53 protein-coding genes and 4 pseudogenes are annotated in these 55,075 nt (G+C 61.9%); 30 read left to right on the forward strand and 27 right to left on the reverse strand.

The window, feature by feature from the left end; genetic code table 11:
- The 9 genes from R4P70_RS29670 to R4P70_RS29710 all read left to right on the forward strand — a co-directional run.
- Positions 1–186 (forward strand): arsenic resistance protein (locus R4P70_RS29670; RefSeq protein ID WP_411742492.1); only part of this gene is annotated, 186 nt, incomplete at its 5' end.
- A complete protein-coding gene (locus R4P70_RS29675; protein ID WP_003944644.1) occupies positions 183–599 on the forward strand; it encodes an arsenate reductase ArsC in 417 nt (138 codons plus the stop codon). The genes R4P70_RS29670 and R4P70_RS29675, both read left to right, overlap by 4 nt.
- Before the next feature lie 41 nt (positions 600–640).
- On the forward strand, positions 641–1,627 hold the full coding sequence (gene trxB, locus R4P70_RS29680; RefSeq protein WP_003944628.1) for a thioredoxin-disulfide reductase: 987 nt from the start codon (positions 641–643) through the stop codon (positions 1,625–1,627).
- Positions 1,628–1,654: 27 nt separating this feature from the next.
- Positions 1,655–2,062, forward strand: coding sequence for a low molecular weight phosphatase family protein (locus R4P70_RS29685; RefSeq protein WP_003944607.1), 408 nt, complete (start codon positions 1,655–1,657; stop codon positions 2,060–2,062).
- Between the two features lie 53 nt (positions 2,063–2,115).
- Positions 2,116–3,198, forward strand: coding sequence for an ArsO family NAD(P)H-dependent flavin-containing monooxygenase (locus tag R4P70_RS29690; RefSeq protein WP_317833207.1), 1,083 nt, complete (start codon positions 2,116–2,118; stop codon positions 3,196–3,198).
- Between the two features lie 40 nt (positions 3,199–3,238).
- On the forward strand, positions 3,239–3,646 hold the full coding sequence (gene arsD / locus R4P70_RS29695; RefSeq protein WP_317833209.1) for an arsenite efflux transporter metallochaperone ArsD: 408 nt from the start codon (positions 3,239–3,241) through the stop codon (positions 3,644–3,646).
- Between the two features lie 17 nt (positions 3,647–3,663).
- Positions 3,664–5,418 (forward strand): arsenical pump-driving ATPase, encoded by a 1,755-nt coding sequence (gene arsA / locus R4P70_RS29700; protein WP_317833211.1) that lies wholly within the window; start codon positions 3,664–3,666, stop codon positions 5,416–5,418.
- A gap of 669 nt (positions 5,419–6,087) precedes the next feature.
- A complete protein-coding gene (locus R4P70_RS29705) occupies positions 6,088–6,465 on the forward strand; it encodes an ArsR/SmtB family transcription factor (RefSeq protein ID WP_269578114.1) in 378 nt (125 codons plus the stop codon).
- Positions 6,462–8,540 (forward strand): cation-translocating P-type ATPase, encoded by a 2,079-nt coding sequence (locus R4P70_RS29710; RefSeq protein ID WP_317833214.1) that lies wholly within the window; start codon positions 6,462–6,464, stop codon positions 8,538–8,540. Before R4P70_RS29705 ends, R4P70_RS29710 begins: the two co-directional genes overlap by 4 nt.
- Here R4P70_RS29710 and R4P70_RS29715 read toward each other — a convergent pair.
- On the reverse strand, positions 8,531–8,920 hold the full coding sequence (locus tag R4P70_RS29715) for a heavy metal-responsive transcriptional regulator (RefSeq protein WP_317833216.1): 390 nt from the start codon (positions 8,918–8,920) through the stop codon (positions 8,531–8,533). The two genes, R4P70_RS29710 and R4P70_RS29715, sit on opposite strands and share 10 nt — an antisense overlap.
- Before the next feature lie 105 nt (positions 8,921–9,025).
- Between R4P70_RS29715 and merA the strand changes: the two genes are divergently transcribed.
- The 4 genes and pseudogenes from merA to R4P70_RS29735 all read left to right on the forward strand — a co-directional run bounded on the left by merA (position 9,026) and on the right by R4P70_RS29735 (position 11,432).
- Positions 9,026–10,450, forward strand: coding sequence for a mercury(II) reductase (gene merA, locus R4P70_RS29720; protein WP_317833218.1), 1,425 nt, complete (start codon positions 9,026–9,028; stop codon positions 10,448–10,450).
- A gap of 34 nt (positions 10,451–10,484) precedes the next feature.
- A pseudogene (locus R4P70_RS29725) lies at positions 10,485–10,637 on the forward strand (alkylmercury lyase); the annotation flags it as partial.
- Between the two features lie 104 nt (positions 10,638–10,741).
- A pseudogene (locus R4P70_RS29730) lies at positions 10,742–10,825 on the forward strand (alkylmercury lyase); the annotation flags it as partial.
- 61 nt (positions 10,826–10,886) lie between these two features.
- Positions 10,887–11,432, forward strand: coding sequence for a hypothetical protein (locus tag R4P70_RS29735; protein WP_317833220.1), 546 nt, complete (start codon positions 10,887–10,889; stop codon positions 11,430–11,432).
- A 197-nt stretch (positions 11,433–11,629) separates the two neighbouring features.
- Here the strand turns inward: R4P70_RS29735 and R4P70_RS29740 are convergent, their stop codons facing one another.
- The 6 genes and pseudogenes from R4P70_RS29740 to R4P70_RS29765 all read right to left on the reverse strand — a co-directional run bounded on the left by R4P70_RS29740 (position 11,630) and on the right by R4P70_RS29765 (position 14,030).
- Entirely contained in the window at positions 11,630–11,977 is a 348-nt protein-coding gene (locus R4P70_RS29740; RefSeq protein ID WP_317833222.1) for a TniQ family protein, read from the reverse strand.
- The gene (locus R4P70_RS29745) at positions 11,974–12,891 is read right to left on the reverse strand and encodes a TniB family NTP-binding protein (protein ID WP_317833224.1); all 918 of its coding nucleotides are present in this window, start codon (positions 12,889–12,891) and stop codon (positions 11,974–11,976) included. Before R4P70_RS29745 ends, R4P70_RS29740 begins: the two co-directional genes overlap by 4 nt.
- Positions 12,885–13,232, reverse strand: coding sequence for a hypothetical protein (locus R4P70_RS29750; protein ID WP_317833301.1), 348 nt, complete (start codon positions 13,230–13,232; stop codon positions 12,885–12,887). The genes R4P70_RS29745 and R4P70_RS29750 overlap by 7 nt, the downstream gene beginning before the upstream one ends.
- Positions 13,233–13,262: 30 nt before the next feature.
- A pseudogene (locus R4P70_RS29755) lies at positions 13,263–13,364 on the reverse strand (hypothetical protein); the annotation flags it as partial.
- 1 nt (position 13,365) lies between these two features.
- Positions 13,366–13,629: pseudogene (locus tag R4P70_RS29760) on the reverse strand (CNNM domain-containing protein); the annotation flags it as partial.
- A gap of 224 nt (positions 13,630–13,853) precedes the next feature.
- Positions 13,854–14,030, reverse strand: a complete 177-nt coding sequence (locus R4P70_RS29765) for a hypothetical protein (RefSeq protein WP_317833226.1) — start codon at positions 14,028–14,030, stop codon at positions 13,854–13,856.
- Between the two features lie 328 nt (positions 14,031–14,358).
- Here R4P70_RS29765 and R4P70_RS29770 point away from each other — a divergent pair, with 328 nt between their 5' ends.
- The 4 genes from R4P70_RS29770 to R4P70_RS29785 all read left to right on the forward strand — a co-directional run bounded on the left by R4P70_RS29770 (position 14,359) and on the right by R4P70_RS29785 (position 18,539).
- The gene (locus tag R4P70_RS29770; RefSeq protein WP_317833228.1) at positions 14,359–14,679 is read left to right on the forward strand and encodes a hypothetical protein; all 321 of its coding nucleotides are present in this window, start codon (positions 14,359–14,361) and stop codon (positions 14,677–14,679) included.
- 808 nt (positions 14,680–15,487) lie between these two features.
- Entirely contained in the window at positions 15,488–16,948 is a 1,461-nt protein-coding gene (locus R4P70_RS29775) for an NlpC/P60 family protein (protein WP_411742495.1), read from the forward strand.
- Between the two features lie 339 nt (positions 16,949–17,287).
- Complete coding sequence (locus R4P70_RS29780) at positions 17,288–17,764, forward strand: hypothetical protein (RefSeq protein ID WP_317833232.1); 477 nt, start codon at positions 17,288–17,290, stop codon at positions 17,762–17,764.
- Positions 17,765–18,362: 598 nt separating this feature from the next.
- Positions 18,363–18,539 carry a hypothetical protein gene (locus R4P70_RS29785; protein WP_317833234.1) on the forward strand — a complete coding sequence of 59 codons (177 nt, stop codon included), beginning with the start codon at positions 18,363–18,365 and terminating at the stop codon, positions 18,537–18,539.
- Between the two features lie 59 nt (positions 18,540–18,598).
- Here R4P70_RS29785 and R4P70_RS29790 read toward each other — a convergent pair whose 3' ends face one another.
- Complete coding sequence (locus tag R4P70_RS29790) at positions 18,599–18,913, reverse strand: MMPL family transporter (RefSeq protein WP_317833236.1); 315 nt, start codon at positions 18,911–18,913, stop codon at positions 18,599–18,601.
- Positions 18,910–19,080 (reverse strand): hypothetical protein, encoded by a 171-nt coding sequence (locus R4P70_RS29795; RefSeq protein ID WP_317833238.1) that lies wholly within the window; start codon positions 19,078–19,080, stop codon positions 18,910–18,912. The genes R4P70_RS29790 and R4P70_RS29795 overlap by 4 nt, the downstream gene beginning before the upstream one ends.
- A gap of 378 nt (positions 19,081–19,458) precedes the next feature.
- On the opposite strand from R4P70_RS29795, the gene lnt reads away from it, so the two are divergent.
- The 3 genes from lnt (at position 19,459) to R4P70_RS29810 (ending at position 22,766) form a co-directional block, all read left to right on the forward strand.
- Positions 19,459–20,994, forward strand: coding sequence for an apolipoprotein N-acyltransferase (gene lnt, locus R4P70_RS29800; RefSeq protein ID WP_317833295.1), 1,536 nt, complete (start codon positions 19,459–19,461; stop codon positions 20,992–20,994).
- 106 nt (positions 20,995–21,100) lie between these two features.
- Positions 21,101–21,955 (forward strand): M23 family metallopeptidase, encoded by an 855-nt coding sequence (locus R4P70_RS29805; protein WP_317833240.1) that lies wholly within the window; start codon positions 21,101–21,103, stop codon positions 21,953–21,955.
- Positions 21,956–22,367: 412 nt separating this feature from the next.
- Positions 22,368–22,766, forward strand: a complete 399-nt coding sequence (locus R4P70_RS29810; RefSeq protein ID WP_317833242.1) for a TlpA disulfide reductase family protein — start codon at positions 22,368–22,370, stop codon at positions 22,764–22,766.
- Between the two features lie 143 nt (positions 22,767–22,909).
- Here the strand turns inward: R4P70_RS29810 and R4P70_RS29815 are convergent, their stop codons facing one another.
- Positions 22,910–23,155, reverse strand: coding sequence for a hypothetical protein (locus tag R4P70_RS29815; protein ID WP_317833244.1), 246 nt, complete (start codon positions 23,153–23,155; stop codon positions 22,910–22,912).
- 160 nt (positions 23,156–23,315) lie between these two features.
- On the opposite strand from R4P70_RS29815, the gene R4P70_RS29820 reads away from it, so the two are divergent.
- From R4P70_RS29820 to ccsB, 4 genes are read left to right on the forward strand one after another with little or no spacing between them, the layout of a single operon-like run.
- Positions 23,316–23,945: a TlpA disulfide reductase family protein gene (locus R4P70_RS29820; protein ID WP_411742493.1), complete on the forward strand. Its 630-nt coding sequence runs from the start codon at positions 23,316–23,318 to the stop codon at positions 23,943–23,945.
- The gene (locus R4P70_RS29825; protein ID WP_317833246.1) at positions 23,942–24,748 is read left to right on the forward strand and encodes a cytochrome c biogenesis CcdA family protein; all 807 of its coding nucleotides are present in this window, start codon (positions 23,942–23,944) and stop codon (positions 24,746–24,748) included. The genes R4P70_RS29820 and R4P70_RS29825 overlap by 4 nt, the downstream gene beginning before the upstream one ends.
- Complete coding sequence (locus R4P70_RS29830) at positions 24,745–26,382, forward strand: cytochrome c biogenesis protein ResB (RefSeq protein ID WP_317833248.1); 1,638 nt, start codon at positions 24,745–24,747, stop codon at positions 26,380–26,382. Before R4P70_RS29825 ends, R4P70_RS29830 begins: the two co-directional genes overlap by 4 nt.
- The gene (ccsB, locus tag R4P70_RS29835; RefSeq protein WP_317833250.1) at positions 26,369–27,346 is read left to right on the forward strand and encodes a c-type cytochrome biogenesis protein CcsB; all 978 of its coding nucleotides are present in this window, start codon (positions 26,369–26,371) and stop codon (positions 27,344–27,346) included. The genes R4P70_RS29830 and ccsB overlap by 14 nt, the downstream gene beginning before the upstream one ends.
- A gap of 313 nt (positions 27,347–27,659) precedes the next feature.
- Here ccsB and R4P70_RS29840 read toward each other — a convergent pair whose 3' ends face one another.
- The 4 genes from R4P70_RS29840 to R4P70_RS29855 all read right to left on the reverse strand — a co-directional run bounded on the left by R4P70_RS29840 (position 27,660) and on the right by R4P70_RS29855 (position 33,682).
- Positions 27,660–28,343 (reverse strand): DUF305 domain-containing protein, encoded by a 684-nt coding sequence (locus tag R4P70_RS29840; RefSeq protein WP_317833252.1) that lies wholly within the window; start codon positions 28,341–28,343, stop codon positions 27,660–27,662.
- 36 nt (positions 28,344–28,379) lie between these two features.
- Positions 28,380–30,842, reverse strand: coding sequence for a heavy metal translocating P-type ATPase (locus tag R4P70_RS29845; RefSeq protein WP_317833254.1), 2,463 nt, complete (start codon positions 30,840–30,842; stop codon positions 28,380–28,382).
- Between the two features lie 259 nt (positions 30,843–31,101).
- Entirely contained in the window at positions 31,102–33,405 is a 2,304-nt protein-coding gene (locus tag R4P70_RS29850; protein ID WP_317833256.1) for a heavy metal translocating P-type ATPase, read from the reverse strand.
- A gap of 49 nt (positions 33,406–33,454) precedes the next feature.
- Positions 33,455–33,682, reverse strand: coding sequence for a heavy-metal-associated domain-containing protein (locus tag R4P70_RS29855; protein ID WP_317833258.1), 228 nt, complete (start codon positions 33,680–33,682; stop codon positions 33,455–33,457).
- A 261-nt stretch (positions 33,683–33,943) separates the two neighbouring features.
- On the opposite strand from R4P70_RS29855, the gene R4P70_RS29860 reads away from it, so the two are divergent.
- The gene (locus tag R4P70_RS29860; protein WP_317833260.1) at positions 33,944–34,072 is read left to right on the forward strand and encodes a hypothetical protein; all 129 of its coding nucleotides are present in this window, start codon (positions 33,944–33,946) and stop codon (positions 34,070–34,072) included.
- A 237-nt stretch (positions 34,073–34,309) separates the two neighbouring features.
- Here the strand turns inward: R4P70_RS29860 and R4P70_RS29865 are convergent, their stop codons facing one another.
- Together R4P70_RS29865 and R4P70_RS29870 are read right to left on the reverse strand one after the other, a co-directional pair.
- Positions 34,310–35,893, reverse strand: a complete 1,584-nt coding sequence (locus R4P70_RS29865) for a multicopper oxidase family protein (protein ID WP_317833262.1) — start codon at positions 35,891–35,893, stop codon at positions 34,310–34,312.
- 82 nt (positions 35,894–35,975) lie between these two features.
- A complete protein-coding gene (locus R4P70_RS29870; RefSeq protein ID WP_317833264.1) occupies positions 35,976–36,251 on the reverse strand; it encodes an SHOCT domain-containing protein in 276 nt (91 codons plus the stop codon).
- 128 nt (positions 36,252–36,379) lie between these two features.
- On the opposite strand from R4P70_RS29870, the gene R4P70_RS29875 reads away from it, so the two are divergent.
- From R4P70_RS29875 to R4P70_RS29885, 3 genes are all read left to right on the forward strand, one after another.
- A complete protein-coding gene (locus R4P70_RS29875; RefSeq protein ID WP_317833266.1) occupies positions 36,380–37,147 on the forward strand; it encodes a response regulator transcription factor in 768 nt (255 codons plus the stop codon).
- Positions 37,144–38,295, forward strand: a complete 1,152-nt coding sequence (locus tag R4P70_RS29880) for a sensor histidine kinase (RefSeq protein ID WP_317833268.1) — start codon at positions 37,144–37,146, stop codon at positions 38,293–38,295. Before R4P70_RS29875 ends, R4P70_RS29880 begins: the two co-directional genes overlap by 4 nt.
- A 317-nt stretch (positions 38,296–38,612) precedes the next feature.
- Positions 38,613–39,863 (forward strand): prolipoprotein diacylglyceryl transferase family protein, encoded by a 1,251-nt coding sequence (locus R4P70_RS29885; RefSeq protein WP_317833271.1) that lies wholly within the window; start codon positions 38,613–38,615, stop codon positions 39,861–39,863.
- Between the two features lie 259 nt (positions 39,864–40,122).
- Here R4P70_RS29885 and R4P70_RS29890 read toward each other — a convergent pair whose 3' ends face one another.
- From R4P70_RS29890 to R4P70_RS29915, 6 genes are all read right to left on the reverse strand, one after another.
- Positions 40,123–41,067, reverse strand: coding sequence for a M56 family metallopeptidase (locus tag R4P70_RS29890; protein ID WP_243620979.1), 945 nt, complete (start codon positions 41,065–41,067; stop codon positions 40,123–40,125).
- Positions 41,064–41,423, reverse strand: coding sequence for a BlaI/MecI/CopY family transcriptional regulator (locus tag R4P70_RS29895; RefSeq protein ID WP_054781129.1), 360 nt, complete (start codon positions 41,421–41,423; stop codon positions 41,064–41,066). The genes R4P70_RS29890 and R4P70_RS29895 overlap by 4 nt, the downstream gene beginning before the upstream one ends.
- 352 nt (positions 41,424–41,775) lie before the next feature.
- Positions 41,776–43,005 carry an Ig-like domain-containing protein gene (locus R4P70_RS29900; RefSeq protein WP_411742494.1) on the reverse strand — a complete coding sequence of 410 codons (1,230 nt, stop codon included), beginning with the start codon at positions 43,003–43,005 and terminating at the stop codon, positions 41,776–41,778.
- A 148-nt stretch (positions 43,006–43,153) separates the two neighbouring features.
- A complete protein-coding gene (locus tag R4P70_RS29905; RefSeq protein WP_317833276.1) occupies positions 43,154–43,798 on the reverse strand; it encodes a DUF305 domain-containing protein in 645 nt (214 codons plus the stop codon).
- 634 nt (positions 43,799–44,432) lie between these two features.
- Entirely contained in the window at positions 44,433–46,352 is a 1,920-nt protein-coding gene (locus tag R4P70_RS29910; RefSeq protein WP_317833278.1) for a copper resistance CopC/CopD family protein, read from the reverse strand.
- A 7-nt stretch (positions 46,353–46,359) separates the two neighbouring features.
- Positions 46,360–47,202, reverse strand: coding sequence for a F510_1955 family glycosylhydrolase (locus R4P70_RS29915; RefSeq protein ID WP_317833280.1), 843 nt, complete (start codon positions 47,200–47,202; stop codon positions 46,360–46,362).
- Between the two features lie 510 nt (positions 47,203–47,712).
- Between R4P70_RS29915 and R4P70_RS29920 the strand changes: the two genes are divergently transcribed.
- Positions 47,713–48,039, forward strand: a complete 327-nt coding sequence (locus R4P70_RS29920) for a metal-sensitive transcriptional regulator (RefSeq protein WP_317833282.1) — start codon at positions 47,713–47,715, stop codon at positions 48,037–48,039.
- A 744-nt stretch (positions 48,040–48,783) separates the two neighbouring features.
- Positions 48,784–49,260, forward strand: coding sequence for an ATP-binding protein (locus tag R4P70_RS29925; RefSeq protein WP_317833284.1), 477 nt, complete (start codon positions 48,784–48,786; stop codon positions 49,258–49,260).
- A gap of 1,035 nt (positions 49,261–50,295) precedes the next feature.
- Here R4P70_RS29925 and R4P70_RS29930 read toward each other — a convergent pair.
- From R4P70_RS29930 to R4P70_RS29950, 5 genes are all read right to left on the reverse strand, one after another.
- Positions 50,296–51,300 carry an Abi family protein gene (locus R4P70_RS29930; RefSeq protein WP_317833286.1) on the reverse strand — a complete coding sequence of 335 codons (1,005 nt, stop codon included), beginning with the start codon at positions 51,298–51,300 and terminating at the stop codon, positions 50,296–50,298.
- 77 nt (positions 51,301–51,377) lie between these two features.
- The gene (locus R4P70_RS29935) at positions 51,378–51,566 is read right to left on the reverse strand and encodes a hypothetical protein (protein ID WP_317833288.1); all 189 of its coding nucleotides are present in this window, start codon (positions 51,564–51,566) and stop codon (positions 51,378–51,380) included.
- Positions 51,567–51,811: 245 nt separating this feature from the next.
- Entirely contained in the window at positions 51,812–53,752 is a 1,941-nt protein-coding gene (locus R4P70_RS29940) for an AAA family ATPase (protein WP_317833290.1), read from the reverse strand.
- Position 53,753: 1 nt separating this feature from the next.
- Positions 53,754–54,326 (reverse strand): hypothetical protein, encoded by a 573-nt coding sequence (locus R4P70_RS29945; protein ID WP_052416902.1) that lies wholly within the window; start codon positions 54,324–54,326, stop codon positions 53,754–53,756.
- Positions 54,323–54,985 (reverse strand): hypothetical protein, encoded by a 663-nt coding sequence (locus tag R4P70_RS29950; RefSeq protein WP_317833293.1) that lies wholly within the window; start codon positions 54,983–54,985, stop codon positions 54,323–54,325. The genes R4P70_RS29945 and R4P70_RS29950 overlap by 4 nt, the downstream gene beginning before the upstream one ends.
- Positions 54,986–55,075: the final 90 nt, after the last annotated feature.

Here is a 55,075-nt window from a genome sequence, read left to right on the forward strand (position 1 = left end):
GCGGGCAACAACTTCGAACTCGCGATCGCCGTAGCCATCGCCACCTACGGCGCCACCTCGGGGCAAGCTCTTGCCGGCGTAGTCGGCCCGCTGATCGAGGTACCGGTGCTCGTCGGGCTGGTCTATGTCTCCCTTGCTCTACGCAAACGCTTCACACCCACTGACGGAAAGGTTTCAGCCCCATGACCGACAAGCCCAGCGTCCTGTTCGTCTGTGTCCACAACGCCGGCCGATCGCAGATGGCCGCGGGATTCCTGAGCCACCTCGCCGGCGATGCCATCGAGGTCCGCTCCGCCGGATCTGCCCCCGCGGAGACCATCAACTCCGCCGCGGTCGAGGCGATGGCCGAGCTCGGAATCGACATCTCTGCCCAGACCCCGAAGATCCTCACCACCGACGCCGTGCAGGATTCGGATGTCGTGATCACGATGGGATGCGGCGACACCTGCCCGATCTTCCCCGGCAAGAGCTACCGCGACTGGGTCCTCGACGATCCCGCCGGCCAAGGCATCGACGCGGTTCGCCCGATCCGCGACGAGATCAAAACCCGCGTCCAAGCCTTGATCAGCGAACTCACCGCCCCGTCGGTATCGCGCTGACCGCTCGTACTGCCCGTATTCGATCCCGTGAAAGAGACACTATGACCATCCCGTCCGCGGTCCATGACGTCATCATTGTCGGTTCCGGACCGGCCGGCTACACCGCTGGTGTCTACACCGCGCGCGCTGAGCTCGCGCCCCTGCTCTTCGAGGGAACCCAGTTCGGTGGCGCCCTCATGACCACCACCGAGGTCGAGAACTTCCCCGGATTCCGCGAAGGAATCATGGGCCCCGATCTGATGGAACAGATGCGCGAGCAGGCACTGCGCTTCGACACCGACATCCGCACCGAGGACGTCGAGGAGATCGATCTCAGCGGCCCGATCAAGACGGTCGTCGCGAACGGCGAAACCTACGCCGCGCACGCGATCATCCTCGCCATGGGCGCAGCAGCCCGCTACCTGGGCATTCCCGGTGAAGAACGCCTCCTCGGCCGCGGCGTCAGCGCCTGCGCCACCTGCGACGGCTTCTTCTTCCGTGACCAGGACATCGTCGTGGTCGGCGGCGGCGATTCCGCGATGGAAGAAGCAACCTTCCTCACCCGCTTCGCTCGCTCGGTCACCCTGGTGCACCGCCGCGAGGAGTTCCGCGCCTCACGGATCATGCTCGAGCGCGCCAAGGCCAACGAGAAGATCCGCTTCCTGACCAACGCAGAGCCCGTCGAGGTGCTCGGTGAGAACAGCGTCACCGGCCTCGTCGTGCGCGACACCGTCACCGGCGAAACTTCCACACTCGAGATCACCGGCATGTTCGTCGCCATCGGCCACGACCCGCGCAGTGAGCTCGTCAAGGACCAGGTCGATCTCGACGACGCCGGATACGTGCGCGTCGCTCCCGGTTCCACCGCGACCTCCGTCGACGGCGTCTTCGCTGCCGGTGACCTGGTCGATCACACGTACCGTCAGGCGATCACCGCTGCCGGCACCGGATGCTCCGCAGCAATCGACGCCGAACGCTGGCTGGCCGACCGCGGCGACATCACCGCCAACACGCTCGACGCAGCCGGCCACACCGTAGACGCCGTCTGACTCCCACACCCAGCGAAAGGAACTTCGATGAGCAAGCCTTCAGTGCTGTTCGTGTGCGTCAAGAACGGCGGCAAATCCCAGATGGCCGCCGGCCTCATGCGCAAAGCCGCCGGCGACCAGGTGGACGTGTACTCGGCCGGCACCAAACCCGGCGACGCGGTCAACGCCCTGTCCGCCGAAACGCTCCTCGAGGTCGGGGTGGACATCTCCGGTGAGACCCCGACGTTGATCGATCCGCAACTGGTGCGCAATGTCGACCTCGTCGTCACCCTGGGCAGCGAAGCGAAGGTCGATCCCGTCGCCGGTACCGACTTCGAGAACTGGGACACCGACGAGCCGTCCGAACGCGGCATCGACGGAATCGAACGAATGCGGCTGGTCCGCGACGACATCGCTGCCCGCGTCGACGCCCTGGCCGGGCGTCTGACCACGTAATCGACGTATCACCCCGGCTGTCAGCAGAAGATCTGGATAAGGAAAGGACACTCGTGCACTCGCAAGGGACACCGATCACGGTCGACGTTGTCGTGATCGGTGGTGGTCAAGCCGGAATGGCCGCCGGGTACTACCTGCGCCGCTCCGGCCGCGACTTCGTCATCCTCGACGCCGAAACAGCGCCCGGTGGATCCTGGCAGCACTACTGGGACTCACTGCACCTGTTCTCACCAGCCGAATACTCCTCGCTGCCCGGCTGGCCGATGCCGGGCTGGAGTCCCGGTTTCCCGCCCGCCTCACACGTCGTGGATTACCTCACCGCCTACGAGACCCGATACGACCTACCGGTCCGCCGCCCGGTCCGCGTCACGTCCGTGACCCGCTCCGGTGACGGGTATCTCGTCGAATCCGATCACGGCAGCTGGTCCGCGCGGGCCGTCGTCAACACCACCGGGACGTGGCGGCAACCATTCTGGCCGATCTACCCCGGTATCCGCGAGTTCACCGGCACCCAAATCCATACCACCAGCTACCGTTCGCCGACCCCGTTCGCCGGTAGCAAGGTTGCTGTCGTCGGCGGCGGAAACTCTGCTGCGCAGATCGTCGCCGAAGTCTCCACCGTCGCCGAGACACTCTGGTTGACGACGCGGGAACCGCGTTTCCTGCCCGACGACGTCGACGGCCGGGTCCTTTTCGACGTCGCCCGTGAACATGCCCGTGAAATCGCAGCTGGCGAAACCGATTCCGGTGGCATCGCCGGACTCGGCGACATCGTGATGGTGCCGCCGGTCAAAGCCGCCCGCGACCGCGGCGTGATGGTGGCGCACCCGATGTTCGACCGACTCACCGCCACCGGGTTGGTCTTCGGCGATCACGTCGAACCGGTGGACGCGATCATCTGGTGCACCGGATTCCGTCCGGCGCTGCGGCATCTGCAGTCCCTCGGATTACGGGATGCCGAGACCGGGCGCATCGACATGGACGGAGCACACGTCGCCGGCGAACCCGGATTGATTTTCCTCGGGTACGGCGACTGGACCGGACCCGCATCGGCCACCATCATCGGTGTCGGCCGCACTGCCCGCGACGCCATCGCAGCACTCGACGACGAAGTCTTCGCTCTCCCCGTCAACTGAACTCGACCACGTAAACACCCAACAACTAGAGGACATCACCATGCGCACCATCGAAGTATTCGAACCCGCCCTGTGCTGCAACACCGGAGTCTGCGGCGACGACGTCGACCAGGCACTGATCACCTTCACCGCCGACCTCGACTGGGTCGCCGGCAACGGCGGCACCATCACCCGCCACAACCTCGCCAACGACCCCCTCGCTTTCGCCGGAAACGACACCGTCGCAGCATTCCTCAAGCTGTCCGGCTCTGAAGGGCTCCCGTTGGCGCTCGTCGACGGAGTCACCGCGCTGACCGGCAAATATCCCACCCGCAGCCAACTCGCGAAATGGGCCGGCCTCACCGAACCCGCCGCCGCAGACGCGCCGGCCGGGATCACGATGCTCGGACTCTCCGACACCTCGGCATGCTGCGCCACCGACGACGCCGACTCCACCACCTGCTGCTGAAAGCACCCCCGAACGCTATGAAGTTCCTCAACGACGCGCCCCGATTCCTGTTCTTCACCGGCAAGGGAGGTGTCGGTAAAACATCCATCGCGTGCGCGAGCGCGATCACCCTTGCCCATGGGGGGAAGAAAGTGTTGCTCGTGAGCACCGATCCCGCCTCGAACGTCGGGCAGGTGTTCGGGGTGAGCATCGGCAACACCATCACCGACATCCCCGCGGCCCCCGGACTGTCGGCGCTCGAGATCGACCCGGAACAAGCCGCCGCCGCCTATCGTGAGCGCATCATCGGCCCCGTCCGAGGGTTGCTCCCGGACAAGGACATCGCCGCGATCGCCGAACAGCTCTCCGGGTCCTGCACCACCGAAATCGCGTCGTTCAACGAGTTCACCGGACTACTCTCCGGCCAAGACGACATCACCGCCGCCTTCGACCACGTCCTCTTCGACACCGCCCCGACCGGGCACACCATCCGGCTGCTCCAACTCCCCGGATCGTGGACCGAGTTCCTCGACGACGGCAAAGGCGATGCATCATGCCTGGGGCCGCTGTCCGGGCTTGAGAAGCAGCGCGCCATCTACGCCGACGCCGTTGCCGCGCTCGCAGATCCGCACCGGACCCGCCTCGTCCTGGTCTCACGTGCCCAGCGCTCGACGCTCGCCGAAATCACCCGCACCCACCGCGAACTCGCCGACATCGGACTGACCCACCAACACGTCGTCATCAACGGAGTTCTCCCCGAACCCGCCGACGACACCGATCCACTCGAGACCGCGATCCGCCGCCGCGAGCAAGCCGCGATCGCCGCCCTGCCAGACGAATTGGCGCAACTGCCCACCGATCAGGTCCCACTCAAAGCCACCAACATCGTCGGTATCGACGCACTCGAGAGCCTCTTCACCCCTGACACCGGCGCGGTAGCCGCTCCGCCAGCTGCAACCGCGCAGCCGCTCAGTGCTCCGCTGTCGGCTCTGATCGACGAACTCGACACAGACGATCATGGGCTGATCATGTGCATGGGCAAAGGCGGAGTGGGAAAGACCACCATCGCCGCCGCGATCGCCGTCGCCCTCGCCAGCCGCGGACATCAGGTGCATCTGACCACCACCGACCCCGCAGCACACCTCACTGAGACTCTCGGCGGAGAACTCGACAACCTCCAGGTCTCCCGAATCGACCCCGCCGAAGCCACCGAGCAGTACCGCAACCGCGTCCTGACCACCAAAGGCAAGAACCTCGACGAACGAGGCCGCGCCAACCTCGCCGAAGACCTCCGATCACCGTGCACCGAGGAAGTAGCAGTCTTCCAAGCGTTTTCGCGGGTCATCAACGAATCGAGCCGCAAATTCGTCGTCGTGGACACAGCCCCGACCGGTCACACGCTGTTGCTGCTCGACGCCACCGGCTCGTATCACCGTGAAATCGCCCGCCAGATGGGGGAGAACACGAACTACACCACCCCGCTCATGCGACTACAGGACCCACATGCCACGAAGGTCCTGCTCGTGACCCTCGCGGAAACCACACCAGTCCTCGAAGCTGCTGGTCTGCAAGCCGACCTGCAACGCGCGGGAATTCATCCCTGGGCGTGGGTGGTCAACAATTCCCTCGCTGCTGCCGAACCGACCTCACCGCTTCTGCAGCAGCGTGCTGCGGGTGAGATCACCGAAATCGACAGCATCACACACCGATACAGTCAGCGAACGGCGATCGTTCCGATGCTCGCCGAAGAACCTGTAGGCACATCCGCTTTGGCGGCGTTGAGCAAGTCTTAATCGATGCGCGGAATCGGCTTCTGACTGGTGAGCAACAATGTCGGATGCCTCGCCTAGAGTCCACACTGCGACGAGCATCAGGTCGCCACACTGACAAGACCGAAGCTCCAATTGGTCCTGACTTGCAGCGGTTGTTGTATGTCGGTCAGATGTGGCGACCTGAACTCATTAGCCGGCGAGACGGCAGCGGCCACATGGAGTTAGCGATGGAGCTCGAGGTCTCAGGGCAAGGATTCGACAGTGCACGCCTGTCGTCTGTTCAAGCTGGTCTGGGAAACATGGGTTATCCCGACTGGTCCGGTGTGGGATGTTGGCACCAGGGCAGTCGTAGATGGGCATGCATTCAGGTGGTCAGTCGGTTCGTCGAGAACTTCGATGAGAAATCCAGGTCGGTAGTGCTCCCGCCGCAGCGACTGAAGATATCGGCCGTTTGCGGTTTACCCCGAGATGACCGCAAACGGTCGAATTCCGTCGGGGGCCTAGCAGCAGCCGGGCATGTTCGTCATGCATGTCCCACACGTACCGGTGGCCATCATCACCTGACAGTTCCACCACGCCTGCAGATTCGTCAGCACGTTCATCATTACCTCCTCTCGTTGAGTGCAGATTCGGACGGGAAACGTTCAGGTTCCCCCTATTATCATCGCCCCTTTCCGCTATCATCGCAATATGACGATCAATAAAGATGCATGCCTGGCTACCGAGAACGGATCGGATCTCGACAACGCGGTGGCGTTGTTCCACAGCCTTTCCGACGGGACGAGGTTGGCGATCGTGCGTCGCCTCGCCGGAGGGGAGGCGCGGGTGGCGGACTTGGTCGGCGAACTCGGTCTGGCGCAGTCCACGGTTTCCGCGCACGTGGCGTGCTTGCGGGACTGCGGGCTGGTCACCGGCCGCCCGTCGGGTCGGCAGGTGTTCTACTCCCTCTCTCGCCCGGAGCTGCTTGACCTGCTGGCCTCGGCCGAGACCCTACTCGCCGCAACAGGTTCCGCAGTCGCGTTGTGCCCGAACTACGGCACCGACGCCGGGTCAGGGGTGACCGCATGAGTGATGCGTGTGGCTGCGGCCATGACGAACCTCGCCCCGAGGGCGAGGAGGAACGTGAACCGGACAAGCTATGGCAGGTCACAGAGATCCGCGCCGCCGCGGTCGCCGGGGTGCTGTTGGTGGCAGGTCTGATCGTGGAATGGGCCGACGGCCCCCACCCGGCGGCACTGACGCTGTTCTCACTCGCACTGCTCGTCGCCGGCTACACCTTCGTCCCTGCCACCCTCAAACGCCTGGCAAGGGGCAAGATCGGGGTCGGCACCCTGATGACGATCGCCGCGGTCGGCGCCGTACTACTCGGCAAGGTCGAAGAAGCCGCCATGCTGGCGTTCCTGTTCGCGATCAGCGAGGGCCTCGAGGAGTTCTCGGTCACCCGCACCCGCCGCGGTCTGCGCGCGCTGCTGTCCCTGGTACCGGCTACCGCCACTGTCGTGCGCGGCGGTAGGGAGCAGATAATCGAACCCGGCGAACTGCAGCTGGGCGAGATCATGATCGTCAAACCGGGCGAGCGCATCGCCACCGACGGCACCATCGCGACCGGCCGCACCGCCCTCGACGTCTCCGCGATCACCGGCGAATCCGTCCCGGTCGAAGCCGGACCGGGTGATGACGTGTTCGCCGGATCGATCAACGGCACCGGCGTCCTCGAAGTCGAGGTCACCGCTGGAGCGCAAGACAATTCACTGGCGAAGATCGTGCGGATCGTCGAAGCCGAACAGTCCCGCAAGGGCGAGGCCCAACGACTCGCCGACACCGTCGCCAAACCCTTGGTTCCGGCGATCCTGGTGGTCGCCGCGCTCATCGCGGCGGTCGGCAGCCTGCTCGGGGAGCCGCGGGTGTGGATCGAACGCGCTCTCGTCGTGCTGGTCGCAGCCTCGCCGTGTGCGCTGGCGATCGCGGTGCCGGTGACGGTGTTCGCCGCCGTGGGTGCCGCCAGCAAGATCGGTGTCCTGGTCAAGGGCGGCGCCGCGCTCGAGGCACTCGGTCGTATCCGTGGCATCGCGTTGGACAAGACCGGCACCCTGACCCGTAACCGGCCCACCGTCATCGCGGTCGCCACCGCAGCCGGCGTCACCCGCGATGAGGTCCTCGAAGTCGCCGCGGCGCTGGAAGCGCGAAGCGAGCATCCCCTGGCAAAGGCGATCCTCGCCGCCGTCGACGACATCACCGCTGCCGAGAACGTCGAGGCCGTCACGGGTGCGGGACTGACCGGGTACCTCGACGGACGTTCGGTGCGATTGGGGCGACCAGGCTGGATCGAGCCCGGATCCCTCGCGTCCGAGGTGGAGCGAATGCAGCACGCCGGGGCAACCGCGGTCCTGATCGAACGCGACGATGCGTTGATCGGGGCGGTCGCGGTCCGCGACGAACTGCGGCCAGAAGCGGTCGAGGTAGTGGCCGGGCTGCGCCGCGACGGCTACCACGTCGCGATGCTCACCGGCGACAACGAACGCACCGCCCGCGCACTCGCGGCCGATGTCGGGATCGACGAGGTCCACGCTGACCTGCGCCCGGAGGACAAAGCCCGCATCATCGAACAACTCGGCCGGCACCGGTCGACCGCGATGGTCGGCGACGGCGTCAACGACGCCCCCGCCCTGGCCACCGCAGATCTTGGCATCGCGATGGGCGCGATGGGCACAGACGTCGCCATCGAAACCGCCGACGTCGCCCTGATGGGTGAGGACCTGCGGCACCTGCCGCAGGCATTAGCGCACGCACGCCGGTCCCGACGGATCATGCTGCAGAACGTCGGGCTCTCCCTCGCAATCATCACCGTCCTGATGCCGCTGGCACTGTTCGGTGTCCTCGGCTTGGCCGCGGTGGTCCTGGTCCACGAGCTCGCCGAGATCGTCGTCATCGCCAACGGCGTCCGCGCCGGTCGCGCCCAGCCGTTGTCTTCTGCTCGGGCGGACACCGAGCCTGCTCGATGTTGGTGGCGCAGGTGTCATTTTCAGAAGCCGCCTGCACGAATATCAGAAGTCGACTGCGCTATCCCCTATGAAGCATCGAGCGAGCCAACTGCGGCCGGTCGCCATGACTCCCGTGATCCCAGGGTCCTGGATCAGATGTAGCGGCAGACCTGGTCGGCAGAGCAAGTGCTCGGCTCTGGTTTGCTCGCGTCCTCGTGGAGTTGGGAGATGGTCTCCCTGAGGACGAGAAGCTCGGCGATCTGGGCGTCGAGCTCGTCGAGCCGCTCGCCCAGCAGGCTCTGCACGTGTGAACATGGCGTTTGTCCGCGTTCGCGGATCTCCAGGATCTGCCGGATTTGGGCGAGGGTCAGCCCGGCGGCCTGGCCCCGGTGGATGAACCCGACCTGGCCCACCGCGTCGTCGGTGTAGTCCCGGTAGCCCGAGGCCAGTCGCTCGGCGGGGGTGAGGAGCCCGGACTCCTCGTAGAACCGCAAGGTCTTCGTCGTGGTGCCGGTCGTCTCCGCGAGTTGCCCGATTCTCATGTGCGCCGAAGCCCCCTCCGTGATCGCCAGACTTGACCTTCCATCGTACTGGAAGGTTCATAATGGCGGACAGGAATCCCTGAGCCACGACGAAGAGGTGTCTGAATGAGCAGCGAGCAGTTCGATCTGGCGATTATCGGCTCCGGGGGCGGGGCCTTCGCGGCCGCGATCCGGGCCACAGGACTGGGCAAGCGCGTCGTGATGGTGGAGCGCAGCACCGTGGGCGGGACATGCGTGAACACCGGGTGCGTTCCGTCGAAGGCGCTTTTGGCTGCCGCGGAGGCCCGCCACGTGGCGTTGGACTCGACCCGCTTTCCCGGGGTTGTGGCCTCGGCGGGCCCGGTGGACATGCCGGCCTTGATTGAAGGTAAGGCCGCGCTAGTGGAGAGCATGCGCACGGAAAAGTACGTCGATCTGGCCGCTAACTACGGGTGGACCATGGTCGAGGGCGAGGCGTCGTTCACCGGAACCCCGGATGCGCCGCTGCTCCAGGTCATCTCGCCCGGCGGCGCGGTGCGGACGATCGAGGCCGAGCACTACCTCGTGGCCACCGGCTCAGCCCCCCACGTGCCGCCCATTCCCAGACTGGACAAGGCGGGCTACCTGACCTCGACGACGGCGATGGAACTGGACGAAGTGCCCGAGACATTGCTGGTCCTGGGCGGGGGCTATGTTGCCCTGGAAATGGCGCAGCTTTTCTCCCGGCTGGGCTCCCGGGTGACGATGCTGGTCCGTTCCCGGCTGGCCTCGCAGGAGGAGCCAGAGGCATCCAAGGCGCTGGCCGGGGTATTCGCCGACGAGGGGATCAGGGTGGTCCGGCGGGCCACGGCCGACTCCGTGGCCTCGGACCCGGACGGGGTCTCGGTGACGGCAAGCGTGGCCGGCGGAAAGGAAACGTTCCGGGCCGACCGGCTGCTGGTTGCCGTGGGCCGTCGGCCCGTGACCGAGGGACTGGACCTTGACTCGGTCGGGGTGAAGACCGGTGCCACGAGCGAGATAGTGGTCGACTCCGGCTTGGCCACGTCCAATCCGCGCATCTGGGCCGCCGGGGACGTGACCGGCCACCGCGAGTTCGTGTACGTCGCTGCGGCCCACGGCGCGATGGCCGTGGATAATGCATTCATCGACGCAGGGGCAGAGGTCGACTACCGGCACCTACCGAGGGTTACCTTCACCAGTCCCACCCTCGGTTCGGTCGGGATGACGGAGAAGGAAGCCGTCGCTGCCGGGATCCGTTGTGATTGCCGGGTCCTGCCCCTGGAATATGTCCCGCGGGCCCTCGTCAACCGCGACACCCGCGGTTTCATCAAGGTGGTCGCCGAGCTCGGTACCGGACGGATCCTGGGCATCTCCGCGGTGGCCAGGGATGCCGGGGAGATCGCCGCCGCCGGCGTCTACATCCTGGAGGCGGGGATGACCACCGCGCAGGTCGCCGCCGCGTGGAGCCCCTATCTCACGATGGCCGAGGGCATCCGGATCGCCTGCAAGGCGTTCACCACCGATGTCTCCAAGCTCTCCTGCTGCGCTTGAGCCCGCGGCCCCGCTGCTGAAACCAAGGAGTTAGATGACCGCCATCGACGAAAAAACCCTCGCGTATCTGCTGTCCCCCTCCAGGTCGGGGCTCGAGCCGAGCCTGTTTGTGCCGCTCCTGCGGCTGCTGGCCGAGGGGGAGCCCGTCACCGTCGCCGAGCTGGCCACCGCCAGCGGACAGCCCGAGGACGCGGTCCGGCGGGGACTGTCCGCCGTCCCCGACACCGAGTATGACGATGACGGCCGCTCTACACGTGGTGCGCGCTGGACACCCTCTTCTTCCCGGCGCTCATCGGGAAGGCCGCGACGATCGAGTCGACCTCCCCGGGCGGCGGGACCGTTGTCCGGGTGGCGACGGGCGCCGACGGCACGATCACGTCCGTGCAGCCCGACACCGCAGTTCTATCCCTCTTGATCCCCGAGGACGAGGGGGGCAGTGATACGTGGCGAGGCAGAAGAGTTGGCGGGTCGACTTTGGGTTGTGCCGGGCATCCTCAATCGCAGCCTCGAGGCTCTCGGCGAGTTCCCGCCAGGGATCCGCCACGGCTGGGGTTGCCGGGGTCGGCCGAGGATAGCCAGAGTCGATCACCACGTCGGGCTCGGGGAGAAAAAGCCCGGCCCCCTCTGTCCGGCTGACAAGGGTCCGGCTCTCCATCGCGTGCATCGCGGCCGCGGCCGCTTCGGGGGTGCGTTCTCGCCGCTCCGCGGTCAGCGCCTCATACGGATGCCACGCAAACTGGCCGGCGCGGACCGGATGCCCGACCCGCTGCCACACCTCGCGGATCAGCCGTTGTTCGGCGATGCCGCAGTCGGCCATGGTGGCCCCGAGGTCGTCAATCACCGTCCGCAACAGTCGGAACCAGATTCCAGCGTGGACGCGGCGCCGTGGCAGATCGACATGCCCGGTGGTCAGCGCCTGCCATGTCCGCCCGTCCATGAGCTCGATCGCGGCGGTTGCCGACCGCGATTCGATCGGGGATGAGGATTCCGTCCAGCTGAAGTAATAGCCCGGCACACCGTCATGAGGTTCGAGTCGGCAGTGGTGGATCGGGCAGCTGAGCATCAGCGGCAGTGCCCATATCAGCTGGTGAGGGTGCGGGGGTGTGGTCGCCAGAACGCAGTGCGGACAGGCCCGGTGATCGCGGGCGTCGGCGGTGGGGATCCATGGCCGCCACGACGTCACCGTCCGGCTGCGGCGTGTCCCCTCGGGGAGGAGGACCGACAGCCGGCGGATGTAGGTGGGGAACGCGTCGGGGCCAGGTTCAAGCTGGTCGAGCAGCCAGGGGTGTGTCCGCTGATGGTCATGGCCCGGATGTCTGCGACGGCCACGCCGGTGCGGTCGGCGACCTTCTCGGCGAATCCTGCGGGCGGCGCCAGATCGAGATCGTCGTCACGGCCAATCGCGTAACCGAGGTCGGAGGCGAGGATATCGACGGAGATGCCGTACTTGTGGGCGATCCGGGCCAGCCAGGAGGTGAGTGCCTCCCCGGGTATGGGTGCGGGGTGCACGGGCCAGCGGGGCGTCACAGCAGCTCGCGCTCGAACAAGCGGCGGCGGTCGGTGGGCCCGGTGTAGTCGGCCATGGTCAGGGTCTGGTGGTTGATCTCCTCGATACCGCTCTCCACTGCGGCCACCGCGGTGGCGGTCAGCAGATGGGCCAGCTCGCCGATGGTGCCCTCACTGCGGGCGAGGAGATAGCGGGCCATGTCCTCGGTGTCGATCAATGACGGCCGGCGCAGCGGGAAGGAGGCGGCGAAGCTGGCCAGCAGGGACCGTGCCTGCTCGCCTACCTCCCACACCGGGAGCACGAAGGGCTCGAACCTGTTCTCCAGTTGGTCATCTGAGCGCACCGCCAGGTACGCCTCGCGGGTCCCCACCCCGACCAGGGGGATGCGCAACTCATTGCCGAGAAAGCGCAGCAGGTTCAAGAACTCCCGGCGGGTGCCCCCGCCTCCGGCCAGCACGTTGTGCAGCTCGTCGATGACCAGCATCTGCGCGCCGACCTCCCGCAGCAACGTCAACGCGAGTTGCTCACTCTCGACCACCCGTGGACGGGGGCGCATCGGGGAGCCCAGCGCGGCGAGGATCGCCGTGTAGAACCGCAGTGGCGACGGTTCCGGCGGCATCTGCACACAGACCACCGGAACATGCTCGCGATCGGGCTCGGTGATAGGCGGATGCTGCCGGCGAAACCTCTCGATGATCATCGACTTGCCGTTGTTCGTCGGCCCCACCAGCAGCACGTTGGGCGTGCGCTGCTTGCGTGGCCACCCGAGCAGGGTCTCCAACCGCTGGACGGCCTCGACGGCCTTCGGATACCCGATCCAGCGATCCGCACGGATCCGGTGGACCCGTTCGGCTGCCGGCAGCCGCGCCACCGACTGCGCCGACGGGTGCAGATGCGACAGATCCTGGTGCGCGGACTCGTCGACGGTCACCATTGCTCGATCTCCTGGAAGCGGGCCGCCGGGGCCGCCGCGTCATCCAACGGTTCCGGCGGGACAGTCGGTGCCGGAACGATCTGCGGCGTGGGCGGCGCCGCGGCCGACGCGTGGGTGCGGCGTTCGGCTTCACGGTGGGTCTTCTTCGTGGTCTTCTCCGCCGTCTCGGCGATGTGGCGCATCTGCTCGATCATCCGGAACAAGACCGCCTCGTCGACCTCGCCCTGCCCTTTCTCCCGCAGCCGCGCCAGCGCTTGGCGGTGCTCCCACACGCTGACCGCCGGATTCGACAACGTCCGGTACGGGATCGCGATGTAGACGGACCCGTCGGGGTCCAGCACCCAGATCCTGCTGATGTCGCGGGGGTCTCGCCGGATGAGGAACCGGTCGAGGCTCTCGCGCCGGCTGATCCAGGGCTTGAGCGCGTTGGCGAAATAGTGGACATGGTCGATGACGAAGCCGGTGCGGGTCAGCGGGCGCCAACGCCGGGGCGATCGTGGAGGCGCCGTACGTCGCGGGGAGGAATCCGGCGACGGTCACTCAGATCTGCACGGCGGAGAGAAACCGATTCGGATTACGCGCCAACGCGGCCGTGCGCGCACTACGTCCTCCTCACCGCTCCAACCGACGAATCTGGCCCTCGCGCAACGACACCAGAGCGATCTCCGTTGCGGCGAAACCGCCGCCGATCAGCACGAAAACCAACACCAGCACGATGTTGACCACAATCTCGTTCATCGCCGCCGTTGCTTTCTGTTGCACAGCAAACGCTTTCATCTCTTTGCCGGTGAAGTGAGTCAGAGAGGGCTGAAAGGTTGCCGTCGAGCAAAATTCGGCTCGATGGACATAAACTCGAGCAATTGGGGACTCTGGTGTTCAGTTTGGTCAGGACAGGTCGCTGTCTTCTTCACCATCGGATCGAGCAGGTCCTGTTCCGAGGTTGGTCTGATGTCGGGTTTGGGTTAGCGCGCTACATTCTTGGAATTGAGTCGGTTAACCTCCGAACGGAGGCGTTGCATCTTTCGCTCCGCACTGCTCTTGTGATTGCCCTTCTCGTGACCCATCGACACCAGGCCAATTATCGCGGCCATTCCTACCGGAATCCCGAGAACTACGACGAGGAACGGAGTCAAACTCATGGGGTCTCCCTTGTCTGGATCGAACGGTCCGGGGTGACCCTCGATCAACGACCTACTATCGTTCATAGTAGGTTGTTGATGGCGCGTGGCCTATGGAGGGGTCGCAGTTCGTAGGCGTGCACGGTGAGTTTTCCTTCGCAGTCAATTACGATCACCCAACTCGTTTTTCGTCATTGGCGGAATACCTCAACCCTCTGCGAGATACAGGGGGTGCTCTCTGCGTAGTTCGAGTTCGGTGCCAAGCACGTTGCGAGAGTACTCTCATCCGGTTGAGTTCAACGATGACGGTGGAGCCTTCATGTCCTGCGACACCAAGGGGTAAAGGTAAGTGCTTGAACAGGTCCCGCAGTACGAGTACAGCAATAGAGATGGCGGCGATCGTGAGGTTGGCGATCACGATGTGCCGTGCACGACGCGAGAGGGCGATCACACGCGCGATGGTGGCGAGTTCGTCGCGGACGACGGCGGCGAGTTCGTCGCGGACGACGGCGGCGGCGGTGTCGAGGTCGGATCCGGTGTGGACCATGGTGATCCCGACCTGTGCGGCGGGTGCGGCAGCGGCGCGGGGATTGTCGCCGGTGAGCAAAACCGGAGTGTGCCCGGTGAGGGTGGTCAGTTCGTCGACGACGCCGCGGACATCGGCGCGTAGTTGATCTGCAAGGCCGAGGACCCCGACCGGTTTGGTCGTCGAGCACGACTATGATCGCGGTTTTTCCGCAGACTTCTATCTCGGCGGCCGAGGCTATTGCCTGCGCGTATCGCGATCCGCGACTGCATGCGGGGCGCTGGGTATCTCCGGCATGCAGCTCCATGTGGATGCCTGCATTCACGTCACTGCATTCCGCGCACAAAGTTTCGCCTTGCGGACCCGACCGACCCCCCATCGGCGGCGATCAGCGTGGCCCGGACTTCGACATCCCCGCGGCACTCTCCAAATCCGGCGACTGACGACTGTTCGGAGAGTGTCAGACCGGGGAGCTGCACACGGCGGCGGTTGCCGTCGACCTGTAGCGAACCTTCATAGGGCGCAACAGTAATCGCGTGATGCGACCATAGTTGCACTTTTGCACTTTTGCACATTTTGTTCACCCGTGCGGCCGGAGGTGGGTCGATCTGACTTGGCGACGATTCAACAAGGCGTGAACGACACCAGTTCTTGAGTTCGCCACGCCGCAGCTCGATGTCAATGCCCTGCGGGAACGATGGGTTTCGTGCAGTCGATCGAACACTGGTGCTCAAGAGAAAGATGTGGCGCGTTTTGTCATATGGGGCAGTTGGCGATAATTATCTACTATGGTCCTTAGTACATGGGTGTATCGGGTCAGCTGAGCCACCACGTCGCAGGGGGTGTTGTGAAGCAACGAATTCAACCGGTATGCGTGCGTGCCCGAATTAATCGGGCTGTCCTCGGTTTGGCTCTTGCCGGATTGATAGTTGCATCCTTTCCCGGCGTCGCCATGGCAGTTCCGGCGCCACCACCGAATCCGAGCGATTCCCAGTTGCAGCAGGCCGGCTCGAAGGTGAATCAAAACCTGGGTCGTATCGGTGAGCTGATCAATGACGTGGCCTCGGCCAATGCTCGACTCGCCGAGATCGCTTCACAGGTAGCGATCAAGCGGGAGGACGTGAACAAAGCGCTGGTGGACCTACAGACGTCGCGTGATGTCGCTGCGGTCGCCGCTGCTGCGGTGACCGCAGCACGCACGGATATGGGGGTGGCAGGGCAGGCAATCGAGTTGGCGCAGAGGCAGTTCGACGATTTCGTCGCAGCTAGTTACCGGCAGGGCAGCACGGCCGGCTCGCTGACGGTCTTCCTCGGTACCGACAGTCCTGAAGATCTCTTGGCCAAAGCTGATCTGGTACGGATGATTACGAAGAAACACAACGCGGTGATGGACGACCTTCAACGCGCGCGAACGACCCAATCGAACAAGGAGTCTTCGGCTCGGGCAGCCCAATCGGTTGCCGACGCTGCCGCAGTGACAGCGGAAGGCAACAAGGCGCGGGCGGTGGAAGCTATCCAGCGCGTGACGGATGCGCAGGAATCGGCAGCGAACCAACAGGCCGGCGTCATGAAAGAGCGCGATTCGGCGCAAGTCGAGTTGGACGCAGCTCGAAACAGCGTGGTGGGACTACAGAATCAGCGGCAGGTCTATACCCAATGGGATATTCAGCGTCGGGCAGAAGAGGCAGCTGCAGCTGCGGCAGTTGCAGCAGCACAGCAAGCAGCTTCGGAGGCAGCGGCCCGGGTCGCAGCAGATCAAGCGGCCCGTGATCGGGCAGCGGACATTGCCAGCAGGCAGCGACCACATACGCAAATCAGCAATGACCCTCCCTCCGAAATGAAGGTGCCGACCACCCCGACTGCCCCGGTGAGGGTACCGACGGTAACGACGACTGCTCCCTCCTCTCCGGTGAGGGTGCCGACGGTAACGACGACACCAACGACACCACCGCCCGGCGGTGAGGAAAGTGGTGGTGAGAACCAGGCCACGGGCGATGTCGCCATCGAAACCGTTATCGACCGCGCAATGTCACAGCTCGGTGTGCGCTACTCATGGGGAGGCGGGGACGCAAACGGACCGACCCTCGGAATACGTGACGGTGGAGTCGCGGATAGCTTCGGCGACTTCGAGAACGTCGGTTTCGACTGTTCCGGAATCATGATGTATGCGTTTGCGGGTGTGGGAATCTCGCTCCCGCACTATTCCGGATATCAGTACACTGCGGGAAGGCAGGTTCCAGCATCTCAAATGAAGCGAGGCGACCTGATCTTCTACGGCCCCAACGCAAGTCAGCATGAAGCGCTCTACCTCGGCAATAACCAGATGCTCGAAGCGCCGCAATCAGGCGATATGGTCAAGGTTTCCCCAGTACGTTGGGATGGCATGGTTCCCAACGTGACCAGGCTCCTCTAGATGCCGTCCCGGCAGTGACCGCTGCGACTGACCCCCTGGTCGCCGTAGGCGCGTCGACGAACCAGAAGCCCGCCGAACCCCGCCACCGACCGAACCCCGCCACCGACGTAGGGCGGCCCACGCAGTCACACGCTCGCCATACAGTCACCACGCGGGCAACAGAATCAGCAGCGGTCGAGTATTCGCGAGTATCTCCGCAGAAACCGGTGGCCGGCCCGGGGCGAGAACCCGACGGGTGGGCTCCAACGGGCACTCGGGGCGGATAGCCGAGTCCACACACAAGCACCATGAACTACTATCCATATTAGTAGTTAACGGTGCGGGGAGGGTTTGTAGGCGATGGCGAGTTGGTCGGTCTGGCGTTGGATCACTGCATTGGCAGGCGCGATAGCTGCAGCGCTCATCGTGGGCGTACCCACCGGTATAGTTCCGACCTCGTTCTATCAGCGGATGACTCCGGTGCTGTGGTGGAACTATCCGGTGTGGATGGCGACTGCGATGTTGAGTGGATTGATACTCGCGACGTATGTTCGATCGCGATCGAGTTCTGCCGCGCCCTCGCGTATCGGTATCGGCAGCAATGCGCTGTCCCTGTTGGCCGTTGGTTGTCCGGTGTGCAACAAACTGGTGATCATGACTGTCGGTGTGACGGGTGCTCTGAACGTGTGGGCACCGATACAGCCTGTGCTGGGTCTGATTTCATTGTGCTTGATGGCGGCGGCTTTTCGGCAGCGACTGAAAGGTGAGCGGTCGTGCGCGGTGGGAGTTCCTGTGTCGAAAGACCTGATCGGCACTGTGGCCTCCGAACGGGGATAGAGACCGCAAACGATGCTGATGGCTGCTCCGTGTGGCGCGGAGAACTTTGATTTCACCCTCCCGAACGTCGGTATCCGGCGTTCGGGAGCGCCAACTGCTTTGTGGTCTGCGGGTGGTCGATCCCCGCACCGAAGAGACCCGCCAGCTCCACATTGTGCCCGGCTGAGCACGGAGAATCCGGGACTCGCATCGGTCTTATCGGAATTCGGGAGTGATACGGAGCCGCGTCCAGGTTCGTTGAGTACGGCGGAGATGTCGCGGTTCTGGCCGGCCCAGCGAATTTTGATCGTCGTCGCGTTGTGGAATAGGGCAAAACTTCCTGTGATGCGGGAACTTTCGGCGATTCGATCACCCACGCGGGTCCATATGATGGCGCAGCATCGGTCGGGATGAGCCTGAATGAGGCTCGCCGCCTTCATCCTGCTTCCAGTCTTTACCACTACTTGAGGGTTGCGGGTTTTTCCTCGTGGATGTTCGCGCGGTGGTGGCACGGTCGGCGTTGCCGTTCCACGAGTGGATGCGCGAGAACCACTGTGGCGACCACCAATTGGACTCCCCATCGGTTTCGTCAACGCGGGGACAAGCAGCATCCGCAAGAGTGGCGTCGAGAGCCAACGCCCAGATCATTCCCGCGCCCAAGAATCTCATGATCGAGAGCCCAGGCAGTGTGAAGGTTCCGGTGGCGACGATCAGTAGGAGAGCGGCCGCTGTAATCACCCGTCCGGTGCGCTCGGCCCCGAGCCTGACGGTGTCTTCCGTGGAGGCGAGCCTCTGACATTCGTGCCATGAGGAACACCTCGTAGTCGGTGGACCGGCCGAACACGATCGCGAGAATCAGGACCACGAGGTCGCTTCGAGGGGAGCTGGGGTGACGCCGATCCATTGGGTCCCGTTGCCTAACTGGAAGATCCACGTCAATGCGCCGAAGGTCGCGGTCAGACTTAAGCATGCCATCGTGACGGCTTTGAGTGGAAGGACGTCCGAGCCGACAGTGAGAAGCAGGAGCAGAGTCGACGCGATCATGATGGACAATATCGCCGGAGGCCGGCGCTTGATCGCGGAGTTTCCATCATCGAATGTTGCTTGGCTTCCCCCGACCAGGAGTTCGGTGTCTGCGGGTATGGACAGTGCCCGCAGGTTTGCGATCACCTCACTGCCTTGGCCTTGCGGGGGGAAGCATCAGTGAAAAGTGCTTGTGCAACGACCGTGTCGTTCTTCGAGACGACGACGAATGTCCGGGCAATTCCGTCGACTCGAACGGCCGCGGACACGACATCGTTGATCTCCGCGGCACTCGGGGGTCCCGCTGCGGCCACGGAAGAGGAGAGTCGCTCCTTCTCCGATTGAGGGAAAATCCGAAACCAACGTCTGTGTGGCGCGTGCAGGGTCGGCGGCGGGCGGCGGTGCTTCGACGTCGATTGCCGACGGGCCTCGTATCATATAGCACAGTGACGGTATTACGTTGCTGCACCGTAACTTACAGCTTCCGGTCCAGTGCAACGGTCGACAGATCATGTGCGGTCCGTCGTGCTCGGTCATTGCAACGCGTTCGAGGCTATCAAACCACATGTACTACTATCTTGCATAGTAGTAAAGTTCGCGTGCGATGCAGATTTAGATCAGGTACAGCGTGAAAGGCATCAACCACGATGGTCGATCTCCTCGAGGAAATCTCGCCGCAACATTCGATACCGATGTCCAGGCGGGCGTGGGCACGTGTGACTGCCAGGATTGTGGGGGCTGTGATCGCGGGAAGCGCGCTGTACGTCAGTTTCCCGCCTCGCACTGCGTGGTATCTGGCTCCGGCCGGTTTGGTTCTCCTCGTGATGATCCTCCGCGGTCGGTCGGTACGGGCCGGCTTCGGGTACGGCTATCTCGCCGGGTTGGCGTTCTTCGTTCCACTCCTGCCCTGGGTGGGGGTCTACGTCGGAGCGCTGCCATGGCTCGCTCTCGCGGCGATCGAAGCGGTGTCGATCGGGCTCTTCGGTGCGATGGCCGCTGCTCTGAGTCGACTGCCCTTTTCGGTGGTGTGGATCTCCTCGGCATGGGTTTTCTTCGAAGGGGTGCGATCACGACTTCCATTCGGAGGATTCCCTTGGGGACGTCTGGCTTTCGGGCAGGCGGACGGAGTGTTGTTGCCCATTGCCGGCCTCGTAGGGGTCCCGGGTCTGAGTTTCGTCGTCGCGCTCATGGGTTGTGGACTGGCAGGACTGATATGCGCACTGAGCGGGAAGCATTGGACGCGGATGGCTGCGTGCGCTGCGATTGTGACGGTCCCGCTCTTGTCGGGGCTCGTGCTCTCGGCAACTCCTGCCCGCGAGACCGCGACAGCGAGCACAGTTGCCGTCGTTCAAGGAAACGTTCCACGATTGGGTCTGGACTTCAATTCTCAGCGACGTGCGGTGTTGGACAATCACGCGGCAAAGACCAAGGAGTTGGCCTCGGACATCGATGCAGGACGGTTGCCTCGGCCGGAGTTGGTCATCTGGCCCGAGAATGCGTCGGACATCGACCCGTTGCGCAATCGTGACGCGGCAGCGATCATCACCGATGCTGCGCGGGCAGTCGGGGTGCCCATCTTGGTCGGGACGGTGCTCGTACGCGATGACGGAGCGACGTTGAACAGTGCGATCGTGTGGGGGCCCGATTCCGGTCCGGGGGAGCAGCACGTCAAACGGAAACTCGTCCCGTTCGGCGAATATCTCCCGCTGCGCAGTGTGATGGAAGCTCTGTCGCCCTACGCCGCCCAGGCCGGAAATTTCGTCCCGGGCGGCGGTGACGGTGTCGTCACTCTCAACGGCACACCCACAGCTGTCGCCACGTGCTACGAAGTCGCGTTCGACGATCTGGTGCGGGACTCTGTGCAAAACGGTGCCCAAATCATCACGGTCCCAACAAATAATGCCACATTCGGGCGTACCGATATGACGTATCAGCAGCTCGCGATGTCCCGTGTTCGAGCGGTTGAACACGGGCGCCCTGTGCTCGTGGCGGCAACCAGTGGCGTCAGCGCGATCATCGAGTCCGACGGTGCCGTCCTTCGGCAAAGCGGAATCTTCACCGGCGACGTCCTCGTTGCAGATGTCGGACTGCGCCCGGACACGACTACGGCGACACGGATCGGACCTGCGCCCGAAATCCTGATCTCCGTACTTGCCCTCGGAGCACTGCTGGTGGCCATCTTGCGGATGAGGCGCCCCGCCCCACCTACTAAGAACAATAGTAATTGAGAGTTTTTTCGTATATCATTTCGTTACATTCGGATGGAGGTGCTGCTCTGCAGGGGTGGGCCACATCGCAAATACGCGTAGTGCAACAACCCGGAGGAGTGCAGTTTTGTCCCGTCATCGTAAGGAAGCCGGCGCCAAATCCCGGCATGTCAGTGAACTCGTGGCGATGGCAGTCGCTTCAGAAGATTGCCCGGTTGCCGTCCGGGGACGGCATCGGAGCGTCGACCGCAGCGGGGACCATGCGGTGGTCGCGGCCACGATGGCAGTTGCAGCGGGGGCGCTGATCGCCGCCGGAAGCCAGATCTCCAGCCCTGCCCTGGCGAGTGCGCACACGGTCCACGACGAGTCCGAGCAGACCCGTACGACGACTGATTCGGCGACTGGCGCCGTTGCGTTTGCCGCCCCGGCCCAGGCACTTGTTCTTCCGACGAGGGCCGGCGCCGACGAGTTGGTTGATCACCTTGCCAAAGGTGCATGGCTGGCCGAACAGCGGACAGCCCTCGAATCCGCCGTGTCGATACCTGTCGCAACAGGATCCACCACAACGGGATCAGCCGCACGCACGATCAAGCCTGTGGCCGGTACTCTCACTTCAGATTTCGGCCCTCGATGGGGCACCACGCACACGGGGCTCGATATTGCGAACGAGATCGGGACACCGATCTACGCTGTCACCGACGGGACCGTCATTGACTCCGGACCGGCTTCCGGATTCGGGCTGTGGGTTCGGCTGCAACATGACGACGGCTCGATCAGTACCTACGGTCACATCAACGAAACGCTCGTCAGCGTTGGGCAGCAAGTAAGCGTCGGCGAACAAATCGCGACAGTGGGAAACCGTGGCCAATCCACCGGACCTCACCTGCACTTCGAGATTGCAGACCCCTCGGGGCAAAAGGTCGATCCCAAGCAGTGGCTCGCATCGCGGGGCGTGGAAGTTACCGATTACACCAGTTCCTGATACTTCGACGAAGCGCACCGACGAGTGCACTATTTTGTTCTGAAAGATTTTGCAAAACAACGTGTTCGGGGCGCAATCGCCGTGGCGTGTTGGCTATCGTCACTCCGGGGACGAGGCGTCGAGAAATCCTGTGCACCGACAGACATTGACATGAACGAAAGATGATCAGATGCGAACTCAATGGCGGTGGACGTTTTTCGCACTTGCGATCATCGCTCTGCTCGTGGCGGCGATGTGGCCCCGAGCGCGTCAATCGGCCGAAGTGTCGCAGTCGCCTACTCCACAGGCCTCCCATGTGGGGGGGTCGGCACGGTCCGACGACGCCGCCCTTTCCTCACTCGCGGTCGCAGCGGCGTTGCAACCTTGTCCACTGCCTGATCTGCAGAGGTCCATCTCTGGACAGCTTTCCAGCGTGTACGTCTCATGCCTCGGTTCCGAGGAAATGGTCGACTTGGGAGGCGCACTCGCGGGTGAGCCGACATTGATCAACCTGTGGGCGTCGTGGTGCGCACCCTGCCGAGAGGAAATTCCCGTTCTGGGCGCATACGCGGAGGAATCGGATGCAGTGAGAGTCGTCGGTATCAACGTGCAGGACAGCCAGTCGTCCGCCTTGGCGCTGCTCGCCGAGCTCGGCGTGCACTATCCCTCGTTCGGCGACGCGGATGCGGTGCAACGAACGCTCGTCGCACCACCGGTGCTGCCCCTGAGTTTCGTCGTGCAACGCGACGGCAGTGTCGAACGAATTACCAACCCTCCGGTCTTCCGTGACAAGCAGCAAATTCGGGATGCTCTCGCACGAATGGTGCGATAACACCTTGTGGGAGAAGAAGAATCGTGCTGCGAGCATCACGGTAGATCCAGTCTGAGTGTTATCCGGTCGCGACACATCTACCGGATAGTCAGCGAAGCCGATCCTGACCGTAGCAGGGCGCGATCCGGGAGACTTTTGCCGAGTTACGACCGCGAGGGTCGGGAGCGTGCCAGTACGCAGAGGAATCCGAGTCCGGCGATCGCGAACGCCATCGGGTAGCCGAGCAGTAGGTCCTGCCATGCCGCCGATGACAGGAAATGAAGTTGGCCAAGGTGTGTGATGACGTGGAGCAGGGCCATCGCCGCGCCGAGGCCTACGAGAACCCAACCGAGCGCGTGCCGGCGACGTTCGCGGCGATATTCAGGTGTGTACAGGGAATCTTTCGTCATATCCTCCTCCGGTTCGGTTTACCGACCCAGATACTATGCTACTTAGTATTACAGTACGTAGTTTACCGAAGGGTTGCGCAGTGCCCATAACCAGTCATCCGGTCGGAAAGTTCAGCCCGATAACAGATCTCGACCGGCGTCAGCATCGGGACAATCTGTGATGGCCGGACTCGCAACACCTCACCCGAGCGCGAGACGCATCCATCGAATCCTGCGAGGACTGGCGCCTGCTGCAATAGTCGCACTCGGCGCGACCTCGTGTGCAACTGGCACAGATGCTGTTGCGCAAGGCGGTAGCTTCGACTTCGTATCTCCAGGTGGACAGACCGAAATCTTCTATGACCCACCAGAAACACGCGGATCGATTGGCACTCTCGCAGGTCCGAACCTGATGAAAGAAGGAGAACACGTCTCGCTCGACGACTATGCAGGCCAAGTGGTCGTGATCAACCTCTGGGGGCAGTGGTGCGCACCGTGCCGCGCCGAAGCCGACGACCTCGAAACGTCGTACGAAGCCACTCGAGATCTCGGCGTGCAGTTCCTGGGCATCAATGTCCGAGATCCACAACGCGACAAAGCCCAGGACTTCGTCGTCGACAACCAGGTGACCTACCCCTCCATCTACGACCCGCCGATGCGCACCCTGGCCGCTCTGGGCGGGAATTATCCGACCAGTGTGATTCCGTCGACTCTGGTTCTCGATCGTCAACACCGAGTCGCCGGCGTCTTCCTGAAAGCTCTGCTCGCAGACGATCTCACACCCGTGATCGAACGGGTGGCCGCGGAATGACCGTGCTTGCACAGGACTTGGGAACCACTTTTCAGAATGCGGTGGCTACAGGCCCCTTGATCGTCGCGCTCCTTGCGGCCTCCCTGGCAGGGTTGGTCTCCTTCGCCTCACCCTGCTGTATTCCACTCGTCCCGGGCTATTTGTCCTATCTCGCAGGAATATCCGGCGCTGAGACACCATCTTCCACCGACGGTGACACGAAAGTAATCACGACTGGTCGCTGGCGGGTGACCGGGGCCGCTGTCCTGTTCGTTGCCGGATTCACGGTGGTTTTCGTCCTCGCCACTGCCTCGGTCTTCGGAGTCATGGGGATGTTGCAATTCAACAGGGAACTCCTGCAAAGGATCGGCGGTGTGATCACCGTCGTGATGGGAATGACATTCATCGGACTAGTCCCAGCGCTTCAGCGCGATACCCGTCCCAGGCCCCGCCGCCTGTCCAGTTTGGCAGGCGCCCCCTTGCTGGGCGCCGTGTTCGGACTGGGGTGGACCCCATGCCTAGGGCCGACGCTGGCTGGAGTCCTGTCCGTCACCGCCGGCACACAAGGGGCGACGGCTGCACGCGGTGTCGTGTTGATCATTGCGTACTGCTTGGGTCTGGGTCTTCCGTTCATCGCACTCGCCTTCGGATCGTCGAAAGCGCTTCGCGGCGTTGGATGGCTTCGTCGACACTCGCGAGGCATCCAAATCTTCGGCGGTGTCATGCTGATCCTCGTCGGACTCGCTTTGTTGACCGGATTCTGGGAACTGTTCGTCTCATGGATTCGTGACGAATTCGTCAGCAACGTGGTGCTACCGATATGACCCATCCAGACGCACGCGAGACGAAACAGCTCCAACGCCGCTCGTTCATCGGCGCTGCAGTCGCTCTGGTGCGCAACACGTGGCGCAAACTGACCTCGATGCGCACCGCATTGGTTCTGCTGTTCCTACTCGCGCTGGCAGCTGTACCCGGCGCGCTCTTGCCACAACGAAACCTCAACGTGGGCAAAGTCAGCGCGTATATAGCCGCACGTCCCACCCTCGGAGGGTGGATGGACAAGATCGAACTGTTCGATGTCTTCTCCAGTTCCTGGTTCACGGCCATCTACGTTCTACTGTTTGTATCGCTCATCGGGTGTTTGATCCCGCGCCTCGCAGAGCACCTCCGCGCTCTGCGCAGCACACCGGTCCGCGCTCCGCGGAATCTGTCACGACTTCCGCATCACCATGCCGCGGAACTGAGCGCCGATTCCACCGCCGCAGTCGAACGCATCCGTGCAGCGTTGCCCCGATGGCGGCTTGCGGTACGCACAGCAGACGACGGAGCAACCGAGCTTTCCGCCGAAAAGGGGTATCTCCGAGAAGCCGGAAACTTACTCTTTCACTTCTCGCTTCTCGGACTGCTCGTCGCGATTGCGGTCGGCAAGTTGTTCGGATACGAGGGGTCCGTCATCGTCATCGCCGACGGCGGACCCGGATTCTGCAACACATCGCCCGCCGTCTACGACTCGTTCAAGACTGGAAATGCAACGGACGGAACCGGTCTCGAACCTTTCTGTATCCGGGTCAACGACTTCACCGCCGACTATCTAGACAATGGTCAAGCCTCAATGTTCACCTCCAACATTTCATACCAAGAGGGTGCAACAGACGACGGTCAATGGAACAGCTATCAACTGAAAGTGAACTCGCCGCTGAGAATTGGGGGCGAACGCGTGTACCTGACAGGGCACGGATACGCGCCCCAGTTCACTGTCACTTTCCCCGACGGTCAGTCGCGTACGGAATCACTGCAATTTCGTCCGGACGACGCCACGACCTTCCTCAGCAGTGGCGCGCTGCGATTCGACCCACCAGGGGGCACCTACTCATCGGCTGAGGAGCGTCGCAACAACCAGATCGCCGTCGAGGGACTGTTCGCTCCCACTGCGGCATTCAACGGCACCCTTCTCACGTCAGCGTTTCCGGACATGCGCGACCCGGCGGTTGCCATCGACATCTACAAAGGGGACACAGGTCTGGATACCGGCATTCCGCAGTCGATCTTCAGCCTGAATACCGAGATGATCAACCAGGGCCGCCTCACCAAGCAAGCGCGAGTCAATCTACGGCCAGGGGAATCGTCCATCTTGCCGGACGGCACACGAGTGACATTCGACGGCGCAAAGGAATTCGCAAATCTTCAGGTTTCTCACGACCCGGCTCAGGTTTGGGTACTTGTCTTCGCCATCACCATGATTACAGGTCTGATCACCTCGCTTGTGATCAAGCGTCGCAGGATCTGGGTACGGATCACGTCGAAGACAACGGACCTCGGTCAGGTATCGCTGATTGAACTCGGGGGACTGGCGAGAACGGACCACGCCGGATGGGGCGCAGAATTCGACACCGTTCACAGGCGTATCTGGCAAACCGAAGGACCGGCCCGCAGAGAAGAGCGACATGGCGATCAATGAAACCCTTTCCCGATACAGCGATCTCAGCTACGGCACGGCATTCGTCGTGTATCTACTTGCCCTTATCCTCTTCTGTGCGCAGCTTGCCTCGGTGCGCACAGAGTCGCTGAAACTGACGGTGCCCGTAGGGGTGAGTGCCGGCCCCGTACCACCAGCGTTCGATGCGAGAGTCCCTGGGCGAATCGTCGAATCTCCACCTCGGTCGATGTCGGATCGGCTCGGCAACATGGGGTTGAGCCTGGTGGTAGTCGCATTCGTGTTCCATCTTGGTGCGCTTGTCCTTCGCGGGGTGGCGACTCAACGAGTGCCCTGGGGCAACATGTATGAATTCGTCACCTTGACATGCGCGGCGGCAGTACTCGCCGGACTGATCCTGTTAAGAAGACCTGATCTGCGAACCCTGTGGGTCTTCGCTCTGATACCAATCCTCATTCTCATGTTCGTGGCAGGAACAGTTCTGTACGCGAATGCCGCCCCCGTCGTTCCTGCCCTGCAATCGTATTGGCTTCCGATCCACGTATCGATCGTCTCGATCGGTAGTGGGGTATTCCTGATCTCCGGCGTATCGAGCATGCTGTTTCTGCTGAGACTCCGGTTTGCCCACAGTAGCGTCGACTCGAAGCTCGGCACATGGATGCGTCGTCTACCCGAAGCTCACGTGTTGGATCGACTGGCTTACAAGACAACAATCTTCGCGTTCCCACTCTTCGGGGCAGGGGTGGTTCTGGGAGCGATCTGGGCGGAAGCGGCCTGGGGTAGGTTCTGGGGGTGGGATCCCAAGGAAACGGTCTCCTTCATCGCCTGGGTGATCTACGCGGCGTATCTGCACGCGCGTGCCACTTCTGGTTGGCGCGATACCCGTGCCGCGTGGATAAACATTGCGGGATTTGTAGCCATGCTGTTCAACCTCTTCATCATCAACATGGTCGTCTCCGGTCTCCATTCGTACGCAGGGCTCAACTGACAGGGGATCAGATGGATTTGTGGTGGTCGCTTCGTCCAGGTTGCACCCGCGCGTGCAAGGTTCAGTGTGTTCGTAGCGACCTAGATCGTCTGAGGGCAAACGAATGAAACATACTGCAACGCAACAGTTCACGGGCCGAATTTAGGTGAATACTAGGAGGTTCCTCTACACAAGGTCAATGCCGCCTTTGGTGGCGTCGACCGGTCAAATAGAAGACTCGGTGCCTCTCCCCGGATCATGTCCGAGCAGTGACACCGAGCCCGGGCGCATTCACATCAGATCGATATCTGAGCGATGCCCCCTTCATCCTCGATCACAGCGAGGCGAGAATGCCTTCCATCGTGGTGATTTCCAGGTTTTGCGTGCTAATGATGGTTTGTGCCATGGCGATAGCTTCTGGGTACTGTCCGGAATCAACTTCGGTTTGCGCCATGGCGACAGCGCCGCGGTGATGATCGATCATCTGTGTGAGGAACAGTTTCGCGGCATCAGTTCCTTGCGCATTCTGTAACGCTGTCATGTCCTCGGCAGACATCATCCCTTCCATGCCGGGCATCATTCCCATGCTGGTGGAGGGCATCATTCCCATGCTGGTGGACGGGGTCATCCCTTCCATGCTGTGGGACGTGGTCGGCATGTCCATGCCAGAGGAAGGGGTCGAGCTCTGTCCCCAGGTAGTCAACCAGGTTTGGAGTTGTTCGATCTCTGGGCCCTGTGCTGCCTTGATCTGCTCTGCCAACGTGGTCACGCGGGGATCGATGCCGTCTTTGGACAGGAGCATGTCGCTCATCTCGACGGCTTGACTGTGATGCGGGATCATCTGCTCGGCGAATGTCACGTCTGCCTGATTGTGGACGCTTGCGTTCACTGCTGTGCTCGACTCGGCACTCATTGTTGTTGAGGTGGAGGTGTTTTCATTGGTGTTGGAGCTGTTACATGCGGTGAGGACGAATATGGCTGCAGCTGCAGCAGCGCTGATTGCCAGGACTTTCTTCATGCCGGGGAATCCCTTTCGGTGTGGTCGGTTGTCAGGTCAGGAGGTGCCCGGCGTGGCCGTTTCTGTGGCCGGGCGCGGTGTCGGATGTTGATCAGAGCGCGAAGGGAGGCGCAGCCGTTTCAGGAGCAATGCATTGACTGCGACGATGAGGCTTGACCCGGACATCGACAGGGCGGCGATCTCGGGGCGAAGTACCAGTCCGAGTGACGGTTCGAAGACTCCGGCCGCGATCGGTAGAGCAATGACGTTGTACCCGACGGCCCATCCGAGGTTCTGTCTCATCTTGCGGAGGGTGCCTCGGCCGATTTGCAGTGCGATCGGTACGTCGAGCGGGTCCGAGCGCATCAACACGAGGTCGGCTGTTTCGATTGCGACGTCGGTACCTGCGCCGATGGCGATACCTAGGTCCGCTTGTGCGAGCGCCGGAGCATCGTTTACTCCGTCCCCGACCATCGCAACTTTTTTGCCGGCGTTTTGCAGTTCGGCGATTTTGGCCGCTTTGTCGCCAGGGAGCACTTCTGCGATGACGGTATCGATACCGAGCTGACCGGCGATGCGCTGTGCTGTTGCTTCGTTGTCACCACTGAGCATGACGACTTCGACGCCTAAGTCGTGCAGTGCCGAGACTGCGGCAGCGGAAGTCTCTCGGATTGCGTCGGCCAGTGCGATCACCCCGACGCCCCGCCCATCCACGGCGACGAGCACTGCTGTTCGCCCACTGGCTGCGAGATCGTCGCGTGTGTCCATCAACGGGCCGAAGTCGACGTTCTCGGCGATCATCATTTTGCGGTTGCCCACCGCAACTCGAAGTCCGTTCACTTGAGCAGCCGCACCATGACCTGGCATATTGCGGAAATCTTTGAGTGGAACCTGTGGAACGCCGCGGTCGGTCGTGTATCGGACGATTGCTCCGGCGAGGGGGTGTTCGGACTCGCGTTCGACCGCCGCGACAAGGGAAAGGAGTTCATCGGTGCCGATACCATCGACGACGACGTCGGTGACTTCAGGTTCCCCTTTGGTGAGGGTGCCGGTCTTGTCCATCACTACCACCTCGATGCGCGCCGAGGATTCCAGCGCGGTCGCAGTTTTGAACAACACTCCTCGTTGAGCTCCGAGTCCGGTACCGACCATGATGGCGGTGGGCGTGGCCAAACCGAGGGCGTCGGGGCATGTGATGACCACGACGGTGATCGCGAACAGAAGCGCTGTCTGCACTCCGGCCCCTGTCGCCCACCAGACGAGGAAGGTGCCGGTGCCGCCGATCAAAGCGACCAGGACGAGCCAGAACGCCGCCCGGTCAGCGAACCGTTGACCGGGGGCTTTCGAGTTCTGAGCTTCCTGGACCAGCGACACTATGTGGGACAGGGCAGTGTCGGCACCGACTTTGGTAGCGCGGACGCGAAGTGTTCCCGTTGTGTTGATGGAGGCCCCGATGACCGCGGATCCCGGTTCTTTGGATACGGGAAGGCTTTCCCCGGTCACCATGGACTCGTCAACTTCCGACGATCCGCTCTCGACCGTTCCGTCGACAGGAACTTTGCCGCCGGGCCGGATCAGTAACAGGTCTCCGACGACAACGTCTGCTGTGGGAACTTCGACGGGATCACCGTCTCTCAACACGATTGCCAACGGCGGTGTCAGTTCGAGCAGTGTGCGAATCGCGTCGTTGGCTCCGCCGCGGGCTCGCATCTCGAACCAATGTCCGAGTAGAACGAAAGCCGTCAGCACCGATGCTGCCTCGTAGAAGACCTCGCCGCCGCCGGTGAGTGTGACGGCGACGCTGTAGAGCCAACCCGCTCCGACTGCGACGGCGACGAGGACCATCATGTCGAGGGTGCGGGCTTTTAGGGCCCGATAAGCGCCGTCGAAAAAGATCCAGGCCGAGTAGAACACCACTGGCAAGCTCAGTACCAGGGTGAATACGTCGTCGCGGAGTCCGAACGGTGCAGCAACTGTGAATCCGAACATCTCGCGCCCCATCGGGGACCACAGCATGATCGGAATGGACAGAACGAGAGCGACGAGAAAGCGATTTCGCATGTCCCGGACCATGTCGTCCATCGACATTCCGGCGTGTGCGCCGCCGTGCCCCATCATGTCTTGTGCAGAGTGTTGAGCATGTGGCTGATGGGCCCCGTGTTCGAGGTGGGGAGATTCATCGGTCTCTGTGTCAGCTGATGTGTCGACGTGGTCTGAATGAACTTGGTGGCCAGCATGTTCGGAGGACGAGGCGGTAGTACTGTCGGTTGGTTCGGACAGAGGGTCGCAGCTGTGCGAGGGCACGGATCGGCCGGCGCAGTGATAGCCGCAGTCCCGGATCCATTGGGACAGTTCGGGTATCGAGGTTGTGCTCGGATCGTAGGTGACTGTGGCCGTCTGGTTGAGCACGTTGGCCTCGACGGATACGATGCCGCTCCGGCGAAGGAGAGTTGATTCGACTGCGGCTTTCGACGTCGCCCACTGCAATCCCTGTACTTCGAGAACGGTGGTTCGATTCATCTCAGCGCCCTCTCGTTGTGGCTGTCATTGTTTCGGCAGCGACCGTAGATATCTCGGCGAACATTCCCCGGTTGTGGCGGACCGCTTCGGCATCTCACAGGCGTGATGTATTGGGTATGTGTCAATACTGAGCCTGCCGATACCAGATATGCCTTGGCTAGATGTTTGGTGAAGATTCGATGAAGGAAGGCCCCAGAAGTCGTCTACGACACCCATCGTCCGAAGATGGGACCAGGGAATGAAAAAACTCGGGATCGAATCAGTGTTCGGAGTTGCCGGACTGAGATTTGAATCGTCGCAGGCGCAAACTGTTCGTGACGACGAACACGGAGCTGAACGCCATGGCAGCGCCCGCGATCAGCGGGTTCAACAACCCCAGTGCTGCGAGCGGCAAGGCGGCCACGTTGTAGGCGAAGGCCCAGAACAGATTCCCCTTGATGGTTTTCAACGTCGATCGCGAGAGTCGAATCGCGTCCGCAGCTGAACGCAGGTCGCCTCGGACAAGTGTGAGGTCGGAGGCTTCGATGGCCACGTCGCTGCCGGTGCCCATCGCCAGGCCTAGATCTGCTTGGGCAAGAGCGGCGGCGTCGTTGACCCCGTCACCCACCATGGCGACAGTGCACCCACGAGTTTGTAGGTCTTTGACGGCGCTGACCTTTTCCGCCGGCAACACTTCGGCGATGACGTCGGCGGGTTCGATCCCCACTTGCTTTGCTACTGCGGCGGCCGCGCGAGCATTGTCGCCGGTCAGGAGGATGGGACGCAGTCCCAAAGTCCTGAATGCAGTGATTGCCTCTTTCGAGGTGTCTTTGACTGTGTCGGCAACTACCACGATTCCGCGGATCGCCCCGTCCCACGCGACCCACACCGGGGACTTTCCGTCGGCTTCCGCGTGGTGTGCTGATGCTTGCAGATTCTCAGGCACTGCGAGAGACCAGTCTTGCGCCAACCAGGTTCGCCGACCTATAGCAACGGCGCGGCCGTCGACGACGCCGGAGACGCCTCGACCGTCGTGGTTGGAAAAACCTTCGACCTGCGGCAAGGGTTGACCAGCAGCTTGTGCTGCGAGAGCGATTGCCTGTGCGATCGGGTGCTCGGAGGCATCCTCCAATGCTCCCGCGACAGAGAGCAACTCCTCGAGATTCTCGTCATCTGCGGTCACTATTGAATCGACACTCATGCGTCCTGTGGTGATGGTCCCGGTCTTGTCGAGCACGATGGTGTCGACTTGACGGGTGGATTCGAGAATCTGGGGGCCCTTGATCAGAATCCCCAACTGTGCGCCGCGGCCGGTTCCGACCATCAGCGCCGTGGGTGTTGCCAACCCCAATGCGCAGGGGCACGCGATGATCAGCACGGCAACGGAGGCGGTGAACGCTGCCACCATCGAGTGGCCGGTCAAGAGCCACGCACCTAAGGTCAGCAGCGAGAGGACGATGACGACAGGGACGAAGATTCCGGAGATACGGTCGGCCAGACGTTGGACCTGAGCCTTGCCGTTTTGTGCATCTTCGACCAGTCGTGCCATCTGAGCGAGCTGAGTGTCGGAGCCGATGCGAGTGGCCCGAACGAGGAGGCGCCCACCAGCGTTGGCGGTGGCACCGACCACGGCGTCGCCAGGGCGCACTTCCACCGGAACAGATTCACCGGTCAGCATGGAGGCGTCCACCGCAGATGCGCCCTCGGTGACGATGCCGTCGGTAGCGATCTTCTCGCCGGGGCGGACGATGAAGACGTCGCCGACCACCAGTTGTTCGGTGGGAATCCGGATCTCGGTGTTTTCCCTCAGCACCGCTACGTCTTTGGCTCCCATGTCCATCAGTGCGCGTAGGGCCGCTCCTGACTGCTTCTTGGCCCGGGCTTCGAAATATCGTCCCGCGAGAATGAAGACGGTTAGCGCGGCGGCCACTTCCAGATAGATGTGGTCCGCTCCGCCCTCTTGCTGTGGGAACAGGCTGAATTCCATCTTCATGCCGGCCATTCCTGCATGACCGAAGAACAAAGCCCACAGTGACCACAGGTAGGCCGCCGACACCCCCACCGAGATCAGAGTGTCCATCGTTGCTGCGCCGTGTCGAGCATTCGTCAACGCGGCACGGTGGAAGGGAAGTGCACCCCAGACGACCACGGGGGAGGCGAGCGTCAAGGCCAGCCACTGCCAGTTCGTGAACTGCAGCGACGGGATCATCGACAATGCGACCACCGGCACGGTCAATGTGAGCGAGACGAGTAGTCGGGTCCGCAATTGCGAAGCCTCGTCCTGGGTCTGACTGGTCACCCCGTCGGTATGGCCGGGTTCACCGGAGGTGCCCTTCGGTACCGGCAGCGTGGCGGTGTACCCGGTTGCTTCGACTGTGGCGATCAAGTCCTCGGGTGCTACCGAACCTGTGAAGTTGACCTTCGCTTTTTCTGTGGCGTAGTTGACAGTCGCGGTGACGCCTTCGATCTTGTTGAGCTTTTTCTCGATTCGCGCAGCGCAGGAGGCGCAGGTCATGCCGCCGATGGCTAATTCGACACTGTGTGCGGAATCGGCGGCGACGGTGGTGTTGTCTACGGTGCTCATCAGATGTACCTCTCCTGACCTGCCTGCGCTGGTGGTCGTGGTCGCGTGGTCAGATGTTCGCGAGACGGTAGTTTCCGGCTTCATCGAGCGCGGCAGCTACTTGTTCGTTGGTCAGTGTCGATGACGCCGTAACGGTGACGGTGGAGACTCCGCCGGCGACGAGATCGATATCGACCCCACTCACTCCGGGGAGCTCGCGCAGTTCGTCCGTGACGGCGCCGACGCAATGCCCGCAGGTGAGGCCGGTTACGGCGAAGGTGTTGTTCGTTGCAGCCATGGCGTTCTCCGTAGTTGTTGATGCGGAATTGGTGTGTGGTTCCGGCGTCGAGCTGCACCCGCAGCCGCGTTGCGTTTCGTCGAGCAGGTTTGACTGTGAATTGGTCTGGCTCATGATGTCCTCCATCTGGTACCCCTAGGGGGTATGTGTATTCGACTATACGCCCACTCGGATGGGGTGAGTCAAGACTGTGTGTCGGCCGACTTTCGGCCGGACATTCTTCCTTCCGGTTTCTGTTTGTGTTCATGCAGGGATGGCCAAATGCAGGCGCCGCTGCAATACGTCATCTGCGTGCCGGAAACGGCCGCCGAGGTGCGTCAGTCAAAGACTTTCGATGCCACGACCGTGCTGAAACGAGGAGCGAAGGGGAAGGGGGTTGCCGGAATCTGACCTCACCTCGGCGATGAAAACTGTTCCACTGCAGCGAGATAGACTGTGGACATCGATCGAGATGTGAGATGAACATTGCTCGTCGTGAGTAGACGTACGTCGACGCGACGTTGGGCGCAGCTCGATCGAATCGCTCCGTTGGATAACTGATGTGTTCGATACCCGCTCAGTGCCGGGTATCGAACACATCAGGTTCGCGCCAGCGCGGATGCGATCATCTGTTCGGACGTCTCAGTGTCAGAGAACATAATCCAAGCGCGTCATCATGCCTGCCTCCTGGTGATAACCGTTGTGACAGTGGAGCATCCAGTCGCCCGGGTTGTCGGCAACGAGATCGACGGCAACCGATTCCATGGGGCGAACGATGACGGTGTCCTTGCGGGGGCCGGCGCTACCGTCACTTTTGACCACTTGGAAGGTGTGTCCGTGCAGATGCATGGGATGCCACATCATCGTCATGTTGGTGAAGGTGATCCGGGCGCGGTCCCCTTCTTTGACGGTCAGTGGTTCGGTTTGATCGTAGTTCCGACCGTTGATCGTCCATTGGTAGCTCATCATGTCTCCCCCGAGATCGGCCTTGAGGTTGACATTCGTGCCCTCGTTTTGCGGAAGAACTACGCTTTGCGCTGCAGCGAAGGTCTCGACCGTGCCCACACGACCTGTCAATTCTCGGGGCAGGAACGACGGATCGGGTGCATCGCCCGAACCGGTACGCAGCAACGCCCGACCATGCGCGTTCTTGCCCTCGGCAGCGGCGACGAGTGGGAATACACCGTCCTTGACGGTGACGATCACGTCGTAGCGCTCACCCATGCCGAGTAGAAGCGCATCGACTTCCCTCGGCACGATCGGAAAGCCGTCGGTATGGGTCACGGTCATCGCATGATCGGTAAGTGCGACTCGAAAAGCGGTGTCCGCGCCCGCGTTGATGATTCGGATACGCACACGTTGCCCGGCTGCGGCCGAGAAGGTCGTCGGTGCGGACGCTATTCGCCCGTTGACCAGATAGTAGGGGTAGCTGACGTCACCGGCGTCACCGCCGAGCAGCGCGCTGGGCTCTGCCGAGTTCGGAACACCCGATGCGGAGGGCGTCGTGGTCTCGTTCGACCCGTGATCCATTCCGCCCATGCCGGGCATGTTGCCCATCCCGGATCCGCCCATCGAACCCATGCCGTTTCCGGACTGGAGGTCGGAGAGGATCTGTTGTGGGCTGGTGCCGATTCCATCGGTCCAGTCGTCGAGAACGACGATCCATTCGGTGTCGTAGTCGACGGGTTCGCGGGGGTCGTCGACAACGATGGGGAGGTAGAGGCCGTAGTCGGTGTCGAGGCCGACATGGGGGTGAGCCCAATAGGTTCCCGAATGCGGTACGGAGAACCGGTAGGTGAAACTCTGTCCCGATTCGATGTTCGGGCTTGCCGGCAAGGCGCCGTCCATGTCGTTTCGCAGCGCTATGCCGTGCCAATGCACCGATGTCTGATGATCGAGCCCGTTGTTGACGGTGATCGCGAGCTCGTCCCCGACGTTCGCGCGAATCAACTGTCCGGGAACACTGTCGCCGTAGGCAAGAGTGCGCACCTTTATGCCGCCGAGATCGATATCGGCACCCTGGGGGTTGAGCGTGTATTCGACGGTACGACCAGTGTGCGGGCGCGCCGCCTCGGCGGCTGCTATGGCATCGTTGTCGAACGGCGCTGGGCTCGGGTTGGACGATCGGCCGGTGGTGCATGCGGTCAACGCCAAGCCGCCAACCCCCGCCGCAGCAGCAGCGAGAAACGTACGTCGACTGACACCGAACCGGGTGGACGGAGCGATAACCATGAGTGTGATTGTCCTTGTCTTGTCGTTGAGGCAGGTGTGGAGTTGATGCGCCGGTCAGTTCAGGACAGGCGTGCCACAGAAGTCAACGACTCTCGTGTCGATGATTGGATCGATCCAAAGCTTTTCTGCGGGAGTGATACTCGTCATCGTCGATCTCGCCGCGGGCGTAGCGTTCATCCAACAGCTGCTGCGCAGTCGTCCCGCGGAATTCGCTGCGGTCGCTGCGTCTGGGACGAAACAATGCAAGTAGTCCCACGATGATCACACCCCACAATGCGATCATCGCCAGCACCATCAGCACCCAGCTGACCCATCCCATTCCGTAACCGGATCCGTTGCCCCACCACATCATGTCCATTCACTCTCCTCACCCCCCGATACTGCTTGCCGAACCCGCTGGGATCGGTGTGCGTTCTGTGAAGATTCGCTGAAGAGGTGACCGCGCGCCGTGTATTGCACGCACAGCGGCGGCCGGGGGAGTCCACGATGGTGGGCATGAACAGTACGTCAACACAGGCAACCGACGAGTCGGCAGGTTTTCGGGCATTGGTCGTCGACGACGAACGCCCACTGGCCTCGATCATCTCGAGCTATCTGGAACGAGAGTCATTCGAGGTGAGTGTGGCGTACAACGGTCTCGATGCTCTCGCACTTGCCCGTGAGGTCGATCCCGATGTGGTGGTCCTCGATCTGGGACTGCCCGGTATCGACGGTATCGAGGTGTGCCGGGAACTTCGTACCTTCTCGGATGCGTACGTGGTGATGCTGACCGCCCGCAGCGAGGAAGTGGACACCATCGTCGGACTCTCTGTCGGTGCCGACGACTACATGACCAAGCCGTTCAGCCCCCGCGAGTTGGTGGCGAGGATTCGCGCGATGATGCGCAGACCCCGCAGCACCGCCGCCCACAGAGCAACGGAGAGTCCGCTCACCCGAGGCGACGAGATTCCCCCGATGACGTTCGGAGCCCTCGAGATCGATGTGGCGGGGCGAGAGGTAGCTGTCGACGACAAACCGATCCTCCTCACTCGGACGGAGTTCGACGTGTTGGCGGCGTTGGCAGCGCGGCCGGGTATGGCGTTCAGCCGGCGTCAACTCATCGAAACGGTATGGGGCCCTACCTGGACCGGGAATGAACACCTCGTCGATGTGCATATCGGTCACCTGCGCCGCAAACTCGGCGATGATCCCGCCGCTCCCCGGTACGTCAACACGGTGCGCGGCATCGGGTACCGGATGGGTTCCGGAAAATGACTACCCGAGAGGACCTTTCAACCCACCAAACCCCGCCTCGTACCCGACGGGGACTCGGCATCGGCGTGCGACTACTCACGGCCCAGACACTGGTCCTGGTGGCCGGGGCGGTGACCTCCTGGGCCGTTGCCGTCACAGTCGGTCCGGCATTGTTCCGCGAGCATCTGCGCCGAGCAGGCGTACCTCCCATGTCCGAGGAGCAAATACACGCCGAGCAGGCCTACCGCTCGGCAACCGCGATCTCGTTGTCCGTGGCGATCGGCGCCGCCGCATTGTGCGCGCTGGCTGTGACCTGGTACCTCAGCCGTCGCCTGCAACGATCGGTAACCGCGGTAGCGGCCGCCGCCACAGCAGTCTCGACGGGAAACTACGCAGCCAGAGTCCCACCGGCTCGCCTCGGTGACGACTTCGACGCACTGGCGACGGCATTCAACGACATGGCGGCTCGTCTCGAGTCTGCGGAATCGATGCGCCGACGGTTGCTGGCAGATCTCGCACACGAAATACGTACGCCGGTAGCGGTTCTCGAAGCATTCATGGAAGCACTCGAGGACGGAGTGGAAGCTCTCGATGATCACACCATTACGATGCTCCGCGACCAAACCCGACGTTTGGCACGGTTTTCCGACGATGTCTCGGCGCTCTCGAATGTCGAGACCAATCGAGCCGCGATCACACCGAGCTGGACGAGACCTGAGCTGCTGGTGAGGTCGGCGATAGCGGCCCACGAAGAACGGTACGACACGAAAGCAGTGAAACTGAGCGCGGATGTCCCGGAAAATCTTCCGTCGTTGTGGGTCGACCCGGAGCGTATGGGACAGGTGCTGAGCAATCTCCTTGACAACGCACTACGTCACAGCCCACCACAGAGCACAGTGCACGTGCGGGCGCGGGTAAGAGGCGACCGGCTCGTCCTCATGCTCTCCGATACCGGCGATGGAGTCGCCGGCGAGCACCTGCCCTATCTGTTCGAACGCTTCTATCGCGTCGACGCCGCACGCGATCGTGCCCACGGCGGGTCGGGAATCGGACTATCCATCGCGAAAGCGCTCGTCGAAGCCCACGGGGGACAGATCACCGCCAGCAGTGGCGGCGTCGGTTGCGGCACTACATTCGTCATCACGTTGCCAGTTCATCGGCCGAAATAGCGACACGTTATTGGCCGGATCGACGTCGCCGCTACATTGCAAACCTTGAAATCGCGTGTCTGCCGGCTTGGCCTAGAGCGCCTGCGTGGTGCCGAAATGCCGACCGAAACGTTGGTCCCCGCCCTTGACATACTATCTAGATTAGTAGTTCAGCTACTATCGACCTTAGTAGTTCGGTGGGCATTCGCGCCAGCCGAAAGAATGGGGCGCCGGTGAGCAAAAAATCAACCAAAACCCGCGCGAAACAGCGGTCTACGACACAGAATCAAGCACGGCGTGCCACGTCGCCGAATCTACATGTCACCTCGAGGCCATCGTTGGGCGCCAGCACGACGCCCAACGATGCGCGTAGTCAGGGCCGTAGCGCAGCGGAAGAACTGGCCGCAGCGGCCGCGGCGGCGTACTTGAGTAAAGCGGTGCCGGCGCCAGCCATTGCCGAAGAGTCTGCGCCTACCAAGCGGCCGGTCGCCGAACCCACTGCTCCGCCGTCGAGCGAAGCCGGATCGACGGCGGCACCGGAGTCCGCTGCACCTGGCGGAGGATGCGCGGAAGCTTTCACGCAGATAGAACCACAGGGGCTCGCAGCCACGTACTGGGGAGAAGCGCCCGACTCGACTTCTGACCTGTCGATCCTGTTCCGTGGAACCCGCAACAGTCCGGGCAGTGACCCACAGCAATTCGAAAGGATCACTCACGTCAAAGGTGTTCCGGTTGGCAGCCGATTTGCGGTGACCGCGAGAATCCGCGGAATCGCCACCGGCAGTTGGGCTGTCAGCGCAGAGCGCATTGAGACTCCGGACGATACCGCCGGGCAGTTCGACGTCGAAGATCCCCAGACCGCGACGCTCTGGACTACCGCCGCACCATTGGTACACGGACCGGACGTGCGACTGTGGACATGGCCGCTGTTGGTGGGCTCGGGCGCAGTGTTCGCCATCGTGATGCAGTCACTGCTACTGACACGTGCGAACGAGAATGCCACCGTGGCCGTTCTCGTCTCAATCCTCGGTTGTCTTCTCGGCTACGTGGGCGCAAAGCTCTGGTACCTGGCACTTCACCGCCAGAGCCTTCGAAGATTTGTCAGTGCGGGCGCATGCATTCAAGGGTTCCTGGTGGTCTCGCTCGCGGTCTTGGTGATCGGCGGAGCAGCATCGGGATTCGGCATCGGTTTGTTGCTGGATATGACGACGCCGGGGCTGTTTCTGGGGATTGCGATAGGGCGGCCGGGGTGTTTTCTGACCGGCTGTTGTTCGGGGCGACCCACTGTGTCGAGATGGGGAATGTGGGCATCGGACCGAACGCTCGCCGTACGGCGAATCCCTGTTCAGCTGATAGAGGCATTCGCAGGATTGATCATCGGTCTGGCTACATTGAGTATCGTCCTCTCCGGCGTCGAAATGCCGTACAACGGAGCAATATTCGTCGTCGCCGTAGCCACCTATACGTGGGTTCGTCAATTGTTGTTCCCGTACCGCGCAGATCCCCACACTCGGCGCGGGCGACTTCTGACGAGTGCTGCATGCGGCACCATCGTCGTCGCGACGATCCTGATGAGCGCGTTCATCTGAACTGAGCGACTTGTCGCCAGCTCCGTTGATGTCGATACAGTGCAGATGTGGATCCGGTCCAGCTGTCCGGCTGATACCGGGCGACACGGTAGAACGAAGTCTGAGAAGTCGAGTGACGTGTGAGTTTCGTCCGGTGGTTCGGTGATTGAAGTCGGTTCAGTTCAGAGGAGGGGGGAACCGACTTCAATTTCTTGTGCTGCGATCACGTCTGTAGGTACTGAGACGGACGTCTACTCGAGTGTCCCGGCCTCGTGCTAATTCATGTACCTGCGCACGTGGCCATCGCCATCGCGCCCAGTAGCGCAAGAAGAGGTGCAGCAGGTAGGACGATTGCGGTTCCGCAGGCCGCCAGGGTGCGCAGGTAGCGAACGGGCGCCGCGTGGTGAGTGCGAGGGGAGGACAGTCGGTCAAGGCGAAGTGCCAAACAGTCCTGCGCTATTCCAAGAGCCGAGACGGGTACATCATGGGGCGTCATACTGCAGAGCGCGCGGTGCACGGATTCGCGCCCATGCTGACGAACGGCTCGGGAGTCGGCTTCGATTTCCACCAACGCGCGGACCAGTTGCGGCGAGGACCGCATGATCGGAAGCCACGGAAACGCATAGGCGAGGGCTTCAGCTGCGCTGACAAGCTGATGATGGCGACCGCTGATATGTGCTCGCTCGTGTGAGAGCACTGCGGCAAGAGCCTCGGGGTCGAGCTGTTCCCTCAGTCCATCACTGGCCACTATGAGTGCAGGGCGCCCTGCGACGCTGTAGGCGAAGGGCGTCGGGACTGGGAGCCACAGCAGCGATGACGATGTCGCTCCCCCGAGAATGCGCAGTAACCCGAGGTGCTGTTGGTGTAGGTCATGGCGGGTGCGTGAGAACCTGAACAGGTGCACGGTGCCTCGCACAGCCCCGATCGCCAGTGCAGCCCCACCTAGTACACCAACTGCCGTCTCCACCCGCGCCGGAGCGTCATCGTGAAGGGCAAGCCAACAGCTGTGGGCGAACTCGATCAGTGACGAGACCCCCCCGTGACTGGGCATCAGACTCAACACCACAGGGACACCGATGCTCACCATGGTTCCGAGTGCCAGTGCGCTCCACGTCACGAGGGCAACATGCGGGTCGACGCCACGTCGCATCATCGATCCCAGTAACAGCGGCGCGAGTGCTGCAACGAGGAGTCCGCCGACCGCCCACGTGAGGACGGCTGTCATTTCTTTCCTCGTTCACGCAACCCACGCGCGAGGATCTTGGATTCGACGTCCGATGTCCCCCGGACAAAATGCAGAAGGACCCCGGTGGGGTCGCCGGTGGATTCGAGAAGTGCGCGCAGCCCATCGGCTGCCGCTTCCTCGCGACTTCGCGTGGCTTCGTACCAGTACGCCCGGCCGTTCCGTTTGCGATGCACCCATCCCTTGCGATGAAGGTTGTCCATGACGGTCATAACCGTCGTGTATGCAGGTTCACGGTCGTCGTCGAGACCATCGATGACGTCGCGGACCCGGACTGGTTCGGTGGAGCGCCACAGCACATCCATGACCAGGGCCTCGAGCTCTCCCAGACCTTGCATTTTCTTCCTCCTACATCAACCGCATTCGTCACCGCACGTACCGTCGATGTGCAAAAACCTGCTACCTGGATCACAGGACCCACACAATATTGTGGTCTGCGATTCAACGTGCATCGTGATCGTGGTGTTCGGGACCGATGGATGCGGCATGGCGTCGACCCTGGACGCCGGAAGTGCCGAGACGGCGAACCCATAGCCCTCTTGAAATAGTATCTGTTCTTTCTCCAGACACTTCGCAGACACAACAACGACGCTACGAGTGGGAGGGAAGCCTTGATGGTCTGTCGGAGAGGGCTCGTTTCCTCGTCGATTCCACGTCGTTTTCGCAGTGACACTGCAGACGGCAACTCTTTCAGAGCGCGCTGCCCTCCGACCATCGATCCCACGAGAGGCTCCAGTCGCCGTTCTGCCACAGTTCGAGCGGGGCCCCGCCGGTATTGCGAATCTCCACGACATCTCCAGGAAGCGAAAAGTCGTAGAACCACTGTGCGTTGGCGCGACTCAAATTCAAGCACCCGTGCGAAACATTGGTATTGCCTTGTGCCCAGACTGTGTCTTCGAGTTCGTGAAGGTAAATCCCGTCCGTGCTGATTCGTGTGGCGTAGTTGATCTTTTCCTTGTATCCCAGACGCGAATTGACGGGAAGTCCGTAGGTCGACGAATCCATGATGACGGGATTGGCCTGATCGAGGACAGTGTAAATGCCGGGCTGGGTCCAGAAGGAAATTGTTTGTCCGTTGACGGTCTCGGTTCCACCCATCCCCATGGAGGTCGGCATCGTACGTACTGTTTTGCCGTTGTTCGTGACCGTCACTTGCTTGGTCGTATCGTCGGCAATGGTGATGTGGGAGTCGCCGATGGTGAATGCGGTCGTCGCATCTTCTTGTCCGAACAGGCCCTCTCCGAGCGGGACGCCGAACACCTTGGCTTGGACCGTGACTTCTGTTCCGGGGGAATAGTACTCACGAGGCCGCCAGTGCACGTTCTGGTTATCTGCCCAGTACCAGGAGCCTTCGGTCGGCGCCGACGTCTGGACGGTCAATGTCTTCTCTGCTGCTGCACGATCGATGATCGGCTCGTCGAAATGCGCGACAATGACGATCCCTACCCCGAAGGTGCCGCCGTCGGTGAGGAGGTTGCCTCCAGTGGTCACGAAGGACGGTTTCGTCAGGTTCCGCGGTTTGACGGTGGAGAAGGTACTGGACTGATCGATGTGCGAACCATCGCTCTGGGTGGTCGTCGCTGCCATCGTGTAGGTCTTCCCGTAGTCCAAGGGAACGTCAGGCTTCCACACCTGCCGGTCGGGGGTGAAGATGCCCTCGATCTCTGTCCCGTTCGCTTCGGTGAGCGTTACCGAGTCGAGCCTTCCTCCAACGGATTCCACTGAGATCGGGTCGAGAGGGTTGACGGTATCCGTCCACTCGGAAGGGGTCATGACGAGCGCAGCGGCGGGGGGAGTCGAACTCGGCGAGGGAGCAAGCGCGTCAGTCGGTGTCGACTGTGTTCCGGTTCGGGTGCATCCCGTCAGCGTCGTGACTAGGAGGACAAGGACGAGTAGCGCTGTACGTCTTGTTGAGCGCACGAATGGTTTCCTTCACGCAGGCGGGGCGGGCGGTGACGACTGGGACAGTGATTCGCAGTTGCGAAGCCACGCTCTGAAGGGAGATCAGAGGTGCGAAACGAGAGGCGGGGACGCGGTGGTTGTGGCCCCGACTCTCGACGTTTTCGGATCAGTTCTGCTGCAGTAGTGCTTGCATCGCGGCGATCTCAGCTTGCTGTGCGGCTACTATACTGGTAGCCAATTTCTTGGCGTCAGAACTGTTGCCGTCGGATAGTTCAGTCTGGGCCATCGCGATTGCACCAGTGTGATGTTCGATCATCATGTTCAGCCACGCGGCGTCGAAGTCGTTGTCGCGCAGCCCCTCCAGCTCAGTCATCTGCTGCTGGGACATCATTCCTGAATCGGCTCCGCCGTGGTTCATTCCATCCATGGAGTTCCCTCCGGATGTGGGATCGGGTGAAGGTTGACCCCATTGTTCGAGGAGCGCTGTCATCTGATCCATTTCGGGTCCCTGAGCGGATTGGATCGACGCTGCGAGTTCGAGTATTCGTGGATTGGCGGTGCGACTGTCGACCATCTTCGCCATCTTGACAGCCTGCGCGTGATGTGGATACATCATCTGTACGAACATCACGTCCGCGCTGTTGGAGTCGGCGGTTACCGAAGCGATGGAGGAGCTGGACATGCTCCCGCCATCGTTGTTCGACATTTGGCTCATGTCATGGCCGCCGCCGCAGCCGGCGATCAGCATCAGACCGACGGCAGATCCTGCTGAGACTGCGATACGTGCGGGAACGGAGCGTGTGGACCACATTTCTTCTCCTGGAATGTCGTTGTAAGGAAGGGTGCTTGTGTGGATGTGGACACTTGGGTAGGTGTGTGACTGTCTGTGTGGCCGCGTCACACTCGTAGCGCCGACAGCTGTGCAAGAGTTGAGTCACGGCGGTGCTCGGCCGGTATGGGTTGGTTTCCGAGCCAGTTGCGGTTCTTCACCGACATTCGCTGATGTGCGCGACCGAACGGGGTGTGGGGCCGGGGCGGCCATATACGCATGAACGTCGGGATGGTCATGGCATTCGCTCTCGGCATTTGCTCTCGGCGGTCACTGTCGCGGCGGACTGTCCGAAGTCGAATGATATGAAGCGATGAGAAGTTTCATGGTTACTGCTCTGCTCACGTCGACCGTCAGGATTCTTCGCCGATCGGAATGGTCGATCGCAGGTGGCGAATGCATGAACAGAACGCCGACCACTGTCGCCGGTAGACCCGCAACATGCAGAATTCGTTGCACCGTCGCCGGTATCGCGGACACCTTCAGTGCCATGCTGTGGCGGACTTGACACGGGGAAAGTACCAAGGGCCGAAAGGCCTTGGGACTGTTTGGCCGCTTCACGACACGATGACGATGCCAAAGCGCTGGATCGTTCGTGTTCATTGGCCTTTCCCCATCATCGGTCCCCTGGGTAGACGAACTTACGAGTGATGAGATGTTTGGCATCGCTCAGAGTTTCGTCGGTGATTCGTCCCGCTTGATCGAGGCTGAGCAGCACGTTCATGCCCGCAGCCGGATAACCCAACACCAAGCGAAACTGCCCGTCCTCGCCGGGTAGGCGCACCGCGACGGGCGCAGTGCCGTCCGCATATGGTTCCTGCGCGAGAAAGAATTCGCTCGACAGGCTCAACTGCTGAGGTTCGGGACCGATGCTTGCGGCATCACTGGTCACCGACTCGTAAAAGGTGAGATCTTTCTGAGCGCGAGTAGTCGCCACAACTCGCGCGAGTTCATTGTCCCCGCTCTCAATAGGCCACGGAATCAACAGGCTGACAGTTCCGCCTCGCCACCCTGCCGCCGCAACCTCGAGCGTGAGCACGCTTTCGCCCAGCGGCCAATCGGTTACCGCCACGAAGCATCCGGATCCACACCCTCGCAAGGAGAGCGCAGTGTTCACCCCACCCATCCGCACTGCGCCGATCAAGGAGTATTCCTGGTCCGGTTCCTGAGCGTAGTAATCGTCTCGGCGAGGTGTCGACAGTCGGACCACCAACTGCCCTTCGCTGGCGGCGACGCTCACCCCGATCTGTCCGGCCAGTGTTCCCAGCGGCAGAACCGGACCGATGGCCGCCGGTGGACCTGGCTGGGCGGGTGAGTTGGCAGGCGCGGTCGAGACCAGTGCAGCACTGATGGCGAGTACCGATATCAGGAGGATGCTTTCGATGCGAATCCGATTGCGCAGCTTGCCGACTGGGTCATTTCTGCGCATCGTCCGGCGCGCCGATATCGCCACACCCGAGGCTGCGATGACGAAGAGTAGTTTGATCGTCAGAAGTTGTCCGTACGTGGTGGAAAACATGGCGGTGATGGGGATCAGCAACAATGCCGAGATCGTACCGGTGGTCACGACGACGATGAAGGTCCACAACGCAAGTTGCGTGTATCCGGCCATGACCCACCGAACTGCAGCATGCTCGCCCCGCCAGGCGAATACAGTGCGGACCGTGTGGAGTAAGGCACCGACCCAGATTGCCGCGGCCACGAGATGAACGGCGGTGAGAAACGCACCCCATCCCGGGGCGACGACGTTTGCATGCGAGCGCAGCCCTTCGGCTGCAATGACCAGCAGAAGGGCTGCGCTCGCAAGTCTGGGACGCGCTGCAGTTTTCAGCGCCAAGGCCAACACGAGCCCACCGGTCTCGACGAGCAAGATGATGCCCACACGTTCTTGCCATAGCGCAGCAACGTTGGACGAGGCGGCGATCGAAACCATAAGGCCTGCAACGCCTACCAGTCCAATGCAGGTGCCGGCCGGCGACCAGGTGCGTAACCTCTTCAGTGAAGGATTCTCGGCGTAGGCCACGGAAGTCGATCTCTCCGCGACAATTGTTCCGAGTGCGATGGCGAGCCCGACGAACAGCAGCCACCTGAGCACGGTTTCCGTCCACGAGGTCGAGGAACTGTCGTTGCCATCGCTACTGTCGGTCAAAGCGAGGCCGACGGCAAACCGAAAGTCCTCCTCGACGAGGTCACCATCTGCGCCGATCACTTGCCACCGGACAGTGTAGGTGCCCGGCGACGGAGCATCCGAGAGTCGGGAGGTTATTGCGCGGCCGCCCTTCGTCGACTCTGCCGCATCCATCAGGCTCTCGCGGCCGGTGTCGTCCAGGACTTTGATTGCATCGGTCCCGGGGGTGACTTGCTCGTTGAAGATCAGGGTGATGGTTTGCGGAGGCTCGGAAACGGCAGTCTCCGAGCCAGGTTCGGTAAAGAGCAGCGTGGGGTGAGCGTTGGCGATGCCAGCTCCCAGAACCGCAAGGACTCCCGCGACGAGCACAAGTGTGATGCTCTGGAGCAATCGAAGGAACAACGACATGTTCAGGTCAGTTCAGGGCATACAGCGACTGAGAAGTCGCCGCGTACGCGCGGTCATAACTCGCCGCAGTCAACGCTTCAACAGCACCGACATTAGCGCGTTTCTCCCAGTCTTTCCCTTCCCTGCTTCGCCAGGCGAATCCATCTTGATCGACCCCCCACAATGCATCCGATGCACCCGCGATCAGCACCAGAGACGGCGCTCCAGGGACGTCCGTGAAGGTTCGTGCATTGTCGTCGCTGTACTGAACACCTGACGAGGTGACAGCCCATGCCCCACTATCGGTGAGAGCGAGGGAGGCGGCACCCACCGCAGCGCCGGATTCCCACGACATGCCCTGATCCATCGACACTTTAACTCCGCTGACGCCGTCGAAGCCGACGAGTGTCTTGCCGTCTGTGGCTAGAGAATGGAAGTCCACTTTTCCCGCGAGCGAGCTATCCGTCCAGGTTCGGCCACCGTCGCTGCTGGTGCGTAGACCAAGGGGGTTGGCTGCGCTGCTGGACGGACCCGGATGACCTGAGGAGAAAAGCGTGTCACTGCCAGTCGTGCCCGCCAACCCCATCAAATCGTCGTCGGAATCACCCACTCGCACTGTGTCACCCGAATCTCCGATAGCGAACAGTCCGCGATGCGTACCCGCCAGGACGGTGCCGTCGGCGTTGATATGCAACCCGTGCAGATGATCAAGTTCGGATGTGAACTCCACGCCTGGCGTGGAGGGGGCGACGGACTGCCCAGCCTTGTCGTCGCTTACCTGCGCAGAACAAGCCACGAGAAAGACGGCGATGAGAGCGGTGCCAACGATCCCCACGATTGGGGACGTTCGCGTACGACGACTATTGGGCATCTGAATGATTCGTCCTGTACTCGAGGGATGACAACGATTCCGGGCGACCGGCACCGCATCTACTAAGGTGCATAGTAGATGAGGGTGTCGCCTGGTCGAGAATTCGCCCCCAGTAGTGCTCGAGGAATGCTCGCCGCCGAACCCCGCATCTAATACCACAGGGGGGTATAATTGGCCTCGATGTTCCGTGAACAGGTCGACGGGATGGCGGGGCGTCGAGTTCGTCCCCGGCGCGACCGGCGCTGGCAGGAAGATTGAACACAGCACGGCCGCACTGTCTGCCCCGGCTGGCAGAAAAGATGGAGAGCTCTTCTTATGTCGTCACCAACCCAGAGGATCCTGCAGTTGGCGAAGCACCCATCCGTGCGGGCGGTCGCTCAATGTGCCTTCTTGTGTGCCGTTGCCGCACTGCAACGTAGCCAGGGAAGGTTCAATCGATCGTCGCCCACCATGCCGGCGACATGATTTCGAATGTGGACCACTACGGGCAACGAGCACCAGGAGAATCTCGTGGGCGCAACCAATCCAGTTGATCCAGGCCGTCGCGACAATGCGACCCACGGATACATCAGTGCAAAAGACTCGTACCTCAAACGCCTCAAGCGCATCGAAGGCCAGTCGCGAGGGCTGCAGCGAATGGTTGAAGAGGAAAAATACTGCATCGATATTCTTACCCAAATATCGGCGATGACGAAAGCGCTGCAGGCGGTGGCGATGGGATTACTCGAAGACCATCTCAGTCATTGTGTCGTCGATGCCGCTGCAACAGGGGGGCCCGAATCCGACGCCAAGATCAGGGAGGCCACCGAAGCGATCAGACGACTCGTGAATTCGTAAGGATCCTTCCATCTGATTTCCAATAACGATCTACTAGTCGTTGGGTCAGTATTTCGACTCCCAGACCTATCGAAACTCATTTGCGTAGAACGTAATTGCATTCGAATCATGTTTTCGAATGCGGGCCAGGATATGTGACATTCTTCGTGCAGTCTGCCCCTGTCAGCGGTCGAAGTGTGGGCTCAGCCGCCTATGAGTGCGCATATCCTGACAAGCTGCTGTTGTCGCTCCGGTGATCGTGGTTCTCCATATCTTCTCGCCGCGGGATTCGGCGCCCTCGCTGCTTCTGTCGTCGTGATCGGTGTCTCGGGTCGTGTCTGCCGCCATATGCATTGCCACCAAAACACTTCCACCAAACTGGGTACGGTCCAGGCAGTGTCGACGTCGCTGTGGGTGATGCACGATGAGCCCGAGGAACGGTTGCGGAGAGTTGCGCTCCTCAACTGCCGCGATTTCTCGAGATGGCCACGATTTCGGGTAACCGGCACCGTACCTACTAAGATGTATAGTAGATGAGGGTATCGGCTGGCGGTGAATTCGCCCGACAGAGCTCGGGAATTGTTCGCCACGGAACCGCTTCCTATACGGAAGGGGGTATAGCTCGATTATCAATGTTCCATGAACTGGTAGATGGGATAGCGGCGGCGTCGAGTTTGTTGCCGGAGCTGGCAGGGAGATTGAACGCAGCCCGGTGCGCAGCCGCGCTGCTCAGCCTGGCTAGAGGAAAGATTGGGAGCACTTCTCATGTCGTCACCAACCAACTCGTTGACCGAGGCATCGGTTCGGTCATGGGGCGAAGGACTTTCGGAGGAGTCGGAGCTGCTCGAGTTCAAGGCTGCCGACGCGTTCGGCGCGAGTCGGCGGGATAGAAAGCCCAACGGGTGGACTCAGATGCAAGAGCGAGCGAAAGACGTCGCCGCGTTCGCTAACAGTCGCGGTGGGCTGATTGTGCTCGGTGTGAACGATGTGGCCGCATCATCCTCCGTCAGTGAAGAGGGCCGTTTGCAGCCGCTGGACCCGGACCGGATAGATGCTGCGATCGAGCAGTACCGCAAAGACGTGAGTGCGTATGCGCAGCCCATCCCGTTGTTTGACCTGTTCACGGTGCCGGTCGCGAATGGCGGATCCTACGTGGTGGTGGTTGTTCCGCCAAGTGTGCAGGCACCTCACAGAGTTTGTCCGCGCGCCGAACGATCGGGGTGGTGGAGCCCGACTGTATGAGTCCGGCAGTGTCCGAGAACGGATCGATATCTGCAGTCGCTCTCCCGCCGTCTGTCATGTAGACGACGAGGGATTTCAAGGGTGGATGCTGTGTGGTGGACAGGGTTACGGTCACTGGATCTGCGACGCAGATGCCGCGGGCGACGCCAATGTCACTTGCCCGTCTCAGAACTGGTATGCCATCGTCGAGGACGCACAGTCTCGGTTCCTTCCGAGCGAGGGGATAGTTCCGGAACTTCGGCAGGGGAGGACCTGCGCGCCATTCCCCACCCGTGGGGGACCTGTTCTGAGGGTTACCCTTTCGGCGCGGAGTCAGCTCGGGATCGGAATGGCACGGGTGGCGACAACATTTTCAGGTAGGTGCCGTGCCCCTGCGTATCGCGGACTACTTCACCGCCGCAGGTCATCAAATGCAACTCACGTGGTCCGCCCTCTCTTTGGAAGACCCCATCCGGAAGTCGCTGCTTGACGAACCTCTCCATACGAACAACTTTCCACCGTACGACGGCACCGTCTTTGGTCAGGTAGACGGCATCGCCGGGAAGCAGCGTGTGTAGCGCACCAATCCTTGATGGGCGTTGTCCACATGGCGGCGACGAGGATTGCCACCATCGAGGCCGGAGGTAGCGGCAGACCCGCAGCGCCCAGATCGCCTACCGATTCGAGTCATCGCCGGGGCGCTCTGTGTGAAAGGGATCATGAGCGGTGAGCTCCATGCCTGGATCAGATTGACTTCTCTGCACTACGCGAGTCGTGGGTCAAGTCCAAATGCGGGGAGGTGGCACTCGAACAGGCTCTAGTTCGACGGGGGAATGTCAGCCTGTCGAGGTGTCGCGTACGAGCGTATGACGGAGAACGTCTCGCACGTGCAGTCCCGGATCGCGCCGAGTCTCGAACATCAGTTCGTCCGGGACCAGCTTCGAAGTCTGCTTCGGTGGGGCATTCCTGAAGGACTGCGCGGCGGAGCGACGTACTGTCTCGACACTGCTTTTGGGGAAGACGAGCAGTCGGACGTCAATTCGTGATGCCCGGCCCTCACGTGATGTGTCGGCTCCAGAAGTCGTCGCCGGCCCAACCCTGCGGGACGCCCATCCCAGCCAGGTTCATCTGGGGACGGGTGTTGAGCAGCTCGTGGAGCCGCCGGGCCCAACTGCTGCGTGGAGATACGGAGTCGAGCACCGACTGCAGCGACACCAGCACCGGGTAGAGGCGCTTCCTCGACCGATCCGGTAGAGCGTCCGTCCCCTCCAGCCACGAGACCGTCGGTGAGTTCGGGATCGCCGGGTAGACGCCGAGGCCGACGTTCCACAGCCGCCCGTGGTGCGCGCAGACGTTCCTCACCCGCACGTAGGTCTGCAGCCAGGACTCCAGTACCGGCGCGGTCAGTCCGATGCTCCTGGCGACCGCCGTCCGGTCGGCGCGCCGGCTCAGGTTGCGGTACGCGCTGGCCAGCTGTCCGATCGTCAGGGTCTCGACCATGAGCCAGGACGGAGGGAGTTCGGGCGAGCCGTAGGTGGTCAGGTAGTGCTCGAGGGCAGAGCGGTGGACCAATGAGTCTTCCCCAGCGTCCGGCGAGCCGCGTAACCGCTCGTCGCAGGTGTCCCGGACGATCTTCAGGAGTCCGGTGTGCTTGCCACGGTCCCGGAAGTGTTCGGGGTCCATGTACCAGTGCGGGTCGTCGTAGGTCGTCGACATGTGGTCGGTCAGCGCCGCGCGGACGGCGACCTCGACGCGCTCGAGTGCGTCCATGACCAACAGTCGCAGCGCCCGGTCGAAGACGTAGAGGTCGAGCACGTCGTCGAACGCCGTGCCCTCGCGGAAGAGATGGTCAGGTTGTCCCTGCTGGAAGGGGATCGTGTAGGGCGAGAGCCGGTAGTAGCCGATATGGCGCAGGTACCGTCCGGCTCGGTCCGGGCCCGGGATCTCCAAGCCGCGTTCGGAGAGGCGGTCGACGAGCTCATCGAGGCTCAGTGGCGGTTTGTCGTAGTCGAGGGAGCCGCGAGGTCGGGCCGGTCGGTGCGGGCGCGGTGGTCGAGACATCCGGCGCTCCTCCTGACCCGTGGCAGAGAAAATCCCCCAAGTGCGCATCGTGGAGAGGCGTGGGGGATGTAGTGCAATCAGGTTAACACGAGTGGAGCACTATGAGTGGGCGGCCCCGGTGCGTCGAGGTCGGTGTGGACCTCGACGATGTCGAGCGACGCCGAGCGGGCAAACTCCTCCGTCGACTGGTTCTGCAAGGCTATTTCCCGGAGCCAGGCGAGCTTCACACTGATCCAGGCGTTCCAGCTTGCTTCGGTTTCGCTCACGTTCTCAGCTCCTTGCGTCGTTTTCGATCAACTCGGCCGCGGCCTGCGCTGCGGGCACGTTGTGCACAGACGAGTACCCTCGCGATGACATAGATGGCTTCGCCCCCAGAGTGAGGATCAGAGTGCGCTTCTACGTGCTCGCGAGGTTGAGACTTCGCGATGGAGTCGATGAAAGTCGTAGCTGCAGTGAGCCGTTCGATACTTGCCGCTGCATGGAACATGCTCACTAACGGCGCACCAGAAATTTAGTTGACTTGCTCGTCTCCGATGCGATCGACGTGGTCTGGACCTGGGTGGACGACACCGGGGACCATGGGGTTTTCGTAGGTGAATTCCACCTTGCCGAAGGATCCGCTTGAGATTGGTGGGGGGTCGTTGTCGGCGATGATGAGTTGGAGGCGTTTGCCGTAGATAGTAGCAAGTGTCCTGAAATGGTCGTAAATCTGGGCGGCACGTTCTCGGTCGGAATCGTTGTTGCCGAACGCTTTACGGGGTGAGTCGATGACGAGTAGGGAGGGGGTGAGTACGTCAGAGTGGTCGAGCCCGAATGCGAGGAGGGTAAGGCTGTAGGCGACGTTGATGGAGGTAGCGATACCGCCACCGGACGCCTGCTGGCTTTCGAGGGGTTGGCCATTGACGATGGGCAGGTAACTGTCGTTGTCGATGACGGCGGTGTCGACCCAGGGTAGGTTCCAGTTTCTGAGCAGATCCCCGAATTTCCTGCTGAGCTCGTCGATCACTGTTGCCTGTCGGGCCGCGAGTTTCTGAGACATGTTCTTGATGTCCTTGTTGGTTTGTCTGCGTGTTTTTTTGATCTCGCGTATGTTCGCCTCGATCGCACGGACGCGGGACCAAGAATCCCGTAGCTGGGTGACTGCGTCGATGCTGGCCTTGAGCGTGGCGACGCGGGAACTGGCATCGGCGATCGCGTCGAATCGCGGGGCAACTACGTCGCGGCTTTGTGCGTCGAGTTCCCTGCGCAGGCTGCTGACGAGAAAGCTGGCTTGCTGAGCCTGTTGATGCGCAGAGTGCAGGTGTGTGATGTCGGACTGTTCGATGTGGTGTGCGTCGTCGAGTTGTTGTCGCAGCACCGCGCGGGTTTCTTCGATTGCGGCGGAATCGATGTCTGCTTCCGCGGGGTCCGGTTGCAGACACACGACGCAGTGACCCTCGGCGATATGTCGGGCGGTCAGCGATTGCATGCAGCGCGGGCAGGCGACGAACCGGAATGGGGAGAGTTGGTCGATGGCGGCGGCGGATCGGTTGAGTCGAGAAACGTCGAGTTCGACCTGTGCGACTACGGACTGTCGCGCCTCGACCAATTCACGCGCGGCGACTACTTCTTCTTCGGTCTCTTGTGCGATCTGAATGGCGTATCGCAGTTCTTCACGCAACGCCGTGTCGGCGGCGGACTGCTCGGAGAGCTCAAAGCGTAGAGCGGTCAGTGTCGATTCGGCTCGTTGCAGGGTGTCGCGGAGTTCGGTGAGTTCGGCACGCAGTTCGTCGTCGCTTCGAGGATCGGAGGCGAGCAGGAACGCATCGACGCTGTTGTGCTCGGAGGTTTTCGATTTCAGCTCATCAGTGAGTGCACTGGCCGTGCGTTTGAGTTCCATCAGCGCACTGTTAGTGAGCGCGAACATCAGCCGGAAGAGTTCTTTGCGTTTGGGGTCGAAGTACGAATCGAGATGGCCGATGACCTGGCGGTCGATCTCGCGGGCCTGCATGTAGATGTAGGCGTACAGGTCGTTGAAGGTGAGGTTCTGGGGACGCGAAACCCCGTCGCGTCGGGCCGCGACCTGTTCGCGTGGGAAGCCAAGCGTATCGAGAAGGTAGTCGGAGATAGTGGTCTCACCCGGCGTTGCCCGTGTGGGGAAGGATGATCGCAGTGTGAGGGTGTCGGGATCGAGCAGATCTACATGGTTGGCGGGGTCTCCTTCGATCGCGCGTTTGACGACGAAGCGTTCGGGGCCTACTTCGATCTCTGCTTGAACGGACAGTACGTTCTCGCGGACTGCAGGGGTGAGCATGGCGTTGCCGCCGACGGTGTGCTTGAGGAGCATGAGCAGGCTGGATTTGCCAGTGCCAATGGGGCCGGTGATGACGGTGGCTGGCTTGTCGAACCGGTAGGTGCGCTCAGCTTCCGCGGTCGTGACTGTGAGAGACAAGAAACGCAGGTGGACGGACATATCAGTTTTCCGTTCGCCGTGAACGGTCTACCGCGTCGGGCAGACCGTCGTAGATGAGATTCGTCAAGACCGACCCTGACTTGTTGAAATGCCTCTTCAACACCTTGATGCGGTCCGCGACTATTGACCACTCGGGTGTGGCGGCAAGGGCAGTCGAGGCTGCGGCGCCTTCGGGGGTGACCAAGAATTCGGATCTTGCGTTGTCGCTGTACGTGATCAGGCCTCGTGCCGCGAGTGAACCAAGGACACTGTAGTAACGCTGGTCCCACGGGCCGTACTTGTAACGGGTCATTCGGCTTTCCACGGCCAGGCGTTCTGACGCCGTCGGGGCTGTTCCTTCCGGCCAAGACTTCACGCCGGAGGGAAGGAGACGTTCCAACATTGCGGGATAACGCAGTAGAAAATCGAGTTTGGCGAGCTTGGTCAAGCCCGCCACGCCCTTCTTGGCCGTGGTGAAGTGGGAGATGAGCAGAAGAACACGAGCCTGGTGGTAGTGGGCTTCGCGTTGCTCAGCTGCACGTTGTTGATCGCGCATGCGCGCTACTGCGGTTTCGAACTCGAGACTTTGTGTCATGAGGGCTCCTCGTCCGTATCGAACGGTTCGGAGAAGTAGAAGCGACACTCGTCGCATAACTGATAAGCCAACCCGCGCAGGTGCAGATCGTTAAGCGGGAATGGTGGGGAAGACGACAGTGCATCAACAGTGAGGTCTTCGGCCATCAGCTCGTTCATCTGTGCGCCGTATGCGCTTCCGTCAGGATGCTTGGCGCGTGCGTGTTTGCGGCATTTGAAGGTGGTATTGAGGACATCGAACGAGAGGTTCGTCAAGTCGGCTTCGTCGCCGATCAGTCCGGAACGTCGCCCCGACCACGTGGTGAACCATGCTGAGCGAAGGGATTCGGCAAATTCGGCTTCGTCCGAGGGAACCTGGCCACGACTGAGCTTGCGCCGAAGTTTGTTGCCGCCTGGCGCAGCCACCGGCGCCTGGCCTCGCGGGATGGTGGGAGGCTGCACATTCGTGTAAGCGAATTCCTCGTAGATGATCGTCCGGGTTAGCCGGCGTCGGCTGATGCGTTGCTGTAGCTGGGTGTTGTAGCGCACCCGGGCTGGGTCAGCGATATGCACCGCGAGCTGGCCGCGACTCTCCTCGTCACGGTTGGCTCGTTCGATTCGGTCCACGATTGCTTCATAAGTGGCCTCAAGATCGACATTCATCAGCTCGAGACTTTTCACGGCGGGTACTAGGTGTATGAGGCACGGACGTTAGTTACGCGGTGCCGGCGGTAAGCGGCAGGCGGTCGTCCTCCGCGTGCTGAATGCGGT

Source organism: Rhodococcus sp. IEGM 1241 (assembly GCF_033142365.1).
GTDB lineage: Bacteria > Actinomycetota > Actinomycetes > Mycobacteriales > Mycobacteriaceae > Rhodococcus_F > Rhodococcus_F erythropolis.

Coding starts and splice junctions, on each gene's coding strand:
- R4P70_RS29890 (WP_243620979.1), bottom strand. CDS start 41,067: ATGACAGCCGTCCTCACGTGGGCGGTCGGCGGACTCCTCGTTGCAGCA.
- R4P70_RS29930 (WP_317833286.1), bottom strand. CDS start 51,300: ATGTCTCGACCACCGCGCCCGCACCGACCGGCCCGACCTCGCGGCTCC.
- R4P70_RS29705 (WP_269578114.1), top strand. CDS start 6,088: ATGACGATCAATAAAGATGCATGCCTGGCTACCGAGAACGGATCGGAT.
- R4P70_RS29845 (WP_317833254.1), bottom strand. CDS start 30,842: ATGAATCGAACCACCGTTCTCGAAGTACAGGGATTGCAGTGGGCGACG.
- R4P70_RS29905 (WP_317833276.1), bottom strand. CDS start 43,798: ATGTGGTCCACACGCTCCGTTCCCGCACGTATCGCAGTCTCAGCAGGA.
- R4P70_RS29880 (WP_317833268.1), top strand. CDS start 37,144: ATGACTACCCGAGAGGACCTTTCAACCCACCAAACCCCGCCTCGTACC.
- merA (WP_317833218.1), top strand. CDS start 9,026: ATGAGCAGCGAGCAGTTCGATCTGGCGATTATCGGCTCCGGGGGCGGG.
- trxB (WP_003944628.1), top strand. CDS start 641: ATGACCATCCCGTCCGCGGTCCATGACGTCATCATTGTCGGTTCCGGA.
- lnt (WP_317833295.1), top strand. CDS start 19,459: ATGTCCAGGCGGGCGTGGGCACGTGTGACTGCCAGGATTGTGGGGGCT.
- R4P70_RS29830 (WP_317833248.1), top strand. CDS start 24,745: ATGACCCATCCAGACGCACGCGAGACGAAACAGCTCCAACGCCGCTCG.
- R4P70_RS29940 (WP_317833290.1), bottom strand. CDS start 53,752: ATGTCCGTCCACCTGCGTTTCTTGTCTCTCACAGTCACGACCGCGGAA.
- R4P70_RS29815 (WP_317833244.1), bottom strand. CDS start 23,155: ATGACGAAAGATTCCCTGTACACACCTGAATATCGCCGCGAACGTCGC.
- R4P70_RS29765 (WP_317833226.1), bottom strand. CDS start 14,030: ATGAGTTTGACTCCGTTCCTCGTCGTAGTTCTCGGGATTCCGGTAGGA.
- R4P70_RS29925 (WP_317833284.1), top strand. CDS start 48,784: ATGTCGTCACCAACCAACTCGTTGACCGAGGCATCGGTTCGGTCATGG.
- ccsB (WP_317833250.1), top strand. CDS start 26,369: ATGGCGATCAATGAAACCCTTTCCCGATACAGCGATCTCAGCTACGGC.
- R4P70_RS29850 (WP_317833256.1), bottom strand. CDS start 33,405: ATGAGCACCGTAGACAACACCACCGTCGCCGCCGATTCCGCACACAGT.
- R4P70_RS29915 (WP_317833280.1), bottom strand. CDS start 47,202: ATGCCCAATAGTCGTCGTACGCGAACGTCCCCAATCGTGGGGATCGTT.
- arsA (WP_317833211.1), top strand. CDS start 3,664: ATGAAGTTCCTCAACGACGCGCCCCGATTCCTGTTCTTCACCGGCAAG.
- R4P70_RS29875 (WP_317833266.1), top strand. CDS start 36,380: ATGGTGGGCATGAACAGTACGTCAACACAGGCAACCGACGAGTCGGCA.
- R4P70_RS29715 (WP_317833216.1), bottom strand. CDS start 8,920: ATGAGAATCGGGCAACTCGCGGAGACGACCGGCACCACGACGAAGACC.
- R4P70_RS29895 (WP_054781129.1), bottom strand. CDS start 41,423: ATGCAAGGTCTGGGAGAGCTCGAGGCCCTGGTCATGGATGTGCTGTGG.
- R4P70_RS29780 (WP_317833232.1), top strand. CDS start 17,288: ATGGCGAGTTGGTCGGTCTGGCGTTGGATCACTGCATTGGCAGGCGCG.
- R4P70_RS29825 (WP_317833246.1), top strand. CDS start 23,942: ATGACCGTGCTTGCACAGGACTTGGGAACCACTTTTCAGAATGCGGTG.
- R4P70_RS29910 (WP_317833278.1), bottom strand. CDS start 46,352: ATGTCGTTGTTCCTTCGATTGCTCCAGAGCATCACACTTGTGCTCGTC.
- R4P70_RS29860 (WP_317833260.1), top strand. CDS start 33,944: ATGCAGGCGCCGCTGCAATACGTCATCTGCGTGCCGGAAACGGCCGCC.
- R4P70_RS29675 (WP_003944644.1), top strand. CDS start 183: ATGACCGACAAGCCCAGCGTCCTGTTCGTCTGTGTCCACAACGCCGGC.
- R4P70_RS29945 (WP_052416902.1), bottom strand. CDS start 54,326: ATGACACAAAGTCTCGAGTTCGAAACCGCAGTAGCGCGCATGCGCGAT.
- R4P70_RS29710 (WP_317833214.1), top strand. CDS start 6,462: ATGAGTGATGCGTGTGGCTGCGGCCATGACGAACCTCGCCCCGAGGGC.
- R4P70_RS29870 (WP_317833264.1), bottom strand. CDS start 36,251: ATGGACATGATGTGGTGGGGCAACGGATCCGGTTACGGAATGGGATGG.
- arsD (WP_317833209.1), top strand. CDS start 3,239: ATGCGCACCATCGAAGTATTCGAACCCGCCCTGTGCTGCAACACCGGA.
- R4P70_RS29820 (WP_411742493.1), top strand. CDS start 23,316: ATGGCCGGACTCGCAACACCTCACCCGAGCGCGAGACGCATCCATCGA.
- R4P70_RS29685 (WP_003944607.1), top strand. CDS start 1,655: ATGAGCAAGCCTTCAGTGCTGTTCGTGTGCGTCAAGAACGGCGGCAAA.
- R4P70_RS29865 (WP_317833262.1), bottom strand. CDS start 35,893: ATGGTTATCGCTCCGTCCACCCGGTTCGGTGTCAGTCGACGTACGTTT.
- R4P70_RS29855 (WP_317833258.1), bottom strand. CDS start 33,682: ATGGCTGCAACGAACAACACCTTCGCCGTAACCGGCCTCACCTGCGGG.
- R4P70_RS29840 (WP_317833252.1), bottom strand. CDS start 28,343: ATGAAGAAAGTCCTGGCAATCAGCGCTGCTGCAGCTGCAGCCATATTC.
- R4P70_RS29745 (WP_317833224.1), bottom strand. CDS start 12,891: ATGGTGACCGTCGACGAGTCCGCGCACCAGGATCTGTCGCATCTGCAC.
- R4P70_RS29775 (WP_411742495.1), top strand. CDS start 15,488: ATGGCAGTTCCGGCGCCACCACCGAATCCGAGCGATTCCCAGTTGCAG.